Origin of the sequence: Thiomicrorhabdus sp. 6S3-12 (assembly GCF_017571475.1) — a bacterium.
GTDB lineage: Bacteria > Pseudomonadota > Gammaproteobacteria > Thiomicrospirales > Thiomicrospiraceae > Thiomicrorhabdus.
On sequence record NZ_JAGETW010000011.1, the window covers coordinates 1 to 57,671 of the forward strand.

The window sequence follows — 57,671 nt, forward strand, 5'->3', positions numbered from 1 at the left end:
CATACAATTCGGAGCGGTAGTTCAGCTGGTTAGAATACCTGCCTGTCACGCAGGGGGTCGCGGGTTCGAATCCCGTCCGCTCCGCCATTATTTCCTATATCATCTTACTTATTCAGAAAACTCTCTTTCTTCACTCACTCTTAGTCATTTTTATAAAATCTAGCTGGTCCGACAATCTGCTTGGCTTTGCTATGTTTTTGTTACTCCGGTATATAGGTTATTGTTCCTGTACCGAAAAATGATAATTAATAACAAGTGGCATTCTTTTAATTTTGATTGAAGTGCGCAGACGTGGTTGATTTATAAAGCGCTGTACTTAAATCTTGAAAGCTGTAGGCAATAAAAAAACCGCCAATAAGGCGGTTTTTTTGTTTTAGACGCAAAATGCAATCGAATCAGGTTGATGCCGTTACGTTGTAACCGCCGTCTACATAGGTGATTTCGCCGGTGATACCGGAAGCAAGATCCGAGCATAGGAAGGCAGCCGTGTTACCGACTTCTTCAATAGTCACATTGCGACGCAGTGGCGTTGCCGCAGCAGATTTGTCCAGCATGGTGCGGAAGTCCTTGATACCGGCGGCAGCCAGTGTACGGATTGGACCAGCTGAAACGGCGTTAACACGGATGCCTTCCTGACCAAGATCAGCGGCAAGATAACGAACGGTTGCTTCAAGCGAAGCTTTGGCAATTCCCATTACGTTGTAATTCGGAACCGCGCGCTCGGCACCAAGGTAGGAAACTGTCAGAACTGAGCCGTTTTTCGCTTTTAGCATTTCATGAGCGGCCTTAGTACATGCGGTCAGGCTGTAAGCGGAAATGTCGTGGGCGATTTTAAATCCTTCGCGGGTCGAAGCGTCGATCATACGGCCTTCAAGCTCTTCGCGCGGCGCAAATGCAACCGAATGGACTAGAACATCCAAGCCGTCCCATTGTTTACCCAATTCAGCAAATACGGCATCGATTTGCGTATCATCTGCAACGTCCAAAGGTAGGATTAGATCGGAGCCCAGTTCGGCAGCGATTTTTTCGACACGCCCTTTAAGTTTGTCATTCTGATAGGTTAGGGCGATTTCGGCACCTTGCTCGTGCATCTGCTTAGCAATACCGTAGGCGATCGATTTGTTATTGGCGACACCAATAATTAAGGCTTTTTTCCCTGAAAGGAATCCCATAGTTTTCTCCAAATGATTGAATTTGTCTTGGGTTTTAAAATTTGTTTCTGATTCATCGGCCTGAAATAAGGGCCTGAATATGAATTTATGAGCATTATAACGCCAAATTATTCGTTATAATGCCTTTGTTTCATACGAAAAAACGGGTAAAAAGTCAGTAAAAATAGAACCGGAAGAGTGCGCCAGAAGGTTCTGAAAAAGTGAAGCTTCTAAAACCCATAAAGTAGGATGCGAGTGGTTTGGTAATGGAATTACAGAGCAGAATGGCAAGTGCTGTTTTACGACAGAAAACGGATATTTCTGATACAGGCCGATCCAATACTGGAACTGACGTTTTTGGGGTTGTTGTACTGTTTGCGCTGCTGTCTTTTATGCTCAATGTATCGCCAGCCTCAGCCGACTGGAATAATCCTTATCCGGCAAGCATCAGTAGCGGAAAAACGCTCTACAGTACGTTCAGTTCACCGCCGAAACATCTTGATCCGGTTGTTTCCTATAATTCGAATGAGTGGTCTTTTCTGTCGCAGATTTACGAACCGCCTCTGCAATACCATTATTTCAAACGCCCTTATGCTCTACAGCCTCTAACGCTGGATCAAATGCCGGAGATATTCTATCTGGCGAATGATGGGCATAGCCTGGATCAGTCCGAACAGGCGAATGCGGCTTATACCGAGTACCATTTTCATCTGAAACAGGATGTCCGTTTCCAGCCGCATCCGGCTTTTGCCAAGCAGGGCGAACAGTTCCGTTACCATTCTCTCAGTGAAGAAGATTTGCTGGAAATTGAATCGATTAACGATTTTCAATTTACCGCCAGCAGAAATTTGCGTGCCGAGGATTATGTGTATGCAATTAAGCGCATGGCTTTAAGGCAGAACCATTCTCCGATTCTCGATACGATGAAGCAATATATTGTCGGTTTGGATGAATTCTCCGATGAGGTAACGAACGCCTATCAGCAATTGTTGCAAGACGCTGGCGCGACTGTTAAAAACCGCTATTTTGACCTGAATGCCTATCCAATAGATGGCGTTAAGGTATATTCGGATTTTCATTTCAGTATTCGTATTCGTGGTGTCTATCCACAATTTTTGTACTGGCTGACAATGAATTTCTTTGCTCCGATTCCGTGGGAGGCAGACAAGTTTTATAAACAGCAGGTATTGGTCGAGCGCAATATTACACTGGATACCTCTCCAGTCGGTACCGGTCCTTTCTATCTTGCCGAAAACAATCCGAATCAGGTCATGAAGCTGAAAAAGAATCCTAATTTTCATGCCGAATATTTTCCGCAGGACGGGCTTCCAGAGGATGCCGATCCAACATTGCTGAATGACGCCGGCAAGCAACTACCGCTCATCGATGAAGCGGTATATACCTTGGAAAAGGAAAGTGTGCCTTTGTGGAATAAGTTCCTGCAGGGGTATTACGATGCCAGTGGTGTAAGTTCCGAGAGTTTTGATCAGGCCGTCAGCGTATCCGGCGGTGGCGATATGTCACTGACACCGCAGATGCAGCAAAAAGGTATTCAGTTCATTAATGCGATCCAGCCGACGATTTTTTATTTCGGTTTCAATATGGCGGATCCAGTGGTCGGTGGTTATTCGGAAAAGCAGCAGAAGCTGCGCCAGGCAATCAGTATTGCGATTAATTATGAAGAGTATATTTCGATCTTTCTTAACGGTCGTGGCATAGCTGCTCAGGGCCCGATCCCTCCCGGTATTTTCGGTTTCGATCAAAAGCGTTTTAACGCTTATGTGTATGAAGAGAAAGAGGCTCGAGTTCAACGCAAAACAATAGAAATGGCAAAAAAATTATTGGCCGAAGCGGGATATCCGGATGGTAAACAGAGTGACGGAACGCCGTTAAAGCTGTTTTATGATACTGCGGCAACCGGTCCGGACAGTCAGTCGCAGTTGAACTGGTATCGGAAGCAGTTTGCCAAGCTGGGGATTGAGCTGGTTATCCGGGCCACCGACTACAACCGTTTTCAAAGTAAAGTACGCGGTGCCAAGGTTCAGCTTTTTTCATGGGGCTGGAATGCAGATTATCCGGACCCGGAAAACTTTTTGTTTCTACTCTACGGTGGTAATGCCGCTATTCATACCAACGGCGCCGGAATTAACAGCGCCAACTATGACAACCCTGAATTTAATCAGTTATTCCAACAGATGAAACGGCTTCCTAATGGTGAAGAACGTCTTAAAATTGTGCAGCAAATGGTTGAAATAGCACGTAAAGATTCTCCTTGGGTTTGGGGGTTTCACCCGAAGGCTCTGGCTCTGTATCATTCCTGGCTGCAAAATGTCTGGCCGAATCCTTTGGCAAACAATACTTTGAAATACCGCAATCTGGATGTCCAGCAGCGAAGCGATAAGCAGCTTGAATGGAACAAGCCTGTACTTTGGCCGATTGGTTTAGTGTTGCTATTGTTAGTGGTTTCCGTATATCCGTTAGTCAGAGGTTATGAAAAACGTCAACAGGCTAAGATCAGAGTGTCGAAAAAGGGAGTTGCGCACTAATGTTTGCTTATATTGTACGCCGTGTGCTGTACGCCGTTCCGATTCTAATCGGGGTGAACTTTATTACGTTTGCGCTTTTTTTCATGGTCAACACTCCGGACGATATGGCGCGCGCTCAATTGGGCGCCAAGCAGACCACGCCGGAAATGATCGCCGCTTGGAAGCAGGAAAGAGGGTACGATAAACCTTTATTCGTTAATCTTGAGGCAGAGGGTGTCGCACAGATTACCGATACCTTGTTTACCCAGGAATCTATTAAATTATTTAAATTTGAATTTGGACAATCGGATGCCGGCAGACAGATTTCGGCTGATATTTATGAACGTATGTGGCCGTCGCTGGCGATTGCTTTGCCGACATTTATACTCGGTCTGTTAACCGCCATTTCGGTTGCGCTGCTGGTCGTGCTGTTCCGAGGTACCGTACTGGACACCGCTACAATGATGCTGGCGGTCACTATTATGTCGATTTCCGGCCTGTTTTATATCATTGCCGGACAGGTGCTTTTCAGTAAGCTATGGCATTGGGTGCCGATTTCCGGTTACCAGCCGGGAATAGAAGGGATTAAATTCCTGATTCTGCCGATTTTGATCGGGGTATTTGCCGGTTTGGGAACCGGCATCCGCTGGTACCGCAGTATATTTTTAGAAGAGATGAATAAAGATTACATCCGTACCGCGCGCGCCAAAGGGCTGGATGAGATAAAGGTGTTGTTTAGACATGTTTTGCGCAATGGTATGCTGCCTATTCTTACCGGTGTTGTCGTGGTGATACCGACGCTGTTTATGGGAAGTCTTATTATGGAATCGTTTTTCGGGATTCCCGGGCTAGGAAGTTATACTATAGACGCGATCAATGCGCAGGATTTCGGAATCGTCAAAGCGATGGTCTTTATCGGTTCGGTTTTGTATATTCTCGGTCTGGTTCTGACCGATATCTCCTATACCATTTTTGACCCGAGGGTGAAGCTGTCATGACAATGGTGTGGTTATGGACCGATTTTCTTTTATGGTTATTGTTGCTGGTTTTCATCTTCGGCTGGCGTTCGATTCGTCGATCGCCGCAGTCGCAAAAACAATGGCGTAAAATTTTTCATTCCAGGATCGCTATGGCTGCGGTGGTGGTGCTGAGCACTTATTTTTCACTCGCGCTGCTCGACTCGGTTCATTTCAAAATAAATCCTCAGAAAAAGCTCCAGCAGGGGCCTGTTGCCAGTTATGTGAACCCTTATCTTCAAGACTGGGTCGATCCTCAATTGCACGGCAAAACGCTCAGTCTTCTGGATCTTTTCACTCAGCACCTGATTCTGTCTACGGAAAGAACCTATTCCGCGCCTTTTGCGCTACAGGAGTACAGCAGTTCGATTGTCTATACCGATAACGGTGTCGAACAGCAATTCAAACAGCTTCAGTACGCCGGTCAACATCTGGATAATCCGGATGAAATATTCAAAGATGTCACGATCAAAAGCATCTATGCACTTGTATTGAGTTTTTTCATTACCTTGGCAATCTGGCTGGTTCATGGCTATTTCCGCATTAAAGCTTACATATTCAGAGATATCAGCGTAAAGATCCAACCTTTGTCGTGGAACAGTTTTTATCTGGCATTACTGACTGTAATCTTTGTGCTTACCTGGTTGTTTTATCTGAGCCATTACTATCATGTATTGGGTACCGACAAGGTTGGGCAGGATGTTCTGTATCAGTCAATCAAGGCGATTCGCACCGGAGTGATGATCGGTCTGTTGACCACTCTGGTAATGCTGCCCCTGGCCTTGATTCTGGGAATATCCGCCGGATATTTCAAAGGCTGGATTGATGACATTATTCAGTACCTGTACACCACTCTGAATTCAATCCCCGGTGTTCTGCTGATCGCTGCGGCGGTATTGGTTATGCAGTCGATTCTTAATACCCATAGCGACTGGTTCGGTTCCACGGAGGAACGAGCCGATATGCGTCTGCTGTTTTTGATTTTGATTCTTGGTATTACCAGTTGGACCGGGCTATGCCGTCTTTTGCGTGCGGAAACACTGAAAATATCCCAAGTCGAATATGTCGCTGCAGCAAAAGCTTTCGGATTAGGCGGCTTTAGTATTATCAGACGGCATATTATGCCGAACCTTATGCATTTGGTGCTGATTGCACTGGTGCTCGATTTCAGCGGGTTGGTGCTGGCCGAAGCGGTTTTGTCCTATGTTGGCGTCGGGGTTGATCCGACCACGCCAAGTTGGGGGAATATGATCAATCAGGCGCGTCTGGAAATGGCGCGCGAGCCGATGGTCTGGTGGTCGCTGGCGTCGGCCTTCGGCTTTATGTTTATTCTGGTATTGGCCGCCAATCTGTTTTCCGACCGAGTGCAGTGGGTTCTGGACCCGCGTGCCCATTAAATTCACTTTGATAAAAGGCTTAGGAGCTTTATGTTGACAAAAATGCCAAAAAGTTATGAGTTTCCGGTTCTGAGCGTGCTAAACCTTTCCGTTGAGACGCAGGGCAAAAAACTTGTCGACAGGGTGACTTTTGACATTCATAAAGGCGAGATATTTGCCTTGGTCGGAGAGTCGGGAAGCGGTAAATCCCTGACCTCATTGGCGATTATGCGTCTTCTGCCTCAGGCGTTGCAGATCACCGAGGGTTCGATTGAATTGGAAGACCAGAATCTATTCGATTTGAGTGAGGCGCAGATGCAAACGATGCGCGGTAAAAAAGTCGCGATGATTTTTCAGGAGCCGATGACTTCACTCAATCCGGTGATGACGGTCGGAGCTCAGGTGGCAGAAGTCTTACGGATACATTTACGCTTACGCTCCAAGGAAGCTCGTAGCCGGGTGATCGAGTTGTTTGATGAAGTTGGTATTCCTGAACCCGAACAGCGTTATCACTGGTATCCTCATCAGCTTTCCGGTGGGCAAAAACAGCGGGTTATGATTGCCATGGCTTTGGCCTGCGAACCGGAATTGCTGATTGCCGACGAACCGACAACCGCTCTGGACGTTACGATTCAGGCACAGGTACTGCAGCTGCTCAAGAAAATTCGCGAAGAGCGCAAACTGTCCATTCTGTTTATTACTCACGATATGGGGGTAGTGCATGAAATGGCGGATACCATCGCGGTTATGAAACAAGGTCAGTTAGTGGAACTTGCACATAAAGAACGTTTTTTCGAGAGTCCGCGCCACAGTTATACCCAGAAGCTTTTGGCGGATGCCATTCCTAAACGACATGAGCCTGTACAGGGTGTGTGCGAACCTTTGCTTAAGCTTGAGCAGCTCAAAGTGCATTTCCCGATCAAGAAAGGGATATTCCAGCGCACCGTCGGTTATGTAAAAGCGGTTGATGGCGTTGATTTGGAAATCCCGAAAGGGCAAACTTTGGCGTTGGTCGGGGAGTCCGGTAGTGGCAAAAGCACCATCGGTCAGGCTATTTTGAACCTGACAAGGGCGACCGACGGCGACGTAATCTTCTTTCAGAAAGAATCGGTGTCTGGCCAGAATGACGCTATGGTTCCGGTCTTCCTGAATTCGCTTTCTGAATCTGCGATGCGTCCGCTGCGTAAAAAAGTGCAGGTCATTTTCCAGGATCCTTTCTCTGCGTTGAATCCACGTATGACGATCAGCGAAATTATCCGCGAAGGCATGAACAGTCTTAAGGTCGGTCCGAAAACGCGGGACGAGCAAGATCAACGGATCGAGCAGTTGTTGATGCAGGTAGGTTTACTTCCCGAACATATGGATCGGTATCCGCATGAATTCTCCGGCGGCCAGCGCCAGCGTATCGGTATAGCGCGGGCTTTAGCCGTTGAACCGGAGCTGATTATTTGCGACGAACCGACCAGTGCTTTGGACGTCAGTGTGCGCGCCCAGGTACTGCAGTTATTGCACGATTTACAGCAGGAATACGGAATTTCCTACCTGTTTATCACCCACGATCTGTCGATTGTTCCGACCATAGCTCATCGCGTAGCGGTGATGCAGAAAGGGCGGATTGTCGAGCAGGGAGAAATTGACCAGGTGATGCGCCAGCCGCAGCATGAATATACTCAAGCCCTGCTGGCTTCGGCGCCTGAACTGGTTCGTAAAGCATTGGATGCAGCCTAAAAACGCTGCTTAAGCAGGCATGTCAGTCTGCTGTTTTGAAGGTGTTACAGGTTGATTAAAGTTGCCTTGCCCGGCAGGAGTGTATGGACCTGCATTTGGCTTAAGAGCGCCTGAACCATACTTTCGGCGCTGGTGATCTGCGTCGGATTTTCTCCTGGGAAAAGGCGGCCGCGGGATTCCGTGGCAAAAGCCCCTAGCTCGGCAATAAAACAGTGCATTCCACTGGCACTGTTTTCCGCTGCGACACTGTGCATCAGTTGTTCCAGACCGCATTTAGCGACCCCATAAGCACCGTAAAAGGCAGGGGTTTCGTGCACTGCCGAATCCGAAACGGCGATCAGATTTCCGTCACTTTTCAGCAGCAGAGGTAATGTCTGTTGGATGATATGGAAATGGGCATTTAGGTTTGTATGCAGCACTTCATACCATTGGGTGTAGTCGAAATGCTCAATCGGAGTAAAAGCCGGTAGAATGGCTGCATTCAAGAATACGCTGTCCAGTTCGCCGAACTCTTTTGTCAGGATGTCACCAAATTCTTTATAGTGGTCGATATTGGCGCCGAGCAGATCTATCGGATAGAGAAACGCTTTCTGCGGAGCAATTTCTTCGAGTTCGTCATACAGCTGAACCAGCGGTTTCATATCCTTGTCCAGAAGAATGACGCTGTCACCTTGAGCGATCAATTGACGGCTCAGTTCTCGTCCGAGGCCGTTTGCGGCACCAGTAATCAGATGTGTTTTCATAAGTTACTCTTCAATTAAAACCGGTTTTCGATAAATTGACTGATTTCATACGGCGTGTTGAAAAACAGGTCTGCCGGCCAGTCTTTGTCTTCGGCATGTTCTGGCAGATAGCCGAAAAGGGCGGCACCGGTCATCATTTTGGCGTTGATACCCGCCTCGATATCACGCGGATGGTCGCCTAGATAGATGCAGTTTTCCGGCGCACTGCCGCACTCTTTGGCGGCCAGAAGCATCGGCTCGGGAAAGGGTTTTCTTACCGCCAGCGTATCACCGCAAATAACGGTTTTAGGCGTGCTCGGAAAGCGGATATTTTGCAATAGTTTTTCCGTCAACCAGGTTGGTTTGTTGGTCACGATTCCCCATGACGCGTCTTTTTTGGCCAGGTGTTCGAGGCCGGATTCAAGACCCGGAAATATACGGGTATGGCGGTCAATATTATTGAAATAGACGTCCAGAAAAAATTGGCGACGTTGTTCCAGTTCTTCACCTTCAAGTTCAGGGAAGGCCAGTTTGGTCATTGCCAATCCACCTTGCGAGACGGTTTTACGTAAATCCTGATAGCGTAGCGTCTTCTGCTTGAAATGCTCGCACGTTAAATGCATTGCATAAGCAAAATCATATGAGGTGTCCAGTAAGGTACCGTCCAGGTCAAACAGAACGCAGTTGATGTCGTGAGCAGATGAGTCCACAAATAATCCTTGGGTGTATACGTTTAAACGCTTTAATAATTTTTCTGGTAGGCCAGCAGGTAATTGATGTCCAGTTTGTCGTTGAGGCCGTAGCGATTGAGAAGCGGGTTGAACTCAATGCCTGCGCTGTCTTTAAGCTGCAGTTCGGCTTTGCGCGCCATGGCATCCATTTCTGCAGGGGTAATAAACTTCTCATAGGTATGGGTTCCTTTGGGAACCAGATTCAGAACGTTTTCCGCTGCCAGGATGGCCAGAAGGTAGGCTTTGTAGTTGCGGTTTAAGGTCGAAAAGAAAACCCAACCACCCGGTTTGACCGTATCCGCGGCTGCTTGAATAATCGATTGCGGATCAGGGACATGTTCCAACATCTCCATGCAGGTTACGACATCGTGCTTGTGCGGGTGCTGCTCTGCATAGTCTTCGGCACTGACCAGTTGGTAATTGACCTTAACTTCCTGATCCAGGCTGTGCAGGCGGGCTACCGTAAGAACTTCCTGCGCAAGGTCGATTCCGGTAACGTCGGCGCCTTCTCTGGCTAAGGCTTCGGAAAGAATTCCGCCGCCGCAGCCGATATCCAAAATAGATTGATTTTCAATTACTTGCCAGCGTTTGATAAATTCGATTCTAAAGGGATTGATTTTATGCAATGCGGCGAATTCGCCGTTTTCATCCCACCAGGTGCTCGACAAACGGTTGAAATTATCCAGTTCTTGCTGGTCTGCATTATCCTTACTGTGCTGCTCAGTAGTCGGTTCGGAAGTCATACTCTATCCTGGAAATATATAAAGTGCATAGCGCTCAACGGCGTTCGGTCAGATGACCTGAACGGCTTTAGGGGTCAAATTATAACGGTTCGTGTATAAATAGGTTAAAAAATGCTTTAAATGCAGTTAGACGAAAAATAAGCGCCACTGTGATGATTTCTTGATTTTTCGACAGGGTGACGAGAAAGAATTTATAAGCCGAAAACGTCGCTTTAAAGGGCGAATATAGCTATAATTAGATTTTTAATCTGTATGTCATAAATATAAAGTGAATAGCTAATGGCGGAATTTGCACGAGAGATTATCCCAATTGCTCTAGAAGATGAAATGGAGCAGTCCTATTTAAGTTATGCCATGAGTGTTATTGTCGGGCGTGCGCTTCCCGACGTTCGAGATGGTCTTAAGCCGGTTCACCGTCGCGTACTGTACGCGATGAACGAATTGAAGAACGATTACAACAAACCTTATAAAAAGTCGGCACGTATCGTCGGGGATGTAATCGGTAAGTATCACCCGCACGGTGATACCGCTGTTTACGATACGATCGTTCGTATGGCTCAGCCATTCTCGTTACGTTATATGTTGGTAGATGGACAGGGTAACTTCGGATCGGTTGACGGTGATTCACCGGCAGCGATGCGTTATACCGAGATCCGTATGTCGAAGATCGCGCACCAGCTTTTGGCGGATCTTGAAAAGGAAACGGTTAATTTCTCGGAAAACTATGACGGTTCCGAAAGCGAACCAGATGTTCTGCCAACGCGGATTCCGAACCTGCTGGTTAACGGTTCTTCCGGGATCGCGGTCGGTATGGCAACCAATATTCCACCGCATAACCTGACGGAAACCGTCAGCGCTTGTTTGGCGTATATCGACAATCCACAGATTGATATTTCCGGGTTAATGGAATATCTGCCAGGACCGGATTTTCCGACTCACGGAATTATTAACGGCAGTGCCGGCATTCGCCAGGCCTATGAAACCGGCCGTGGTCGCGTGCAGATTCGCGCGAAAACTGCGATTGAAACCGACAAGAGCGGCAAGTCGCAGATTGTGGTTAACGAAATTCCTTATCAGGTCAATAAAGCGAAACTGATCGAGCGAATCGCCGAGCTGGTTAAAGAGAAGAAAATCGAAGGGATTACCGGGCTGCGCGATGAGTCGGATAAAGACGGCATGCGTATCGTCATCGAACTGCGACGCGGTGAAGTTCCGGAAATTATCATTAATAACCTCTATAAACAGACATCGATGCAAACTGTGTTCGGCGTCAATATGGTCGCCTTGATCGACGGCCAGCCGAAGCTGTTGAACCTTAAGCAGATCATCGAAGCGTTTGTTAAGCATCGCCGAGAAGTGGTTACTCGTCGTACAATTTACGAACTTCGCAAAGCGCGTGAGAAAGCGCATATCCTGGAAGGTCTGGCGGTCGCTTTAACCAATATCGACGAAATGATCGAATTGATTAAAGCTTCTCCTAGCCCATCAGTGGCAAAAGAACGCATGATCGAACGCGACTGGCCGATCGGATCGGTTGTCGATTTGTTGGAGCGCGTCGAAATGGCGGATGTCCGCCCTGAAGACTTACCGGAAGGTTTTGGAGCCGAAGGGTCGATCTATAAACTTTCTCCGGTTCAGGCTCAGGCGATTCTGGAAATGCGCCTGCACCGCCTGACCGGCCTGGAACAGGATAAGATTCTTGATGAATACAGAGAATTGATTGCCAGGATCGCTGAATATCTAGAAATTCTTCGCAATCCTGACCGTCTGACCGAAGTGGTTAAAGAAGAATTGGTTGAAGTGGTAGAGAATTTTGGCGATGGACGTCGTACCGAAATTGACCATTCGTATCAGGATCTGGATGCTGAAGATCTGATTGCCGAAGAAGACCGTATCGTAACCATCTCTCAGGACGGTTATATCAAAGCGCAACCGCTAAGCGACTACCGTGCACAGCGTCGTGGCGGTCGAGGTAAATCTGCGACGGCGATGAAAGAAGAAGATCAGGTCGGACAACTGTTTGTCGCCAGTACGCATGATATGCTGTTGTGCTTCTCAAACCGCGGTAAACTCTACTGGCAGAAAACCTGGCAATTGCCGCTGGCCAGTCGCGGTAGCCGCGGTAAACCGATTGTCAATGTGTTGCCACTGGAAGAAGGCGAACTGATTACTTCGGTGTTGCCGGTTGATGAGTTTGACGATGAGCGCGTGGTCTTTATGGCGACGAAAAACGCGGTTGTTAAGCGTGTTGCTCTTAAAGACTTCTCGCGTCCGCGTGCCAACGGAATTATCGCACTAGATCTTCTGGATGACGATGAATTGGTCGGCACGGCTCTGACTGACGGTCAGCAGGAGATTATGCTGTTCAGCGATATCGGTAAAGCAATCCGCTTTAAAGAGGATGATGTTCGTGTAATGGGGCGTACCGCTCGCGGTGTGCGCGGAATGAAACTTGCCGAAGGTCACAATATCATCAGCATGCAGGTCGCCAAGCCGGATACGCTGATTCTGACGGCAACTGAAAACGGTTTCGGTAAATCTACCCCGGTTGATGATTACTCGACAATCAATCGCGGCGGTCAAGGGGTGATTTCCATCAAAACCACCGAGCGTAACGGTATGGTCGTCAAGGCGGTCGCGGTTACACCGGAACAGGAGATTGTACTGATCACCAATAAAGGTACTCTGGTTCGTACCCGTGTCAGTGAAATCTCGATTGTTGGTCGAAATACTCAGGGCGTTAAGCTGATTAACGTGGGTAGCGGCGAGGCTGTGGTTGATATCGCTGTTGTCGATGTTGAAGATGACGATGAGCTGATCGATGAAGAAAATGTCGATACGGCAGAAGCGGTAGTCGAAAGCTCCGAAGATAAAGAACAAGAATAGAGTGTAAGCCAGTCGCAGCCTGTAAAATCAAAAGGTTGCGACTCTTTTTTAAGAGAAAATAACAATTATGAGATCATTTAACTTTAGTGCGGGACCGGCGATGCTGCCGGAAGCGGTGATGCGTAAAGCACAGGCGGAGTTCCTTGATTGGAATGACACCACTATGTCGGTTATGGAAATGAGCCATCGCAGTGCGGACTACATGGCTCTGGCGCAGCAGATGGAAGCCGATCTGCGCGAGATCATGGCTATCCCGGATAACTATAAAGTCTTGTTTGTCCACGGTGGTGCTTCCCTGCAATTTTCGGCGATCCCGATGAATTTGACACAACCGGGCGATACGGTTGATTACATTGACACCGGTGTCTGGTCCTCTAAAGCGATCAAAGAAGCCCGTCGTTTTGTCAATGTCAATCTGGTTGCCGGTGGAGAATCCAATCCGACAAAGATTCCGGAACCGTCGGAATGGCAGTTCAGCGAAGATGCGAAATACATTCATATCTGTTCGAATGAAACCATTACCGGTCTGGAATTTCAGGAAGAACAGCTGGAAGCGGTTTTTGCACAGGGCAAACCGGTGATTGCCGATATGTCGTCAAATATCATGTGTCGCCAAATTGACGTTTCCAAATACGCCATGATTTATGCGGGTGCTCAGAAGAATATCGGCCCGGCCGGTCTGGCAATTCTGATTGTACGTGACGATTTGATCGGCCACGAGCGTGAAGACTGCCCGACTTTGATGAAGTGGTCCACCTATGCGGAAAACGAATCCATGTTCAATACGCCGAATACCTGGGCTTGGTATCTTGCCGGTCTGGTCTTCCAGTGGATTAAAGAGCTGGGCGGTATTCAGGCTATTGAGGCGATTAATCAACGCAAGGCGCAAAAGTTGTATGACTATATAGATGCCTCAAACTTCTATCATAACCGTATCGACCGTTCGGAACGTTCGTGGATGAATGTGACCTTTGAACTGCCATCCGAAGAGATGAATGCGAAGTTTCTTGCAGAGTCCAAATCGGCCGGCTTGTTAAGCCTTAAAGGTCACAGAGCCTTTGGTGGTATGCGTGCAAGTATTTATAATGCTATGCCGGAAGAAGGGGTCGATGCATTGATCGAATTCATGCAGAACTTTGCTTTAACGCATGCATAGAATCTGTTTTTCAGTGTGACCCTAACCGCAAAAGCAATGCTTCGGCATTGCTTTTGTTTAATAAACCGAACCAATTTATGTAAGTTATGACGAAAACAACTTCCCAATCCGTTTCTGAACAGGAACAATTGACTGAAATCCGCAATCAAATCGATGCAATCGATCAACAGATTCAACAATTGATCGGTGAGCGCGCTGCCTGTGCACATAAGGTTGCTGAAATAAAAACCCAAGGCGGGAAAGTGGATGCAGTTTTTTATCGCCCGGAGCGCGAAGCCCAGGTTCTACGTGCGGTTAAAGAGCGCAACGATAGTTTGTTACCGGATAAAGAGATGGCGAAGTTGTTCCGTGAGATCATGTCGACCTGTCTGGCTCTGGAACAGCCAATCAGTGTCGCTTACCTCGGGCCTGAAGGAAGTTATTCGCATTCCAGCGTCATTAAACAGTTCGGTACGGCAGCACATCCGGTCGCGGTATCCAGCATTGAGGAGGTTTTTTCGGTAGTCGAAAAAGGCGAAGTCAATTACGGTATTGTGCCGGTCGAAAATTCTACAGAAGGTGAAGTCAAGGCGACTCAGGACGAACTTCTGAAAAGTAGTCTCAAGGTTTCAGGGGAGTTGGAGTTGGCGGTTGATCACTGTCTGTTGTCTCACGCCACTTCAAGCGACAAGGTCAGTAAGGTGCTTGCGCATCAGCAGGCACTGGGGCAATGTCGCGAATGGCTGAAGAATAATCTGCCATGGGCGGAGCTTGAAGCGGTCAGTTCGAATGCTGCAGCGGCTAAAATCGCACAGGAAGATCCGACAGTAGCTGCGATCGCTTCGGAACAGGCTGCGGACCTCTATCAGCTGCCGATTCTGGAATATCATATTTCCGATTCCAAGGCGAATACCACTCGCTTCTGGGTACTGGGCCGGGAAGATGTTGAGCCTAGCGGCGAAGACAAAACCGCTCTTGTACTATCGATCAAGAACGAAGCGGGGGCTTTGCTAAAGATTCTGGACGCTTTTGCCAAGCGTCACATCAACATGACGCGCATTATTTCCCGACCATCGAAAAGTAAAAACTGGGATTATGTTTTCTTTATCGACTTGATCGGACATCAGCAGGATGAAAACCTCAAGGAAGCCTTGCAGGAAGTCGTAGAACAAGCCGCTTTCGTCAAGATTCTGGGCTCTTTTCCCATCTCTCCACTATAACTATAGACAAACAAAGAAACGATTAGGCTATGAGTGAAACTTCAGAAAAGTTTATCGATCTGGTACAGCCAGCAGTGACCAATGTCAGTCCTTACCAACCGGGCAAGCCGATTGATCAATTAAAGCGTGAATATAAAGTCAGCTATGTTTCCAAGATGGCATCCAATGAAAACCCTTTGGGTTCCAGTCTCAAGGTGGCAACTGCGCTGGTGAATTTCGCTAACCAGATGTCACGCTATCCGGATGCGGACGGGCATAATTTACGTGCCAAGCTAGCGGAATTTCTGAAGATCGATATGAGTGAAGTCACCTTGGGTAACGGTTCTAACGAATTGTTGGAGCTGGTTGCTCGCGTATTTGCCGGGCCGGGTGACGAAATTATCTATTCACAATACGGTTTCGCGGTCTATCCGATTTCTGCACAAATCGTCGGTGCTACTGCGGTGGAAGTGCCGGCGGTAAATTACGGGCATGACCTGCAGGCGATGCTGGCAGCGATTACCCCGAAAACGAAAATTATCTATGTAGCCAATCCAAACAATCCAACCGGGACTTTGTTCAGAAGAGACGAATGGGAAGCCTTTATTTCCCAGGTTCCGGAAAACGTTATAGTGGTTTTGGATGAAGCTTATCTGGAATATGCGGAAAACGCCTGTCGCGACGGCTCCTATCCGAACGGAGCAGAGTATTTCCACGATTATCCGAATCTGCTGGTTTCGCGTACCTTCTCCAAAGCTTATGGGCTGGCGTCTCTGCGCATTGGCTACATGCTGGGGTGTGAAGAGATTCTTCAGTATATCAGTCGGTTACGACAGCCGTTCAGTGTCAACGCCTATGCTCAAGTTGCCGCTATGACTGCACTGACGGATCCGCAGTTTGTCAGCAAGTCATTGCGTATAAACGATCAGGGGATGATGCAGATCCGCGCAGCCGTCGAAGCCAAAGGGTTAAAGGTTATACCGTCTTATGCCAACTTCCTGACCATCGAGTTCGGTGAGAATGCGCTGGAGATTTACGACAAACTTCTGCATGAAGGCGTAATTGTGCGTCCGTTGGCGAATTATGGGATGGCCGACTTCTTGCGCGTTTCAATCGGTAACAATCATGAGAATAGCCATTTTATGGGCGCTCTGAATAAAGTGCTGTAACGGGAAATGGCAATCAAAAAATGAGTACAGTACTTAATAAAATTACCGTAATCGGAGTCGGTTTGATCGGCGGTTCTTTTGCCAAAGGCATCAAGAAACTCGGATTGGCAAAAGAGGTTCACGGCTTCGGGAATAACGAAGACAACCTTAAAATGGCTGTCGATCTGCACGTCGTGGATTCGTACAGTACCGATATACAAACCGCTATGCAGGACTGTGATCTGGTTATGCTGGCCGTGCCTTTGGGTGCCATGCAGCCGGTTTTGGAAAGCCTGCAGCCGTACATTCCGCAGTCCGCAATTATTACCGATGCAGGATCGGCGAAACAGAGCGTGATCGATGCAGTCACGGAAGTGTTCGGCTTTCTGCCTGAAAACTTTGTACCGGGACATCCGATCGCCGGTAAAGAACAGAGCGGTGTAGCTGCGGCCGATGATCAGCTTTTCGTAGACCACAGAGTGATTCTAACTCCGACCGAAAGCACTTCATCCGCGGCGCTGGAGACGGTCAAAGCGTTATGGCAGGCGTTAGACGCTAGAGTAGAAGTGATGAGCGCAGGTTTCCACGACGAAGTCTTTGCGGCTACTTCGCACTTGCCGCATCTTTTGGCCTTTGCTTTGGTTGAGATGCTGCACGAACATCCGGAACTTGGCAACGTATTCAAATACACGGCCGGCGGTTTCCGGGACTTCAGCCGAATTGCTTCCAGCGATGCGACCATGTGGCGCGATATTTCCATTTACAATCATCAGGCGATTGCCAAATGGATGACCGAATATCGCGACTATTTAAGCGGCATGATTGAGCTGGTTGAAAAGCAAGATGCTGACGCCTTGTATGAACTCTTTACGACCGCCAAACAGGCCCGCGATCAACATATAGTGAACAAGCAGGATTAGCGCTTACAAAATTTGTAATGTTATGCTGCTAACTTATTGAATTTTAAGTTTTAAGAAAGACAGAGAATTAAACTATGGCCAATATTCAGTTTCATGTACAGCCCGGTGGGAAAATCCAAGGCCGAGTGCGCGTTCCGGGCGATAAATCGATTTCGCACCGCAGCATTATGCTTGGTTCGATTGCCGAAGGAACCACGACCGTAACCGGTTTTCTGGAAGGGGCCGATGCATTGGCGACATTAAACGCGTTTCGCGAAATGGGTGTGCAAATTGAAGGGCCGGAAAATGGTAAGGTAACCGTACATGGTGTCGGCCTGAAGGGATTGCAAAAACCGAATAAACCTTTGGATATGGGCAACTCCGGTACCTCTACACGACTGTTGGCGGGGATCATTGCCGGACAGGATTTTGATGTGACTCTGGTTGGTGATGCGTCGCTCTCCAAACGCCCTATGAAGCGTGTTGTCGATCCGCTAACCGAAATGGGCGCGGTAATTGAAACTCAGGAAGGCGGTACCTTGCCGATGGTCATAAGAGGTTCCGCTCATCCATTGAAAGCACTTGATTACACCTTGCCGATGGCAAGTGCTCAAGTTAAATCCTGTGTTTTACTGGCCGGGCTGTATGCCGACGGTACGACCTGCGCTTTGGAACCGGCTCCGACCCGCGATCATACCGAGCGCATGCTGAATGGTTTCGGCTATGAAGTGAAATCGGAAAAAATCGATGCACAGCAAACTAAAGCTTGTTTGCAGGGCGGCGGTAAGTTGACGGCGTGCCATATCGACGTACCGTCCGATATCTCTTCAGCCGCATTCTTTATGGTTGCGGCGGCAATTTCCGAAGGTTCTGACCTTGTGATCGAGCACGTTGGCATGAACCCGACACGTACCGGTGTTATCGATATTCTTAAGTTGATGGGAGCTGATCTGACTCTGGAAAACTTCCATGAGGTCGGTGGCGAACCTGTCGCGGATGTACACATTAAATATGCGCCATTGAAAGGCATTGAAATTCCAGAAGAGCTGGTAGCGCTGGCGATTGATGAGTTTCCGGTGTTGTTTGTCGCGGCTTCTGCCGCGGAAGGCCAGACGGTATTGACCGGTGCCGAGGAGTTGCGCGTCAAGGAATCCGATCGTATTCAGGTTATGGCAGACGCTTTGCAGGCCTTGGGAATTGACGCCCAGCCAACACCGGACGGAATGGTAATCAACGGTGGCGAACAGTGTGCGCAGAAAGGAGAAATTCAAAGTCATCATGACCACCGAATCTCTATGGCGATGACGGTTGCTGGTCTTAAAGCCAAGGCACCGGTGGTAATTGACGATTGCGCAAATGTGAACACTTCGTTCCCTATTTTCCTTGATCTGATTAACCAGGTCGGGATGCAGGTCGAAGCTAAGGAAGCCTGAACGCTATGAGTATGACAAAAAGCATTATTGCAATTGACGGCCCAAGCGGCGTTGGAAAGGGGACTTTGGCCCAATGGCTCGCCTGTAAGACCGGTTTCCATTTTCTGGATAGCGGGGCGATCTACCGTTCATTGGCTTACGGAGTTATCGCTGATGCTATCGATTTGCAAGATGTTGCTGCATTGAGTGAATTGGCCAAAACATTGCCGGTTGAATTTAAAGCGACCAGCATTTTATATAAAGGTGATGATATTACGTCCAAGGTGCGCACAGAAGAAGTCGCTTCGGTAGCTTCCAAGGTTGCGGCCATCCCGGAAGTGCGCCAGGCACTGCTGGAGCGTCAAAAGGCGTTTGCTCAAGAACCGGGATTGATCGCCGATGGACGCGATATGGGAACCGTCGTTTTTCCGGATGCACCAGTTAAACTGTTTTTAACGGCTTCGGCGGAGATTCGAGCGGAAAGACGTGTTAAACAGTTGAAAAACCAAGGGAATGATGCTAATATCGCTCAAATTATTCAGGACATCAAGGCTCGAGACGAGCGTGACGCCAATCGTAAGACGGCGCCGCTTAAGCCAGCTGACGATGCCATGCTGATTGATACATCTAATCTGTCGATTGATGAAGTGTGTCAAAAAGCGGAATCTATTTTGTGGGAAAAAGGTATTTTGAAATAGCGTTTTTTTCCAAAAAAAATCAGATGCTTTTATTTAAGTGTTTGATTTTAAATAAATTTAATTGCCCCGGGGTTCAATAGAATCTGGGGTTTTGTTTTTTTATAAAATCGGCTCTTGGGAAGGCTGGTTTATCGTTAACTGACCCGACTGTTCCACGAAAACTCCCATGCGCAGTGGCAGGCGGTTGAGAAACTATTTGGTAATAAAATCCATGAGTGAATTATCTTTCGCTGAACTATTTGAAGCGTCTTTACAAGAAGACAAATTTAAAACCGGCTCACTAATCATCGGTACCGTTGTTGGTGTTGATAAAGAAGCCGTTTTAGTTGATGCAGGCATGAAATCTGAGTCAGCTATTCCAAAATCACAATTCCTAAACGCTGAAGGTGAACTTGAAGTTGCTATTGGTGACGAAGTTGAAGTTTATCTTGAGACCCTAGAAGATGGTATGGGTGAAACTCGTCTTTCGCGTGAAAAAGCAAAACGCGCTAAGACTTGGGACCGCCTTGAAACAGCGATGGAAGAAAGTGAAATCGTTAAGGGTATGGTTACTGGTAAGGTCAAAGGTGGTCTTACAGTTGATGTTGAAGGTGTTCGTGGTTTCCTACCTGGTTCACTTGTGGATATCCGTCCGATCCGCGACTTCGGTTTCCTTGAAGGTAAAGAAGTTGAGCTTAAGCTAGTTAAGCTGGATCGTAAGCGTAACAACGTCGTAGTTTCTCGTCGTGCAGTTATCGAACAAGAGTCTTCAGCTGAGCGTGAAGCAATTCTTGCGAACATGGAAGAAGGTTCAGTTCTTAAAGGTATCGTTAAAAACCTTACTGACTACGGTGCGTTCATCGATCTTGGTGGTGTTGACGGTCTTCTGCACATCACTGATATGGCGTGGCGCCGTGTTTCTCACCCATCTGAAATCGTACAGGTTGGTGATGAGCTAGAAGTTAAAGTTCTTAAATTCGACAAAGAACGTAACCGCGTATCTCTTGGTCTTAAGCAGCTTGAAGAAGATCCATGGGCAGATATGGTTTCTCGCTACCCAATGGGTGCTGAGGTTATGGGTAAAGTGGCTAACATCACTGACTACGGTGCATTCATCGAAATCGAAGAAGGTATTGAAGGTCTGGTTCACACTTCTGAACTTGATTGGACTAACCGTAACATTCACCCATCTAAAGTGGTTCACCTTGGTGAAGATGTTAAAGTTAAGATTCTTGATGTTGATCCAGAGCGTCGTCGTATCTCTCTATCTATCAAGCAGTGCACTGTTAATCCATGGGAAGGCTTCTCAGCGACTCATGCAAAAGGTGACAAAATCTCCGGTAGCATTAAGTCGATCACTGACTTCGGTATCTTCATCGGTCTAGACGGTGGTATCGACGGTCTGGTTCACCTGACTGATATCTCTTGGAACCAGCCAGGTGAAGAAGCGATCCGTGAATTCAAAAAAGGTGATGAGCTAGAAACTATCATCCTTTCTATCGATCCTGAGCGTGAGCGTATCTCTCTTGGTCTTAAGCAGCTAGAACAAGATCCATTCGGACAGTTCGTTGCATCTAACGGTAAAGGTTCAATCGTAACCGGTACAGTTAAATCTGTTGACGAGCGTGGTGCAGTTATCGACCTAGCTCCTGAAGTTGAAGGTTACCTTCGCGCTTCTGAGCTTGCTGAAGATACTCGTGATGCGTCTTCAATTCTTCGCGAAGGTGAAGAAGTGACTGCGAAGATCACCAACATCGATCGTAAGAACCGTTCACTTTCACTATCTGTGAAAGCGAAAGAAGCTCACGAAGAGCAAGAAGCGATCAAAGGTTACACTGAACAGCAGGCTGTTACTGGTAATACTCTTGGTGACCTTCTTAAGGACAAGATGTAATCTGAAATAAATTAGGTTCTCTAATTTATTAAGCCTCTAGAACAGATTTCTCTAAGTTATTGGTTTTAGAGGCTTTTTGGTCTAAATGATGGGGTTTTTATAAACTCTCTTTTTGTTAGCAATAAGATAAGAGTGAAATCAAATGACCAAGTCAGAACTGATTGAGTTAATTGCTCGCAAACAGACTCAGTTCTCGCAAAAAGATGTAGAACTGGCTGTTAATCAAATTGTCGATTCGATGATCGATACTTTGTCGCAAGGTTCACGAATTGAGATTCGTGGTTTTGGAAGTTTCAGTCTTCATCATCGCAAAGCGAGAGTGGGACGAAATCCCAAAACAGGTGAAACAGTTGAATTGACGGATAAAAGAGTACCGCACTTCAAGCCGGGTAAGGCTTTGAGAGAGCGTGTCAATGATTCCAAAGACAATACTGACATTCTAGCCTGATCAATAGCTCTCAATCTGATTGAGAGTTTTAAGGCCGCAAGCGTTTTATCGCTTGCGGCCTTTTTTATTTCTGCTTTATCCTTATATTCCTGCTTTATTCCTTGTTATTGTTGTCCCGGCTAGTCGTGAATATTGAGTTTTCTGATAAGCTCATTAATAGATTGAAAGTCGGATGCAAGTACTTGCCAGCCAATCATAAATACACTCTTATCGGTCCGAATGCCTTTGTCCTTGCGGTTTATCAGTAAAAAATCTTTTTCTGATATTGAGCGCCTCTATCAATTTATTAATATCTATTAATTAGACATTAGATCGTGTTGACAACAAAAATGGTCGTGCAATAACGCACAAAGTTTGAGGAGAGAGTGATGTCGCAAGATAAATGTCCCTTTATGCACGGCGCCAATACTGAAGCAGGCGCTTCGGTGATGAACTGGTGGCCGAATGCTCTGAATCTGGATATTCTCCATCAACACGATCGGAAAACCAATCCGATGAAGGAAGGCTTTAATTATGCCGACGAATTTAAAAAACTGGATCTGCAGGCGCTCAAAAACGATCTTAAAGCCCTGATGACTGACAGCCAAGCGTGGTGGCCGGCTGATTGGGGGCATTATGGCGGTTTGATGATTCGTATGGCATGGCACTCAGCCGGTTCTTACCGGGTAGCGGATGGGCGCGGTGGAGCCGGAACCGGTAATCAGCGTTTTGCGCCCCTGAACAGTTGGCCGGATAATGTCAATCTGGATAAAGCACGTCGTCTGTTATGGCCGATTAAGAAAAAATACGGCAATAAAATATCCTGGGCGGATTTAATGATTTTGGCCGGTAATATGGCTTATGAGTCCATGGGATTGAAAACATTTGGGTTTGCAGGAGGGCGTGAAGATATCTGGCATCCTGAAAAAGATATCTATTGGGGCTCGGAAAAAGAGTGGCTGGCGCCTACAGGAAGTGAAGGCAGTCGTTATTCAGGTGATCGTGATCTGGAAAATCCGCTTGCAGCCGTCATGATGGGGTTGATATATGTAAACCCGGAAGGGGTTGATGGCAAGCCGGATCCGTTAAAAACCGCCAAAGATGTTCGCGAAACTTTTAAACGTATGGCGATGAATGATGAAGAAACCGTCGCTTTGACCGCAGGCGGTCATACGGTCGGAAAATGTCATGGTAACGGCGACGCGGCAAATCTCGGACCGGATCCGGAAGCGGCGGGCATTGAAGAGCAGGGACTGGGCTGGAATAATCATCATACCAGAGGCGTCGGTAGCAATACCGTGTCCAGTGGGCTCGAGGGGGCATGGACTGCAAATCCGACCCAGTGGGATAACGGTTATTTTCACCTCCTTTTCACCTACGATTGGGAGTTGAAGAAGTCACCGGCCGGCGCCTGGCAGTGGGAACCGATCGCAATAAGCGACGCAGATAAACCGGTAGATGTAGAAGATTCCTCGATTCGGCATAACCCGATTATGACCGATGCCGATATGGCAATGGTCAAAGATCCTGTTTATCGGGAAATCTCCAAGAAGTTTTATGAAAATCCGGAATATTTTGCTGAGGTCTTTTCCCGTGCCTGGTTTAAGTTGACGCATCGTGATTTGGGGCCCAAAAGTCGTTATCTCGGTCCGGATGTGCCTCAGGAGGATCTTATCTGGCAGGATCCGATTCCTCCCGGAAATGATCAGTTCAGCGCAACGGATATCCGTGAATTGAAGGCACAGATACTTGGCAGCGGATTAAGTGTTGCAGAACTTGTGGCCACAGCTTGGGACAGTGCACGTACTTTCCGCGGTTCGGATATGCGCGGCGGTGCTAATGGTGCGCGTATTCGTCTGGCACCGCAAAAAGACTGGCCGGGGAATGAACCGGAGCGGTTACAAAAAGTGCTTGGCGTACTGGAATCGATAAGGTCATCGCTTGAGAGCTCGATTAGCCTTGCCGATTTGATCGTGCTCGGCGGTGCGGCGGCTATTGAAAAGGCGGCTGGAGATTTTGGCGTTCCGGTTACGGTGCCTTTTTCAGCAGGTCGAGGTGATGCGAGTGCCGAAATGACTGATATCGAGTCTTTTTCATACCTCGAGCCTCTGCATGATGCCTTTCGTAACTGGTTGAAAGACGACTACGCGGTTTCTCCGGAAGAGATGATGCTCGATCGCGCGCAGCTAATGGGGTTGACGGCTGCGGAGATGACGGTATTGCTCGGTGGAATGCGAGTTCTTGGGGTTAACTATGCCGGTTCCAAAGAGGGGGTTTTTAGCGACCGGATCGGGGTGCTCAGTAATGACTTCTTTGTTAATTTAACGGATATGGACAACACTTGGCGGCCTGTTGGAAAAAATCTGTATGAGATTCGTGATCGCGCAAATGATGCCCTTAAGTGGACGGCCACCCGTGTCGATCTGGTGTTTGGTTCCAACTCTGTACTGAGAGCCTACGCAGAAGTCTATGCTCAGGATGATAATCATGAAAAGTTTGTTCAAGATTTTGTCCGGGCATGGGTCAAGGTGATGGATGCAGATCGGTTTGACCTGAAGTAATACGATCTTTATTCGAGGGAATCAGGCTTATAATGATGGTGCATGGTTAATAAGTGCATATTTAAAATAATGATGGTCTTGACATCAACTGAATAGACTTGCTTTTTAAAGTCTTTCTCGATGCTGTCTGCAGTGTGCTATTCACAATATCCAGCAAATTGCTGCGCTTAATTGTATTCTGCTGCTGCAGGCGTGGCCTTCAGTTTTACAGCCAATTCTGCAACAATTCATTTAGTGTTTATTCAAAATGTCCGCGATTTTCCACTATAATCTGTCGAAACTTTATCCAAAAGGGTTTCCGGTTATATGTTCAAGCTGATTTCATTGCTGTTTACCACCGCTTTTCTCCTCTTGGGATTGGTTCTAGGGGTGTTAAACCCTCATTTGGTTGAATTCGATCTGTTTTTTTACCATGTTGAATTCCCTTTGGGACTGGCCATGGCCGTTATGTTAGTGATCGGAATGCTTATCGGTGCGCTGCTGATTAAAATGCAGGTTACCCAACTTAAATGGCGTTTAAGCAAGCAGACAAGACTTAATCAAAAGCAGTCCGACGAAATGGTTCATATGAAGAAGCAACTGCTAGAAGCGAAGCAGCAGAAATCATTGGATTCAATACAACCGGCCAGCCAAAACAATCATTTGCCGTCACCTTAAAATAGTGGAACACAATCAATGACTTCTCACATGCAAAATTCCGTTCATGATCCTAAAGTATTAATTGCCCTTGATTTTGCCGATGCCGACGCGGCATTGGAGTTTGTTAAACCCTTGGATCCAAAGAACTGCCGCCTGAAAGTCGGTAAGGAATTATTTGCTGTTGCGGGTCCTGAATTCGTCCAGCAATTGGTATTTCAGGGGTTTGATGTCTTTTTGGATCTAAAATATCACGACATTCCGAATACAGTGGCTAAAGCGGTAGCCGCCGCTGCCCGTATGGGTGTGTGGATGGTGAATGTACACGCATCGGGTGGTTCAAAAATGATGAAAGCCGCCAAGGACGCTTTGGCTGAGTTTGAAAAGCCGCCACTGTTAATTGCCGTAACCGTCCTGACCAGTATGCAAAGAGAAGATCTTGCTGAAATCGGTTTGGATGTTGAACCTAAAGAGCAGGTATTACGTCTGGCAAAATTGACGCAGGCATCTGGATTGGACGGCGTAGTTTGTTCTGCGCAGGAAACGGCAATGCTGCGCAACGAACTTGGCAATGATTTTTGTCTGGTCACGCCGGGAATTCGTCCCGCAGGCAGTGCCGCTAATGACCAGAAACGTATTATGACGCCGGCCGATGCTCTGCAATCCGGTTCCAGTTATCTGGTCATCGGGCGTCCGATTACGCAGGCGGATGATCCGATTCTGGCATTACAGGCTATCAACGATTCGTTACACCTCGACTAAGGTTTTAGTTGCTAACGCTTTGTAAAATCAGCTTTTTGTGAGATGAAACGGCGGTAATTACCGGAGGGTATTACCGCCGTTTTTATATTTGCCGTATATGTTTATGGATTGCGCGATTCCGCTTCTTGCGAAAAAGATAAAAAGTGGTTATAATCCGCGTCTTTCAAGCGCTGCTTGATATCCTTGTCTCACCGTAGCTAACGGGAGACTGTTTATTCATCCATAAGGAGAAAATTGAATGCGCCATTATGAAGTCGTATTTCTAGTACACCCTGACCAATCAGAGCAGGTTCCTGCGATGGTTGATCGTTATAAGGCCATGATCGAACAATCTGGCGGACAAATCCACCGTCTTGAAGACTGGGGTCGTCGTCAGCTGGCTTACCTAATCAATAAAGTGCACAAAGCTCACTACATCATGATGAACATCGAGTGCGGCCAAGAAGCACTTGACGAGCTTGAAAATGCTTTCTATTACAACGACGCAGTTCTTCGCAGCATGGTTGTTAAGCAAGATGAAGCAATCACTGAGCCTTCAGTTATGATGGCCCGTAAAGATGACAAAGCTGATAAGCGTCAGAACAAGGAGTAATAAAGATGGCTCGTGGATTTGGTCGTAAAAAATTCTGTCGTTTCACTGCAGACGGCGTAAAACAGATTGATTATAAAGATCTTGATACTTTGAAAGCGTACATTACCGAAACCGGTAAAATCGTTCCAAGCCGTATTACTGGAACTAGCGCTAAGTATCAGCGTCAACTTTCGAATGCAATCAAGCGTGCACGTTACCTCGCTTTGTTGCCATACACTGATCAACACAAATAATTTGTTTGAAGAAGTGAAATAGCTAGGACACGGGATGTTAGCCTTAGCCAACTACAGTATGAAAGGGCCGATGCAGGCCATTATTGCAGTAGTTCTGCTTTCACTCCTTAGTGTCTGGATTGCCCCGGTCGGTATTTTAGCCGGTGCGATCATCGCTCTGATTACCCTGCGTATCAACGCTGGCGAAGGGGCGAAATCCCTCCTCTGGGCGATTGCCGTCCAAGTAGGAGCCAACTTGATGATCAGCGGGAGCTACTGGCCTGCGGTTATCGCGGTTATGGAATATCTGCTGCCGGTTTATGTCATGGCAGTGGTTTTGAGAGAAACAAACTCTCTGGCCCAGGCGCTACAGTCTGGCATGTTGATGATCGGAGCCGGTCTGATCGCCTTCCATCTAATGGTAGGGGATACAACGAACTGGTGGTTGACTCTGTTCGACCAGCAGCTCAAACCGATTCTGGATTCGTCTGGTGTGGATTTTGACGCCGACCTGATACCAGGATTAGCGAAGTCAGTGACTATGTTGCTGGCAGCATTCGCTCTGGTTTTGTGGTACAGCATTTTATTGTTGGGCCGCTGGTATCAAAGTGTGCTGTATTATCCGGGTCAGTTTCAGCTTGATTTTCATCAGCTGACACTGCCGCAAAACACCGTTTATGCCGCTACCGCCATTGCCGTTGCCGGTTTGTTTTTCGGACAGGATGTCCGGCTGCTATATGATCTCTCAGGGATTGCAATAGCCGTTTTGATGTTCCAAGGCATCAGCGTTGCCCATTGTTTGGTCAAACAGAAAGATGCCAGCAGCGCCTGGTTGGTCGGATTGTATATATTGCTGTTTTTACTTCCGCAAATGATGCTGATTTTAGCTACCGTCGGTCTTTTAGATAACTGGATGAAATTCCGGGGCCGAGAGGAAATGCAATAAAGATAGAGGTTTAAGCCATGAATGTTATTCTGCTTGAAAAAGTACAAAATCTAGGAACTCTAGGTGATCAAGTTTCTGTTAAAGCTGGTTACGCTCGTAACTTTTTGATCCCACAAGGTAAAGCGAAAGCGGCTACCAAAGACAACATCGCTGAGTTTGAAGCGAAACGCGCTGAACTTGAAGCGGCTGCAGCTGCGGCACTTTCTGTTGCGCAAGGTGTATACGAAAACCTTAACGGTCAAGTATTCACTATCGAATCTGTTGCCGGTGATGAAGGTAAACTATTCGGTTCTGTCGGTACTCACGACATCGCTGATGCGTTGCAGGCTTCTGGTTTCGAAGTTGAACGTCGCGACATCCGTATGCCTGAAGGCGCGCTTCGTTTCGTAGGTACTTACGAAATCGACGTTCAGTTGCACACTGATGTTGTTGCAACCGTAACGGTTGAAGTTAAAGCTGCCGAATAATTTATTCGTTACAAGCTGATACTTTGTGAAAAAGCGTTGACCTTAACAGGGTCAGCGCTTTTTTTATGTCCGGAATATTCTCTTAACGCGTTTAATTTTCCGCAAACGCTTCCGGCGACGTTATAATAGTTTGTCCTTTTCCTGTGCACAAAACCGATAGCGTCAATGCAGATTAATTCATCAAAAAACACGACTCAAGAAGCAGAAAATCCGTTTAAGGTTCCACCGCATTCGATTGATGCCGAACAGTCCGTTCTGGCAGGCCTGATGCTGTCGAATGAGACACTTGATGATGTTATGACGATCGTCAATACAACCGATTTCTATACCAAGCAACATCAGGCTATCTTCGATGTCATTATCGAATTAAACCGCAATAACAAGCCGTTTGACCTGGTAACGGTAGCCAATCAGTTGCAATCCAACGGAAATTTGGAGCTGGCCGGTAATAAAGAGTATCTGGTCGAGTTGGTCAAAAATACGCCTAGTGCGACCAATATTCTCTACTATGCGCAACTTGTCCGCGACAAGGCGATTTTACGCAACCTGATCGAAGCCAGTAACGAAGTGGCGCAAACCGCCTATTTCCCCAAAGGGAAAGATGTTCGCGAGATTTTGGATATTGCGGAATCCAAGATCATGAAGATCGCCGAACACGGTGAAGGTAAAGAACGTCAATACCAGACCATGCACAACCTGTTAACGGCCGCATTAAATAAAATCGACGAACTGTTCAATACCGAAGGCCACATTACCGGACAGGAAACCCATCTAACCCAATTTGACGAAATCACTGCCGGTCTGCAAAACGGCGATCTGATTATCGTTGCCGGGCGTCCGTCGATGGGTAAAACAACCTTCTCGATGAACATGGCCGAAAACATTGCGACCAAGAACAATACGCCGGTCGCAGTTTTTTCGATGGAGATGCCAGGCGAATCGCTGGCAATGCGTATGATCAGTTCGATAGGGCGTATCGATGCCGGACGCATGCGAACCGGTAAGCTGCAGCAGGAAGACTGGCCGAAACTGAATAAGGCGGTTAATATCCTTTCTAAAGCGAAGATTTACATTGATGATACGCCCGCTCTGATGATTACCGAACTGCGTGCCAGAGCGCGCCGTATCGATAAGGATATTCGCGACCTGCAACGCAAGGAAGCGGTCGAAGCCGGACATGAAGACCCGGATAAGCACATTACCGGTCTTGGACTGGTCGTGGTGGATTATCTGCAACTGATGCGCGGTTCCGCCAATGCCGAAAACCGCGTTAACGAAATTTCTGAAATTTCTCGAGGACTCAAGGCCTTAGCGAAAGAACTTAATATTCCTGTCATTGCTCTTTCACAGTTGAACCGCAGTCTTGAACAACGTCCCAACAAGCGTCCGGTTATGTCGGATTTGCGTGAATCCGGGGCGATCGAGCAGGATGCCGACTTGATTATCTTCATCTATCGTGACGAGGTCTATCATGACGACTCTGAGGATAAAGGTATCGCTGAAATCATACTCGGGAAGCATCGTAACGGTGCCTTGGGAACGGTGCGCTTGACCTTCATCGGTGAATATACGCGTTTCGAAAACCATGCTGCCTTCGACATCGAGCATTAATCGATGGTTCAGAGCGTTATGCAAAATTATTGCCGTACGAAAGGATTCTATCTGGCATGATTTATCGTCCTACCAAAGCTTATGTCTCGCTTCCCGCTTTAAGCCATAATCTGAAGCTGATTAAACAGTTGGCACCGCAATCCAAAGTGATGGCGGTCATTAAGGCTAATGGCTACGGGCATGGCATCTGTCGCGTTGCCCAGCAGTTATCGGAAGCCGACGGCTTTGCGGTGACCTCGATTGAAGAAGCGCTGGTCTTACGGCAAAAAGGCTACTTGCACCGTATCGTTTTGCTTGAGGGGCTGTTTTCCGCTTCGGAAATCCCGGTTGTTACCCAGAACCGTCTGGACCTGGTACTGCATTCGCAGCATCAGTTGGAATGGCTTCTGGATTATCCTTTTGACACCACCCTCAACGTCTGGATTAAGATCGATACCGGCATGCACCGTCTTGGTTTCCACCCGGATGCGGTAGAAAGCGTGGTCCAACAGCTATTGAATAAGAGTAGCGCCTTCCAGATTCATTTTATTTCGCACTTCGCTTCGGCTGACGAGCAGGATGGCTTTTCACGCGACTTTACGCTTGCGCAGATCGATTGCTTTGATGACACTACGGCAAGTTGGCCGGTACCGAAAAGTCTGGCCAATTCGGCGGGTATTCTGCATTATGCCGCCAGCCATTACGATTGGGTTCGCCCCGGAATTCTATTGTACGGCTGCGGTAATCCAACTGGATCGCATCATGACTTCAAACCGGTGATGCGTCTTGAATCGCAGATTCTGTCACTCAAATGGATACCGAAAGGCGAATTTGTCGGTTACGGAAATGCCTGGCAGGCTTCGAAAGATACCTATGTCGGGGTGGTTGCTATCGGTTATGCCGACGGCTATCCACGCCACGCCAAGGAAGGGACTCCGGTTTTGGTAAACGGGGTTCGAGTGCGCATGGTTGGAAGAGTGTCCATGGATATGATTACTGTCGATCTGACACCGATGGTCAACCAAGTAAAGGTCGGCGATCGTGTCGTCCTCTGGGGTGAAGCGGAACTTACTGCGGATGAAGTTGCCAAATGGTGCGGTACCATCAGTTATGAATTACTAACCGGCGTGACTTCCAGAGTGCCGCTGATTGAAGTTCGCTGACAGTGGGATCTATATGAGTAAACAGCTGAATATACTGAACAGCAGACAAGGTTACAGCGGCTTTTTCCGTATTGATATTCTTCGCTATCAACATAGCCTGTATGCCGGTGGGATGAGCGCTGAAATCGATCGAGAACTCTTCGGTCGAGGAGAGGCGGCCGTTCTGCTTCTGTATGATTTGCAGGCAGAAGCCCTCGTGCTAATCGAGCAATGCCGGGCGGGTGCTTTAGGGCACGCTCAACAGGCAAATTCGCCGGACAAGGCCTGGTTGATTGAGCCAATTGCCGGTATGATCGATTCTGGTGAAACGGCCGAGCAGGCTGCCGTGCGTGAAGCCAAAGAAGAGGCGGGGATTGATATCCCGTCGGCCGAATATATCTGCCAGTTTTACCCAAGCCCGGGTGGTTCGGATGAAGTGCTGCATCTGTTTGCCGCACAGATCAATATTAATGACGTTGCGGATTTCGCCGGCCTGGATGAAGATATCGAAGACATTAAGGTACTCAAGGTACCTTTTTATGAAGCCAAACAAAATCTTCTCAATGGGCACTATAATGTAGCCAGCACGATTATCGCATTGCAATGGCTGTTTTTTCAGCGCTGTAATGATGCGACTCTTCGTTAACACATCTCTTAATCAAGTCGAATTTTATTATGTTATGTCTTTTCCGCAATAGCCGAATTCACCCGAAATTAAATCCATGGGCCATCTTATTGAGTTGGATCGCGGTTCTGTTCTGGCTGGAATTTGCCTTCCTGGAAAAAGAACTGGTTGAAAAGATTTTTGCCGGTCATGCCCTGATTATCGATCTTTTGGTCGGCCTGCCTCTGGTTCTGGCAATGGCGATTATGATTTACGCTCTGGTCTATTGGGGAATTAAGGTTGCGTTGATCTATCTTAAACCTTCGTGGATTGTACATATCGAGCCAACCGAAGAGGAACTCAGCCGACAGAATCAGTTGGTTGAAGAAGCGGAAACGGAATTCGGCGAGGGTTATTGGAACCCCGACGATAAGGGTGCCGCGGATAACAACCATAAAAAAAACACTTCCAAAGAGTCTTCACAGTGAAGCCTTTTTAATGTTCGATTGAGATCGCTCCCTTGCCTGCATCTTTTTTTTCTATTTCGTCGCCGCGTTTCCGCCAAGAGTCGAAGATACTGCTCAAGCTTGCTTTTCCAATCCTTCTTGCACAACTTGCATTAACCGCTTTAGGTGTCGTTGATACCTTGATGTCAGGGTGGTCGGGAACAAATGATCTGGCGGCGATCGGCCTTGGATCAAGCATTATGTTACCGGTTTTTATTTTCGGCACAGGAGTGTTGCTGGCAATTACGCCTCTGGTCGCAAAGGCCTTCGGACGACATGACAATGAATCGGTTTCCGTATTTCTCGCTCAGGGCGTTGTGCTTGCCTTGCCGATCGGGCTTTTGAGCGCATTTATATTGAATAATATGCAGCCGGTGCTGGATCTCCTTGAATTAAACAGTGAAGTTTATCGCCTTACCGACGAATATCTGCGCTATATCGCCTGGGGCCTGCCGGCAATCGCTTTCTATCAAGCGTTAAGATTCTACTGGGAAGGACTTGGGCAAACCTTGCCAACCATGTGGATCAGCTTTGTAGCTTTAATCTGCAATATCCCTCTGAACGCTCTTTTTATCTATGGCGGCTTCGGAATCGACCCTATGGGCGCAGCTGGCTGCGGTGTGGCCAGCGCGATAGTGATGTGGCTGATGCTGGCTGCCGGCTTGGTTTACGTATACCGCAATCCGAATACCTGCCAACATATAAACTGGTCGCACCTATTGCCTAAGCACTGGAAGCAAGGCGGAATGCCGGCTTTGAAAATCGGAATCCCGAATGCGATGGCCTTACTGTTCGAAGTAAGCCTGTTTACATTGATTGCACTGTTTGTCGCACCTCTGGGAGCAACGGTACTGGCCGGACAACAGATCGCGATCAGCGTGACCTCAATGGCATTTATGCTGCCGTTAAGCCTGAGTATGGCTTTAACGGTGCGGATTGGTCAGGAATACGGCAGGGGGGATTTGAATCGCCTGCGGCAAGTTATGCAGGTCGGCTATTTTTATGCATTGATGATGGGCGCTTTCCTGGCGTTAAATACCTACTTCTTTCGACATGAACTGATCGGTTTGTACACCGAAGATCCCGCCGTGATTACGGTCACGATTACTTTGCTTATATTAGCGGCTATCTATCAGATATTTGATTCGGTTCAAGTCTCTACGGCGGGCATCCTGCGAGGTTTTCACGATACTAAAGTGACTATGTGGGTTACCTTTGTCAGCTATTGGCTAATCGGGATCGGGTTGGGGTATGTGCTGAGCTTCACCAATTGGATCACAAATCCCCAGGGGGTTGTCGGGTTCTGGCTCGGGATCTGTCTGGGATTGGCTGTCGCGGCTGTGTTACTTGTCTGGCGGCTTCGATATCAGCTGCCTTTTCTGTATACCGAAATGCAGTTGTCGCATGTGGTTACAAAAGGAGATTACGATTAATGGATCAAGAACTGTGTCCATGTGGTTCGGGTAAAGCGTATCGGGAGTGCTGCGGCGTTTTTCATAGCGGACTAGCCATGCCGGAAACGGCGGAAGCGCTAATGCGTTCGCGCTACAGCGCCTTTGTTACAAGGAATGAGGAGTATCTGCTGGCAACATGGGACGAATCAACACGCCCGGAAAAAGTCGATTTCGAACAAGATTTACAATGGACGCAATTGAATATCAATGGGCGTAAAAAAGGCCGTAAAAGAGATCAGGAAGGATGGGTGACCTTTGTTGCGCATTACCGTCTGCAAGCACAAAATTCACTTTTGAATCCACAGCCTCCGCAGGAGGGAACCTTGCATGAAACCAGCTATTTTACGCGTGACCAGAGTGGTCACTGGCGGTATGTCGACGGTGAGATCAAATAAAATTACCGTTCTTCTTTATTTCTGAATACTCGATACAACCACCACATCAGCAGGCCGACCACAAGAACGGAGACGCCTAACAGCGCCAGGGTAATCAAAAGTGCGTCGCCGACACTCTGCATATCAGGCATGTGCGCAAATCTCCTTGGTTAAGATATATCTTTTTCACGCAAAGCATTCTACAATAATTTCACAATTATGCTCAGGGAATGATGAAGTTTAACTATGGCTAATACCATTTCAGAATTGGAAGCTGAACGCGCCAAGATCCTAGAAGAGATTGAAAACAAGGCGAAATCCATGTCCTCCTCGGAAAGTTCGGAACACTCACTGCAAGATTGGCTTAAGGCCGCCAGCGAGGTCGTTCCGGAAAGTGCTCTGCAGGCGGAACGCAATGTCACTGAGACGCCGCGCGAACGAGACGAAGCAGCGAGTAATCCGTATGCTTTTTCCGAACCTCAGCCGAGCGCGCAAATCGCCTCTAAGCGTTTGAATACCGATCCTTATATGCGTGCCAGCGATGAATTAAACAGCAGTGTTAAGGATCCCGCTCCGGAAGATGATTTGGAGAGTGTTCGTCTTTCTCTGCGCAGTGCCGGCGCATCGTCGCAAACTTCTACGCCACCTAATGCATCAGGCTTTAGCGATTCAGCACGCCCGCAAACGCCAAGTAATTCTGGAGAAAAGCCTTCCAACCGTTCCATGGTTGCCGGTGTCGCTATCAGTTTAACCCTTTTGCTCACTACGCTTGGCGTGGTTGTAGTTGGTTACAACAGCGTACATAAAGAGCTTTTGGCGGTAAGTGACAGTAACGATAAAAACCTGGCTAAGATCGAAGACCTTCAATCACAGTTAAAACAGCTACCGCTCAGTGCGGAAGCCAGCCTGAGTACTGCCAGCGACAACCAGGAAAAAATCCGCTCGCTGCAAAACCAACTGGTGACACTTGAGTCTCAGATTACTCAACTCAAAACTCAGTTGAAGCAATACCAGACCGACAAGGACGTACAATCGGAAGAGCTGTCTGCTTCTGAAAACGGCATCACCGAAAAACTAACTGAAGTGGTGCAAAAGCTGCAGAAGCTGGAAAGCAGTCAGCTTGGTGCGGATGGCAAAAAGCCTTTTATCAAGCCTTTCCAGACACCGGTCAAAGTGGCTGTCGGTGACGATGCTATAGCACAACCGATTGCGCCGACCGAACCGAGTATTTCCGAGCCGATTGCTGATCAGCAGCTGATTTCGCTGGTCGAAAAGCAGGCAGCCGATGCAGCAAAAGTAAAAACACCGGTCGAACCCAAGAAAAACTATACCGCTGATGTTAAATGGCTGATGCAACAGCCCGCTGAACATTACATTCTGCAACTGGCCAGTATGTATGACGAAAAATCTCTGCAGCGGATGATCAAAGACAGAGAAATTAAAGATGCCAAAATCATTCCTCAAGAGCGAAACGGCAAGCTTGGTTATGTGTTGGTAACCGGCTCTTTTGCTGATCGCAACGAAGTGGATGCACTGTCTCGTACAATTAAGAAAGAGACGGGGATCTCGCCATGGCGTAGAAAAGTCGGTGACCTGGTCAAGCGAATCGATTAAAGGGCTGAATTGACAAAATACTTTTACTAGACCGGTTTCTTTTGAAAGAAGCCGGTTTTTTTATGTATTTTTATTTATCGCTGAAGGATCGGAATGTATCGGTGCCATTTAGCAAAAGCGTGATTTGTCCCATCCCTGTAGAGAAAGCTGATTAAGCCAGTTTGTGTATTGGCAGCAGAATTTTGAAGCTGACGCCACTAAGGTTTTGGCCCTTATAGATAAACTGGCTGTTATCGGCGCTGACCGAGCCTTGATGGAAATCCACGATCAGTTTAACAATGTGCAATCCCAGGCCCAGATGTGCTTGCCCCTGGTTCAGGGTACGCATTGAGGTCATGCCGTCGAAAATCTGTTTTTCATGCCCTTTAGGAAGCGGCGGGCCACTGTTTTCGACGCGGATTTCAATCTGACTGCCGATTTTAGCGGCGCGGATCTGTATCGGCATCTTACCGTCTGAAAAATCATTGGCATTGCTCAGCAGTTTATCCATCATCTGTTCGATCATAAATCCGTCGCCAAGTAGCTGGACATTATCATCCAGCTTCAGATCGGAATTGATTTGATAATCCGGATGCAGGACCACTATATTATCGATATAGTGGCGCAGCATCAGACCGAGCGGAAATGTCTCCGGCTGCTGGCTGTGCAGGCTGTCTTCAATACTGGTAGCTTCGGAAAGCGAAGCGATAATCTGTTTCAACTGCGTCAGAGCGTGTTTGGCATAATCGAGTTGATGGTGTTCGGTTTCTTTTTCAAGCAGTGTCAAAGCCATGGAAAGCCGGTTTAACGGATTATGCAATTCATGACGCAGGGTTTTCGGTAATTGCTTGAGATATCGCTCGTAGGAACCCAGCTGTTTGAGCATCTCATAGATGTGATGCCGCAGATCGGAGAGTTCATCCTGATAAACGCGGCTCTGACGGTCGGGGAAATCGAGTTGCGTCAATCGTCCTTTGAGATCAAAAGTTTTCTTAACATCATCATCCAAGCGTATGATTCTATTAGATAAAGAAGCAGTATGAATGATGGCTCCGACAATGACGATAAAGAATATCGCCGCGCCTATACCAATGAGTCGATAGAAATAATTCAGACTTTCACTAAATAGCGTCTCCATCCTTTGTTCCAAAACCAGAGAACCGATAATGCGGTTTTGAACCATAAGCGGTGTAGCAGACATCAGGGAAACCGGGTTGCCGTCATTGTCCATTCGATACTGTTGTAACGTCTGGCCGTTCAACGAATGGCGGATCAGAGTAATTTCCGGTTGCGGACTCTGCGGGTAAGGATAGGGTAAAGAATAGGGAATAAAGGTCGCCAGAGTTTTGATCAGCAGTTTACCGGTCGTAGTAAAAAAACCGGTATCCGGATTTTCTTCCTTATCGGGTAATTTTCCGACCACATAGGTCGTCTGGCCATACTCGTTGACGACCCATAAAACGGAATTATTTAAATTAAGATGGGAAAGTCGAGTTGGTTTTCCCGACTGAATCTGCAACGCCCAGAGATCGGTCCGGTTTTCCAGGATGAGCGCTAGATTCTCTACGGTTTGCTGCTGCACAATTGCCTGATTGTTGAGCATGATACGGTGCAGATCAATCGCGAAACGATAGGCCAGAAAAGGCAGTATCGTCAGCAGCAGTAACAGGATGAAAAGACGGTCTCGAATCGAAAGACGGTAGTTTTTCTGGATAAAACGAAACATTAAAAAGCGTTTGTCCTGTTACGTGCTTAAAATCGGCGGACTCTTAATGAGTCGACCGTCGGTTAGTCGCTGGTTTCCTGTTGCCAGGAGTAGCCACGACCGTACTCATTCTGAATCAGATTGAATTCCGGAGTAATTTTCTTAAAGGCGTTACGGATACGACAGATATGCGTATTAATCGTATTCCGCTCGACTACCCCTTGAGTAGACTGTTGCAGCGCGTCATAAGTGACCACGTTACCTTCACCGGCCGTCGCAAACTGGCGCAGCATTTCGAATTCCGTAGCAGTTAAATCCAATGGTTTACCATGCCAGTATGCCTTGAACTGGCTTGAAGACAACTCCAGTTCCTTGATTTTAGATTTGTCGGCATCCTGTTCATCGGTTTTGCTGGAGCTGGTAATGCGCAGCAGGTTTTTAACCTTGACGATCAGAACATTCAGGCTGATTGGCTTTGGCAAGTAATCAATTGCGCCCAAGGCGTGGCCGGTGTAGATGTCGAATTCCGACTGACGTTCCGAGAGGAAAATGATTGGAATAGGCTGGTTGTAACTCAGTAAGTGTTTGGCCAGGTCAAAACCGCCGTCCATTTCCGAGCCGAGAATAATGTCGGAAATAACCAGATCCGGCAGTTGTTTGGCAAAGGCGGCTTCGGCGCTCGGTCGATCGGAAAACGCCTCGACTACAAATCCTTGTTGTTCAAGCGCGGAGACCAGTGTTTCCAGTTGTATCGGATCGTCTTCAATAATCGCAATACGATATTCGGTGTTTTGCATAAGCGATTCCTTTCTTTCTATGACTTCACTCAATAAAAAACGGCTTATATATTTCTATATAAGCCGCATTATCTCTGATTTATTCGACGTGATGGAAGTCCAGAAGCTGCATATTCATAATTAATCCAGCATCTTGAATCGGCAGTACGATCGCATCTTCGCCGGAATCGTTATGGTGTGAGTGCCACCAGCCCGGAGGCGTAACGAAAACGGAACCCGGAGTCCACATCGCTTTGATCGGATCTTTGATCGAGCCGTCTTCATTCAGCTCTTGACCAAGCAGGGTATAGGTATCCGGTCCTGCAGAAACCACAAAATCCAGTGCGATTGAGTTGTGGCGATGTGGTTTTTGGGTCACATTTCCAGGAAGGACGTTATACAGCGCCCACAGAGTATGGGTGATAGTCATGGTGAGCGGGAAATTCGGGTTTGACAGCAAAATACCGGTACGGTTACGACCTGCGGCAACTTTGCGGACATCTTCAAGCTCTTTATTCAGTCGTTCTTTAGTATACAGAACCGGCTCGAAGCGTTCCTTATTCGGCTTGGCACCAAGATAGTCGATAATCGGTGAATCATGCACCCAGTAAATAGCCGTATCTTCATCGGCACTGTGCAGAGCGTCCGGAACGGCAGGAAGAGTGAACAGGTCACCTTCTTTCCACTCCATCGTGCCGTGTTTCATCTGCGTACGTCCCTTACCGCGGATAACGTAAAACAGCTGCGAACTTGCGCTGGCTTCGGTTTTCAAAGTGTCGCCGGCACAAATACGCAAATAGTTAGCCAGCAAATTCGGTGTTGTAGCCGGGTACGGAGTCTGTAGTTTTTCAGACTGGTCAAACGAAATAATACGGGTTTCACCTTCCTGATGCAGTGCACTCGGATAGTGCACGATATCGATTTTTGGCATAGGTGGGTTAACTGCCGACATATATTCCTTAACTTCAGCCTGACGTTCCCATTTTTGCTGGGCGGCTTCCTGAATTTGTTCAACCTTGTGTTGTTGCATGTCTGATCACCTTTTAAACGTTTTCGTTTGTGAACGGGTTAAATGAAAATTATTCTAATTATAAATTGATATCGGGGTTATTACTATCGAACGGGCGAGAATGTAAGCGGATTTTCGTTTATGGTTACAATAACGCACGCTTATGAAACGCTGATAAACCTTGACCTTTTTAATTTTCAGAGGCCAAGGCTGTCAGGTTTTGAGATTAAAACTTGTATTTATTGAGACGTTTGCGTTCGCTTGATGATGGGATATTCATGGCTTCGCGATATTTTGCAATTGTGCGGCGCGCTACCGAAATCTCTTTTTCTTCTTCAAGAATCTTCATCAGCTTGCTGTCACTGAGCGGTTTTTTCGGATCTTCCTCGTCAATCAGCTGTTTGATATGCGCTTTAATAGCCGTTGCTGACTGATCTGCACTGCCGTACTGGCTGACGCCGGTCGAGAAGAAATATTTAAGCTCAAAGGTGCCGCGAGGCGTTTGAATATATTTTTGGTTGGTGGCACGCGAAATGGTGGATTCGTGTAAATCAAGATGCTCGGCAACCTCTCTGAGAACCAAAGGTTTCATCGCCTGTTCACCTTCTTCGAAAAAGCTTTGCTGACGGTCGACAATAAAGGTTCCGACACGTAATAGCGTTTCGCCGCGGTTCTGGATACTTTTAATCAGGCCTTTGGCTTCGTTGACCTGGTCCTTGATGCGCTTGTTCTGATCCGAGTCGTCCAACTCGCTGGCCAGTTTCAGGTAAGTCGAATTCACACTTAAGCGCGGGAATGCATCCTGATTCAATTCGACTACCCAGCCGTTTTTCAAGCGTTTCAGACGCAGATCGGGAATAACTACTTCGGATTGCGTTGGCGAAAAGTCACGACCAGGGCGCGGGTTCAAGCTTTGAATAAGGCGTAAAAGTGTGTTGAGCTCCTCGTCATTCAGACCGTACACCTTTTTAATGCGCTTATGGTCATGGAACGTGAGCCAATCGAAGTTTTCTTCGATCAGCTTTTGCGCCGTGACAACATAAGGGGTCTGCGGAAAGCCGGCCAACTGCAACAGCAGTGATTCCTGCAGGTTACGCGCGGCCACGCCATTAGGTTCAAACTGCTGCACCTGCTTAAGTGTCGCTTCCAGCTCTTCTAAGGAATACAGCGGATGCTCGTCGTCGGTTTCGTTGTCATTAATGGTTGCCAACAACGAATCCAGGTCGCTGCCGAGAAAGCCTTCATCGTTAATGTCGTCGATTATGTAGCTGGCGAGTACCGTCTGACGCTCGTCAAACGGGGCAACGTCCAACTGCCATTGCAGATGGTCGTGTAGCGTGGTTTCGGCACTGGTATAGTTTTCTGCTGCTGTGCTTTCGGCACTGTCGCTACCGGCAGAAGAGGAGGTGTGGTCGGAAAAGACTTCGTCCCATTGCATATCCAGTTCGATATTGTCATCGATCTGGTTGTCATGTTCGATATCCAGAGGCTGCTCTTCTTTGGTCAGCTCCTCCTCGTTGCTGCTATCCTTTTCTTCTTCCTTGCGCGTATCATTTTCATCGGAGCCGATTTCTTCTTCATCCACCTCCAGCATAAAGTTGGTTTCCAGCATCGTATCGATCGTCTGCTGGACTTCCATTGCTGAGTATTGCAGGATTTTAATGGATTGCTGTAACTGTGGCGTCAGCTTTAACTGCTGACCGATGTTGAGCTGCAAGCCGGGCATTAGCGCCATAAGGAGACCTTCTTGTTTTTGTATCTATGAGCAAATCAATTGAATTAGTAATAACCGCTAATCTGGATATAATAAACGCCAATTGGGTTTCACTGCCGTCATGCTGAGTCAACGCGGAAACCATTCCAGTTTCCTAATGTAAACTTTAGAAGATTTTTACAATCTCTTTAAAATCTAACTTAATTAGAAACTGGTTTAATTTGTGCTTTTCTCCAAAAGCTTAAAACAAATTCTACCTTAAACAACAGAAAATTGCCTAAGGGAAACACAATTTCAATTGAAGATTTTCGTTCCAGTGTCAAAATTGGACGAAGCACCATTTTGTTAGCCGCTAAATGGTGAACAAAACGCTTATATCGGACGAGGAGTAAAAATGTCGATTAAAGAGGACGCACTAAGTATTGTTAACGGCCTGCCTGACGGGGCGACTTGGGAAGATTTGGTCAAAGAACTTTATCACCAAAAGAAGATCACTTTGGGCATGAGCGATACAGAAATTGTTCAGGATGAACTGACTGAAGCAGATTTGAACGCCATTATCGCAAGACTTAAGTCTGCGAGCTCTTTACCGGATGATATGCGCAACACCAAGACATATAAGCCGGGCAATGCAACGACGCTAGGTATGGTGGCCGGTGTAACTGCGATTGTATTCAGTCTGGTTTTCCCGCCGATTGCTTGGATTGGCGCGGGCGTCGCCTTTATCGCCGGTGTTTTCGGTTCAATGCGTAAAGAAGAGAAATCCTGGGTGCCGATCCTGCTGGCCTTGGTTTCGATGATTCCGCTTATCAGTATTCTGATGCAACACGTCCAATAAAAGCAGTCTATCTTCAGACCGGGCACTTCACTGACCCGGTCTAGCGTCATTTCCGCATTCACCGTTAATGCGTTTCCGTTAATTCTTCTGAACCATTTGTTTTCATCGAATGTGTTCGACACTTTGCCTTCATTTAACTTATCTGAACCAGTGCCTTAAATTGATGGCAAATTAAATTACGCCAAATCAACTAAAGTTCATCTTGAACTTTTGCAAATGCCGTCTTTTCGGTACTAATACAAAAACCGGCAAGACTGAATGCTTAAACTTTCACCGCCAACTTTACCGACTATCGCGTTAAGTGAGCGTGTGATTTTTGTATAGCAGCGAGCACCATTTGGAGACGGTATGAAGTTTTTTAAAGACAGGCATAATGAGGTTTTTGTAATTTCCGTCGGTCAAGAATACCTGATCAAAGCTGACTGGGTTGAAATTACCGAATCCGAGAGGGAGCTGATTTTGAATGCTTCTTCGGAGTTGACTGAAGAGCGGATTGAGCAGATCAAAGCCCGTCTGGATATGATCGATTTCGAATCGATTCGCCCCCTGAGAGCACTGATGACGCAAACGGCAGATCTGTTTGACCATAAAAAGTTGGCTGCGCTGAATGAGGAACGCCGCAAACTGGTCCAAGAAATGGAACGCAAACACCGCAACTGAGCGAATCTATCCGCCGGCAGCGCCTGTTGATTGCTCACAGGATACTTGCCGCGGAAATCCGCAATTGAACGTTGGTCCGCCCCATAAACGTATTCAGCGCTGGCTGGTAAGCGCATTCGATCCAATCCCCGCTGTCAAAAGGCAGTGGTTCTCCTGCATGGTTCAAGGCATTGAAATAAATAGCGCTGAAGCGTTGCCGGTCTTCACTGAGCACTTTCATCGACAAATGCGTACGGCTTTGCCCGACCGCCTTTATTTCGTCAACGATAAACTGTCCGGAAAACACCGGCTTCGGCCATTCGCGCCCAAATGGTTCGAGCTGGGAAATTTCAGTGATCAGTTGCGGTTGCAGTTGCCAGCTGCTTAAAGGCCCATCGGATTCAATGATCGGATAGGGGGCTTGCGGTAACTGGCGCTGTACAGCCTGCTCGAAAAGATCGCAAAACTGTTCATAACGTTCAATCGGTATCATGCAACCGGCCGCACCTTTATGTCCGCCCATTGATTTAAATAAAGCAGTTTCCTGTTCTGACATCCATTGGAAAGCGGCACGCAGGTCCATTTCTGGTACGACACCGCGACCGCTTCCCGCCAGAAAACCGTCCTGAAGATCCGTCATGGCAACGGTCGGCACACCGTATTTTTCGCCGATACGCGAAGCGATGATTCCCTGGATTCCGGCATTCCCCTGCATTTTAATGGCCAGACTGTAGCGTTGAGGATGGTAGATCTTAGCTGCCAGTTCACGAGCTTGCTGCAACATCTCCTCTTGCTGGGCTCGACGGTTCTGATTATCTTCGTCAAGCTGCTGCAAATAAAAAGAGGCGCGTTCAACCGTGGGTGCTGTCAAAAAATGATAGGCGGTAGTGACATCGCTGACACGACTGGCGGCATTGATACGGGTTGCAACCTGAAAACCGAGAAACTCAGCATCATAAGCCTGTTTCTGATTGTCGTTCAACAGGCGCATAGCCTGCCAGGCCGGAGTATTAAACTGGTTGATCTGCATTAGACCGGTGCGCACGATGGCCCGATTGTTCGGGCTTTTAAGACTGACGCTGTCGGCAACCGTACCGAGGGCAACATTCGACGCCAACGCTTTGAGGGACGGGGCGTCCTGATTCAGATATCCGGTTTTGATTAATTCCTGACGAACCTGGGCCATAACCAGAAAAATAACAAAGCAGCCGGCGATGGTTTTGTCGTATTGACAGCCTTCCTGTTGCGGATTGACCGTACAAACCGCACTGGCAGGCGCGCCTTCCACCGGCATATGGTGGTGATCGGTTACGCAGACCGGAATATTATGTTCCGCCAGGCGACGGATTCTAGGCTCGTCACTAGATCCCTGGTCGGCGGAAATCACCAGTTCAATCGGCTTATTAATGGCTAAAATCCGCTCGACAACTTCATCAGTGATACCATATCCGGCTGAACGTTCGCCGATAATATGTTCGACTCTATCTTCGGCAACGCCGAAAAATTCGATCAGGGCTGTTTTAGCGACCCAGGCTGAAGTGACACCGTCGGTATCGTAATCCGTGGCCAATACGATTTGTCCGTCACCCAGTATTGCTTCGGCGATCAGTCGCGCAGCGCTCTCGGCATTCTTGAGCTGGCTTGGCGGTTGCAGGTTTTTTAGTTGCGGTTGAACAATGGCTTGTAACTGTCCGGCATCGTCCAAACGGTTGGCGACAAGTTTCGCCTGCAGGTCGGTCAGTCCCAGGCCTTTGGCACTGGAAAAAACTTCGGGATTGGTGTGGCGTTCGATAATTTTCGGCTTTTTAATCATAGCAAGGGATTGTACCAGAGATGACGGACAAAAAAGTGTCTGAGAACGATTTGAAAACACTGTATCTGCACGGCTTTCTTAGCTCTGGAAACAGCCATAAAGCTCAGTGGCTAAAAAAACGAAATGCTCTGAATTCGGTTCATCCTTTAGGGGAAATGTTTTGTCCGACTTATGAGCAGAAATCCCTGCAAGATGGTCTAAAGACCCTAGACGCACTGCTCGGGCAGTGGCGAAAACAAAATTACCGAATACGTTTGATAGGCTCTTCGCTTGGCGGTTATCTAGCACAGTATTATGCGCATAAATATGCCGTACCCTACATTATGATTAATCCGGCACTCAATCCGCTCAGTCTGTTTGACGATTATTTGGGCCGTCATACCAATCCCTATACGGGAGAAGTTATAGAGGTCAATGAAACTTTCTGCAAGGTGCTGGCAGATTTACAGATTGCGCATTTAAACCCGGAGATTCCAAGTCTGTTATTGGCGGATATGGAAGATGAGGTCGTGGATATTCCATTTGCGTATGAACGCTACAAGGAACAGCCGAAAGCGCGTAGTATTCTGTTTCCGGGAGGGGATCACGCCTTCCAACATCTGCCGGAGGCATGGGAAGAGATCAAACGATTTATGACCGAGACCGAAACAAAGTCTTTTTGTTGAACCAGCCCTTGGCATTAAACCCAAGTATCGAAAAGCTGGCCGATCAAGCCGTCTTCGGTCTTGATGACTTTTACCAGCGCTTCGATATCATTCTGCGCCATGCGATTGTCGATCAGGGCGTTGGCTGTATTATCGAAACTCTGCTGCGGCGCAACGATGGTTTGCGTATTCTCGTTAAGCCGCTCGAAGTTTTTCTGAATGCCGTTATAGGCAATATTGGCAAAGTTGCTGATCTGCATAATTCACCTCTGTAGGCTTAGGTCGCGTTGCGAATATAGGACGGGAGAGTATTCGGATTTTGCTCGTCTTTAACTGCATAAGGGTCGTGTTTTTTTATGCGATATTCGATAAAAACATCTCCCAAAGGATGCTCTCCGACGCGATCGATGCGAATTGCTACTTCATCATCCTGCCAGCTGTAACTCAAATAGGGATGAAATCCTCCCCAACCCTTACGCTGGATGAGCGCCGGGCCGAGCTCTTTACTTAACTCGCTGGCGACTCGCTGAGTATTTAAAAGCTGTCCGTTATTGTCTCTACGCGCCGAATAGGGGCGGTACAGACGTCTGAAACGGGTAACTTCCCCCAGGTCATTATAGTAAAAAGTCACGGAATAACTGTCTTCAAGACGTGTTTGCGTAAAGAATTTATCGATATTATGTTGCTGCAGACTGGATCTGGAAAACTTAAATCCGCCGATTTGCCACAGTTGCTGACGAACCTGTTTCTGTGTCAGCTTGGCGACTTCCAAACCAAGAAAGCGAACCTGTTTCGGGGGTAAGGGTTCGGCTGAATAAGAAGGCGTGGAAAAAAATAGCACTACAGAAACCAGTAAACTCCAGTGGGTTAGAGCTTTTATTTTCCGGTTTGCAGATTTAAAAACGGGGTGCAGCATTGTCTCTCTCGGCCATAACGTTCCTTTAAGAGGTTAACGGCAGGTTGAGGAATTGCTTAATCTGTTGCTGCGGAAATTCTTGACGCAGCTTTTGTGCATTTAACCAGATACAGGGCTCGTCATCCTGCGGTTTCTGCAGATAGCGGGATTGTTGCAACATGACCGCCGCGTCGGCATCGGAAGGGTTTTTATCGTCTTCGGTGCGCAGCCTGATCTGCTCGGCGAGAAAAACCGAATCCTGCTGCAAATCGGTATCGATATAGATTAGATAAACCGGTAATTGCAGCGTCTTGGCCAATTCATAAAAACGCTGCCGATGTTCTTTTTTTAGAAAGGTGGCATCGACAATCGTGTGCCAACCGGCCTGCAGCGAAGTTTGCGCATTTTCTTCAAGCGTTCGATATGTATTCCGGTTCATTGTCTGCGAGTAGAGACGTTGTTTTTGTTCGTCAGTCACCCGGTCAAGCGGTTCGATGCCGAACAGCGTTTTTCGGGTGCGATCGGAGTTGATGACAACTGCATCGATTAAGCGCAGCATCTGTTCTGCCAAATGGCTTTTTCCACTACCGGAGACACCTTGCAATAAAATCAGTTTAGGCTTGCACGGAATTTGCGAAAGGTCGTGCGCCAAGGTAACGTAATCATCCGCCAGAGCGCACAGCCGAGCTCGTTCCGAAGAACCGGAACGGAACTGTTCGGCACGGAGGTTAGTGATTTTAGAACGAACCATGGCACGATACACCATATAAAAGCGCAGTAATTGCAATCCCTGATAATCCTGTGTGCGCTGCAGGTAAATTGACAGAATCTGCCAGGCAAGGTGAGCCTGGCGACGCGATGCCAGATCCATTAACAGAAAAGCCAGATCACTGATACCGTCAATCCAGCGGAAACTGTCGCTAAACTCAATACCGTCGAACAGCACTGGCTGCTGGTTGATCAGGGCAATATTATCGAGATGCAGATCGCCGTGGCAGGCGCGAATTCGTCCTTGTGCTCTTCTCTGTATCAGCAAGGGAGTTTGTTCCTTGTGATGTTCCAACGTCCACTGGTAGAGATCCTGCAAATAAGGGTGCGATTCGAGATCGAAACAGGCTTCCAGCGCAATGAAATTATCGGTCATCGGCTTGAGGATGACTTCAGGTGTGCCGAGTTCACTATTCAGGTCTACCGACTCGGCGTTCAAGTGCAATTTGGCGATCTGCAAAGCCAGGCTGTCGAGTTGCTGGTGTGAAATCCGGATACAGTCTCCCTGACTGCCGAGTACGGCATTCGGGTCGAATTGCCGCATTTTAACCAGATATTCGACCGGCGACGTTTCGTTTGCCTGCATACTAACTTGCTTGCGTTCGGCATCCCAGTATATAGGAACCACGCCCAGATAAAGTTCCGGAGCGGTTCGCCGATTTAACTCAACTTCCAAAAGGCAGTATTTATGTCGGGCCTCAAGAGTGGAGAAGTCCAGAAAACCAAAATCGACCGGTTTCTTTAACTTATAGGCGTAATCGCCGGTCAAAAAAACGACGGAAATATGCGTCTCTATTGTCGTAATGACTTCAACCGAATGTGGATACAGTGTTGGATCACTTAAGTCGCTTACCAGTGCTTCAAGAGAATGTGTAAATTCGGGGCGCAAGGTCGATTTTCGGTTTGGCATGGATTAAGACTCTGTTCCGGTAATCCTGAATAATGGAGAAGGAGCACATGAAATATCAGCTTATTAGTTTAACCATTGAGCTCGAAAAGGATCAGGTTTTCTGAACATTCAATCCCCAAACAATATTTATCGCTGAATAGAAATGCGGAAATAAAAAACGCGCCTTAAGGCGCGTTATTAAACAGAGAGTTGCTGTCAGGCAACGCCCTGTTTTTCTCGGATCTCTTGCTTACGCTTCATTTCTACCGTCAGAGTCGCGGTAGGGCGGGCTTCCATTCGGGCCAGGCCGATTTCTTCACCGCTCATCTTGCAGTATCCGTATTCACCGTTTTCGATATCTTTTAGTGATTTATCGATCTTGGCGATCAGTTTACGCTCACGATCACGGGTACGAAGTTCCAGAGCGAATTCTTCTTCCATTGAAGCGCGATCGTTAGGATCTGCTGGCGTTGACGAGTCTGCTTTAAGGTGACTCACTGTGCTGTTGGCTTCTTCTAATAGTTGGTCTTTCCAAGCCAATAGTTTGTTCTTGAAGTGCTCAAGCATTTCAGGGCTCATATATTCCTCACCTTTTTTTGGCTCGTAAGGTGGGTAGTTTTCAATGAAATCCACTCGAGTTTCCATGGTCCTTCTCCTTCCTAGTACTCTTTCTGTGTACTTTTATTATTGAGTTAAGTTGTTTTGTTATTGAGTACCATCTCTGATGATTAAACGACATTTTATATCAACTTTGTTGAAGCGCCACAAGCAAAAAATTCAATCTTTTTTGTATGAGATTTCAATTACAAACCCAAGATATGGCGATTTTTCCTTGAAATTCTTAGTCTTATCCGTAAGAATTCAGCACTTGAATTAATTACAAGAAACAGAAGTGAGAGAAATATGGCTGAGTTAAAGGCTTTGTTATTCGATGTCGATGGTACTCTGGCGGATACCGAGCGTGATGGGCACCGTCCCGCTTTTAACATGGCTTTTGAAGCCGCGGGCTTGGACTGGAACTGGGATGAAGCGCTCTACGGCGAGCTGCTGGCCGTTACCGGTGGTAAAGAGCGTATCAAATACTACTTGGAAAAATTCAATACAGAATTCGAAAAACCGGAAAACTTTGATGAATTCGTTAAAGGGCTGCACGCGTCCAAAACCGAATTTTATAACCAGCTGATGGCTGAAGGGCGCATCCCGCTTCGTCCGGGCGTTGAACGTCTGATTAACGAAGCTCGTGATAAAAATATGCGTATGGCGGTTGTGACCACTACTACGCCTTCAAATGTTACCGCGCTTTTGACCAATACTCTGGGTGCAGACTCAGAAAGCTGGTTCGAAGTCATTGCGGCCGGCGACATCGTTCCAGCGAAGAAACCGGCTCCGGATATCTATGACTGGGCAATGGAACAGATGGATCTAAAACCGGAAGAATGTATTGCGTTTGAAGATTCTGAAAACGGAATTAAATCCTCAATCGCCGCTAAGGTTAAAACCATTATTACCATTAACGGCTACACGCAAAACGATGATTTCAGTGCAGCGGATCTGGTTCTGGATCATATGGGTGAGCCGGGACAGAGCTTTAAGGTTCTACAGGGTGATAGCCACGGCCATGATTACCTTGATCTGGAACTGGTCAAGAAAATTCATCAAGCCTGATTTAAGCCGACAGCAGTTTTGTTTACTGCATAAAAAAGCCGGGATTATCCCGGCTTTTTTGTTTTCGGTTTGGTCAGCCGTTATTTGACACTCAAAGGCTGACTTGCAAACTCGATGCCGGCCCAGCCGTACTGCATGAAATTACGAATATTCTGGTGATCATCGCCTTGCGGATTCTGCAGCACATCTTTGGTGTAGAAATCCCCGAAAAGATTTAAGGTGGTCTGCTCATCCAAGTCATTCAGTTGAGCAAAGGCAAAAAGCTTACAGGAACCATTGTTGGTATCTGCAGCGTTGGTGGTTTGTCCGTTTTTGAATTCGGTTGGCACGAAAATGTAGTTATCATCAATAACCTGCATGGTTCTGCTGAATTCGACCGGTGCGTTTTTCGCCGCGCTAATCAATCCATTAATAGTCATACTTACCTCTGTTTTTACATGATTGATTGTTAAAGCCTGGCAAGGCGGGTTATCCCATAGGAGGCTTCCAAAGAAAAAGGGGATTGTAACGGATTTTGCGAATTTTGCAGATGGCAAGCCCTTAAAAGTTGCCAATAGTTATTATGGGTTCCACCGCCGACAGCGTATAGAGCATTTCTTTGAACTCCCAGCTCGGCCATCAAGTCATAGGCTTTTTTCTCGACTTGGGTCAAACCCTGAACAATAGAGATAAAAAAGCGCAGATGTTCCAGCAGACAAGCCGTTTGTTCGCTATTGAGCGCTTGACCAATACGGCTGGAAATCTGTTGTAGATCGTCGACAGGCTTCTCATTACGGAGCGTCTCAAGCGCAAGCACAATTTCCTCTTTCAGAAGGCTTTCCGGTTTGGCTTCCAATCGTGGCTGATAATTATTATCAGCCACTGGAAAGCGCTCTCCGGACGCGGCCAAAGGATAGTAGTCGCCTAGACTGACCACCATTTCACACATCTTCGAGAGCGCCCTATAAAGCGCCTTATCCGCGTTCCGGCTTATGTCTTTTTTATTTCCTGTTGCGCATTTCCATAGCGTCACTGCAAGCCAGTCAAGAAGCTTTATTGCCTCCAGCGAATAATACTTGAGGAGGACTTTTCCACCGCTGTTGGACGCGCCTCCGACCAGCCAGTACTGGTGAACCTTATGGCTGTAAAGACCGTGTTGCGGCGAAAAGACAGGGCGCTGCGCCAGCTGCTTAATCGCCAGAGTTGAGCCTAAAGAGGTTACGGCATCACCGTTCGAGGTTGCACCGGAAGCAAAGAAACCGGCAATGCTGTCGGTACTGCCAAAAAGAATCCGGCAATCTGACTTAAATCCGAATCGTTGCGCCAGATCTGGGTGAATAACGCCTATCGGTTCACCGGGAATACCGACTTCCGGTAGACACAGTTGCGGCGCTTCTTGCTTCAGGAGTTGTCTGAGCCATTGCGGATAATCGCCTTTTGCAGGGTCATAGCCCAGTTTCAACAGATTGTTTTCGTCACTGACGCATTGGCCCTCAGAGAGAAAATTGAGAAAATAGTTATTCAGCCAATCTATCTGATGAACGATCTGTAAGCGCTGGTTATGCAAATTTCGCTGTCTCAATCGTTGATACAGGTACAACACTTTTGCCAGGCTGCTGCTCACTCCGCTGGCAGCGGTTTCAAAATCACCATTACGTTCTTTATATGTCTGCTGAAAACGGGCAATAAGTTTGGCCTCATCCTCAGCCTGAGCATCGTTGTACATCAGTGCATGGGTCAATAATTGACCTTTCTCGGAACACAGCATGACTGTCGAAGATGTCGCATCGGCGATAACGACGTCGATACGATTTAAAGGGACGCGCTCCTTTAACTGCTTTAACAGAGCCTCAAGGCTAGAGAGCCAGACTCGCGGATTCTGTATTGACGCAGGGCCAGGATGAATGCTCGGCTGCTTGTCATGCTGAGATAAAACCGTGTCCGAATGACTTTGACTATCGGCGATAGCGATTTTGCATTCGGCAAGGATCCGATCCTGGCGTGTATCTGGAAAGCCTTGCCGATCAAGCATTTCAATTTTGTGTGAAAATCGTCGTTCGACGATTGAGGCACGCAGTCCCGAGGTTCCCAGGTCAATTCCCAAAATAATCTGGCTGTACGAATAGCTTGTTTCGTTCACTTCATTCATGGTTTTCGTTTCTTTCGTTACGGACGCAACAGTCATAAACAGTCTTAATCGAACAACTAAGTGAAAAATGCCGTCATTGATTCGTTAAAACCCCCATTTTTTACTAGAAAAGGCCGCTTATTACCAGTTACAATTTACAAGCTAAAATAATAACGATAAAAGATGTCGGGCTTGATTCTTTCTTGGTTCTATTTGGTTCCGGTACCTGATCGTATCCTGGACCGAAACCGATCTTGTCATTCAGCGTTGCTTGCATAAAATGATTAGAATCGGCTATTGCCTTGAGTTTCCCGTAAAAATAACCAATAAGAAATGTTGGCGGAGTTTTGAATGAGTGAATTAAATGAACTAAGTATGGTTTTAATTGCCATGATGGCAATTATTATCGTACTGATTCTAGTTCTAGGTTATCGAAAAAAGCAGAAATATCAGGAGTCTGCCGAAAAAACCAAACAAGAAACTCAAGAAATAAAGGCTCAGACACGTGCAGAGCCTTCCAAGAATGCCGCCAAATTCGAAAATGGTAAAATCATTCCCGGAAGCAACCCATTCGGTAAACACCACTCTGCAAGCGCGCCAGAAACAGAAAACGAAGAACAAAAACCAGCCGAGACTGCCGAGCCTTTTATCTCCGCACAGGAAGTGGATCCCAATCAGCGCGAATTGCCTTTTGAAAATGAACCGGTTATCAGCCAGACCGAGCAGTCTGTACCACAGCAGGAGATTACCGCTGCAAGAGAAACTGAAATCACCGCGAATGAGAACCTTGTTCAACCTGCAGTACATGCAGCGGTTCAGAGCATGGCGGAAGAAGCCGAACAAAGCCCGCACCATGTTTTAACGGTAAATGATCCGGGAATGACCGGCGAATTAAGCGAGCAAGATTTCCCTCCCGCCCATGAAAAAGCCTCTTTCGGTGTTCCTGAAGATAAATCCGAAGTTCAGCGTCGAGCTTTCAACGCCATTATGGATTCGGATAAGGCAGAGCCTAAAACATTTGTATTGATTGTCGTCGCAGAAGATGAGGTACAGGTTACCGATATTCACCAATTTATGATGGCCAACACTCTAAAACGCAATTATAAAGGTCATTACGAACTGCGCGATAACCGCGGCAACAAGGTTTTTGAAGTCGTCAACCTGCTTAACCCTGGCTCTTTCCCGGAAAATCCGCGCGTCAACGATACAACGCTTGGTGTGGTGGTTATACTGGATCTGCCGACGTGTATTCCAGCAGCGGCTGCAATGCACGATTTTATTCAGGTTACACGTAAGTTAGCGACCCGAATTAACGGCAAGGTATTCAACGACCAGCAGCACGAAGTGAATGAACCCTATTTCCGCTCGCTACGGGACAGTGCTCTGGGCTATGACTCGCAGAAGGTGACTGAAAGCCTATAACCGCTCGCCGCCATAAACGGTATATCTCTCAAGTCCTCCTGGCTGCAATTACCATGACGAGGAGGACCGTTATCTTGAATAGCCTACCTCCAATCAAAAATAAAAACGGCACATGAGTAATCCATTAAAGACTGAACATCAAAAACTCTGTAAAGAGTTGAATTATCACAATTACCAGTACTATGTTCTCGATGATCCGCAAGTCAGCGATGCCGAGTACGATGCTTTGTATCAAAAGTTGCTGTTGCTCGAAAAGCAGCATCCTGAACTGATTACCGCAGAGTCACCAAGCCAGAGGGTGGGCGATTCCCCGATTGAAAGCTTCCAGTCAGTCAAACATGCCGTACCGATGTTTTCTTTGGATAACGCCTTCAGTCAGGATGACCTGCAGGATTTCGAGCGCCGGGTTCAGGATCGCCTGAAAATTTCATCTCCGCAGATAGACTATATCGCCGAACCGAAAATGGATGGGCTGGCGATCAATATCCGTTATGAAAACGGCTGTCTTAAGCAGGCCACGACGCGTGGGGACGGGGTTACCGGCGAGGACGTGACGCACAATATTCGTACCCTGAATTCGGTTCCTCTGCAGTTACTAGGCGACAATTGGCCGCAAATTCTGGAAGTGCGCGGAGAAGTTTTTATCAGCAAGAAAGATTTTGCGCAGATAAATGAACATCAGATGGCCAAAGGGGATAAGGCCTTCGCCAACCCCAGAAATGCCGCCGCCGGTACGCTGCGTCAACTGGATCCGCGTATTGCCGCACAACGTAAACTGAGTTTCTTTTTGTATGGTTGGGGGGAAATCAGCCGCGATTGGCCTCAGCCGGAAACCTACAATGAAACACTGCAGCAATTCAGAATCTGGGGCTTACCGACCAATCCGGAAACTAAACTGGTGGTCGGTGCCGTAGGCATGGGCGACTATTACCAGCGACTGCTTGAAAAGCGGGATTCACTCGACTATGAAATTGACGGCATCGTTTACAAAGTAAACCAGATAAACTGGTACGAACGTCTCGGCTTCACAGCCAAGGCGCCGCGTTGGGCGATAGCCCGCAAGTTTCCTGCGCAGGAAAAGTGGACCGATCTGCTGGGAATCGACATTCAAGTCGGCCGCACTGGCGCCTTGACCCCGGTGGCCCGCTTGCAACCGGTCGAAGTTGGCGGGGTTGTTGTCTCCAATGCAACTCTGCACAATCTTGATGAAATCCGCCGTAAAGACGTCCGCGTCGGCGATAAGGTGATCGTACGCCGTGCCGGAGATGTTATTCCGGAAATTGTCGGCCCGGTACTCTCGTTCCGTAAGCAGGAGCTTCCGCTGTTCAATATGCCGAGTGCGTGTCCGGAATGCGGTTCAGAAGTGGTTAAGGATGGCGATAAAGCCGCGCACCGCTGCTCGGGAGGGCTTTTCTGTCCGGCACAGCGCAAGCGGGCGCTGCAGCATTATGTGTCGCGCAAAGCGATGGACATCGTCGGACTGGGCGACAAATTAATCGACCAGCTCTGCGATCTCGAATTGGTGAAGCATCCGGACGATCTCTATAAACTGGATCTCGAAACTCTGGCCGCTCTGGAAAGAATGGCACAAAAGTCCGCACAAAAGGTAATCGATGCGATCGAGGCGTCGAAAAATACCACCTTGCCGCGCTTTATCTTTGCTCTCGGGATTCCGGAGGTAGGTGAGGTTACAGCACGAAACCTAGCCAACCATTTCAAATCGCTACCGGCAATCGAATCTGCAGAAGAGGACGCTTTGCTGGCGGTAGATGATATTGGCGAGATTGTCGCTAAACAGATTAATCACTTTTTTGCCCAGCCGCATAATCTGGAAGTGATCGCTGGTTTGCTGGCCGCCGGCATACACTGGCCGGAAATCGCGGCTTCCGAACAGTCGGCAGATTCTCCGTTTGCCGGTAAAACTGTGGTTTTGACCGGCTCTTTACAACAGGGCTCACGAACCGAGGCCGCGGCAAAACTCGAAGCGCTCGGCGCCAAAGTCACCTCAAGCGTTTCGGCTAAAACCGATTTTCTGGTTGCCGGTGAAAAGGCCGGATCCAAATTAACCAAAGCGGAACAGCTGGGCGTGACTATTTTAAACGAACAACAATTTACCGAACTGATGGAGTCAAACCATGGTTAGACCACGCAATGTTAATCGCAGCAAAACCGAGTCGAAAAAAGCGGACTGGGAGCAGGAAGAGTTTGACAGCCGTACACAAATTAAAGAAGCCGCCTTGGCGGTAACTGAACTGGGCGAACAACTTATGCAAATGTCGCCTGCGACACTGTCGAAACTGAATCTTCCTAGCGATCTGCGCGAAGCTCTAGAGACAATGAACCGGATTACAAAAGGCAATGCCATCAAACGCCAGAAGTCGTATATTGGTAAACTTTTGCGTCAGAACGAGCCGCTGATTGTCGAAATCAAAGCACTCCTGGAAGAAGAGGAAGTCAAGCGCAAGCAGCAGAACGCTCATTTCCATAAACTGGAACAGTGGCGTGACCGCCTGGTCGAAGAGGGTGACGATGCTCTTGGCGAATTAATGCAACAGTATCCGCAGGTTGATCGTCAGCATCTACGTCAAGCCATTCGCAATGCACAAAAAGAACAGGAACAGAATAAACCACCCAAAGCGGCGCGCGAAATCTTCAAATATCTGCGCTCTCTTGAGTGGTAATCCGCGCACTCTTTTCCCGTTTATACCGGTTTACTCCTGTTGGCAAAGCATCAAGACTGCTTTTGAAACAGGAGCAGTCCAATCAAAACCAGCGCGGCACCCGCGGCAACATCCCAACCCAGTGGTTCGGCATTTAAAAAATGCCCCAGTAAAATCGCAAAAACCGGTGTAATTACCGGGATTAAAGCGACTTTAAGAGCATCCATATTTTTCAACAGATAGAAAAACAGCAGGAAACCGACGACCGAGCCGATCAGGGCCGCATAGACAATGGCGGCTACTTCCTTGTGGCTCAAATCCGGATAGCTCTGAGGGTACAGTAGTAAATCGGGCTGGATCACAAAATATCCCAATGCACTAAGAATCAAAGCGGCGGCAACAATATCGAGCGAAGGCAAGTGTGTGGCACAACGTTTGGTCAATACCGTACCGAGCGAGTGCACAAATACCGAAGCGAAAGCACTGGCGATCGCAAGCAGCTGGAAACCGGCCAGTTCCTGGCGTAAATTGGGCGCAAAGATGATTATCAGGCCGCTGAGGCTGATTAGAATTGCCACAATTTTATACAGATTCAAGCGGCTTTTCGGCAGTAGAAAGTGTGCAATCACCCCCGTAACCAACGGCGTCATTGCAAAAATAATCGCAATCCAACCCGACGGCAAATACTGTCCGGCCCAGTACATTAAGGTCATTCCACCGAAGATCGGTAAAGCGGCAAACAGTGAAATCTGAATATTCCGCCAATTAAGTGCGAATCGACGATGAAAGCCGAACCAGAGTGCAACCGGAACTATGACCAAAGCGGCCAGCGTAGTTCGAGAAGCCACGGCAAAAAACCAATCCGTAGCACCGCCCCAAACCACGGCCAAAGGCGTTGTGGTCCAAATCAGAACCACCGTCAAGTAGGCTAAAGCGAGAAGCATTATGAAGCTTTCCTATACTGAAATTAGCCGACTGAATACGGCAAAAGGGAGGTCTAGCGAGCGTCTCGGCAGATTTACTGCCGTTTAACTCGAATTGGTTCGTCTATTAATGCTAGAAAGGTTATTGGGCTTCAAAAACACCGAGTTGGCGATTTTTATGTACCCGATCAGCAGAGTGTAGCAAGCCGTTCATACAGATATAGACACCTGGTGGTGCGGTTTGAGCGGCCATCAGTGCTGCGCCAAGATTAAAAGCGGCATCCGAATTACCGAGTGCGAAAGGGCGCATGGCTCCAGTCAGAATAATTGTTTTTCCACGAAGTTTATCGAACTCGCCTGATTCGCCGTGTTTGATAAGCATCTTACCGGTTTCGGCCATAGTATCGGTACCGTGGGTTACCACGATCTGATGAGCGCTCGTTTCGGTACAGGCTTTTGCAATCAATTGCCGGTCAGAGTCATTCATCTGCAGGCTATCCAGCGCCATCAGTGTACTGATTTCGACCGGCGCCGTTACCAGCGCCTGTGCCAATATCTGCGGCAGATGTGTCTGCGGGAAGTTCAGTTCGCCGGTCAGAGGGTCATACTCTTTATCCAGCGTGCCTCCGGTGGCAATGATTTGAATCTTACTCATTTACGAGGTCTCTTAAGCCTGTTTCAGGATGCCGCGGACAATACCAAGAATTTCGATATCCTGGTTCTTCAGGAAAATCGGCTGCATTTCTGCGTTAGCCGGCTGCAAACGGACACCGTCTTTATCGATATAAAGCTTTTTCATGGTGACTTCTTCACCGTTGATCCGAACCACGACCGATTCACCGTTTTCTGCGGTTGCCTTGCGCTCGACAATGACGATATCACCGTCATGGATGTTTTCCTCGATCATTGAATTTCCCTTAACACGTAAGGCGAAGGTTTCTTTGCGTACCATGGATTTAGGTACGGCAACGGTATCGTAATCCAGCTCCATCTGAATCGGCTCGCCGGCTGAAGTCCAGCCCAGAAGGGGAATTTCCACGATTTCATCGTCGAGTAATTCGACCGGATCGTTAGGATGAAGGTGAAGCTTGCTGTTCGGTATCAGATAACTTACGCTCATATCGGTTTCCTGTTTGGCTAAGATGATTTTATGGCAACGGAATCAAGTTTCAGTCTTGCGCTTCTTCCGGAGAGGGAAGCACCTGCTTGAAAGGTTTAACTTCCACTTTACGATAGACGCCGGTTTTCAGATAAGGGTCTTCGGCCGCCCATTCCTTGGCATCATCAAGTGATTTGAATTTAGCGATAATGATGCTACCGGTCATGCCTGCTGCACCGGGTTCATTGCAGTCTATCGCCGGATTTGGGCCGGCAATAACCAGATGACCGCTCTCTTCCAGTACCTTTAAACGCGCAACGTGCTCATGGCGCACCTGAGCGCGCAGTTCTAAACTGTTCTCGACGTCATAGCCAACGATGGAATATAGCATTTGTGCCCCTTAATGACAGTGGTTAAATCTCTTTGCGACCAGACTCTGCTTTGCTTTTTACGATTTCGTCCTGATCAACGCCATCGTTCAGTGCCTGAGCTTCAGCCGGAGAATCGGATTCTTCCATATAACGGCTAATATAAAGTCCCTGGATAATAATAAACACGAAAGTCATTCCCATCAATCCAAAAAGTTTGAAATTGACCCAGGTATCAGTGTCATATTGATAGGCAACATATAGATTGGTAATACCGGATAGGATGAAGAAGGCAATCCACATCCAGCTCAAACGCATCCAGATCTGGTCTGGAAGGTGAATAGCACCGGACATCATACGCTCGATAATCGGTTTTTGCCCGATATAGTGGCTACCCAAAAACGCCAGAGCAAAGCCCCAGTTTACAATGGTCGGTTTCCACTTGATAAAAGCTTCATCCTGTAAGAACAACGTTAATCCACCAAGAACCAGTATCAGGGCAAACGTAATGACATGCATTTTTTCGACGCGCTTATGTTTCATGTAGGCGTAGCCGATCTGTACCAGCGATGCGACAATGATCACAGCGGTAGCGGTATAGATGTCATACATCTTATAGGCGATAAAAA

General features: G+C 47.6%; 55 protein-coding genes and 1 tRNA gene (1 of these 56 running past the window's edge). 35 read left to right on the forward strand and 21 right to left on the reverse strand.

Going from position 1 to position 57,671, the window contains the following annotated elements; genetic code table 11:
* Positions 1 to 10 precede the first annotated feature (10 nt).
* A tRNA-Asp gene (locus tag J3999_RS11380) sits at positions 11 to 87 on the forward strand.
* 308 nt (positions 88 to 395) lie between these two features.
* Here the strand turns inward: J3999_RS11380 and J3999_RS11385 are convergent.
* On the reverse strand, positions 396 to 1,172 hold the full coding sequence (locus J3999_RS11385; protein ID WP_208128014.1) for an enoyl-ACP reductase: 777 nt from the start codon (positions 1,170 to 1,172) through the stop codon (positions 396 to 398).
* Positions 1,173 to 1,435: 263 nt separating this feature from the next.
* Here J3999_RS11385 and J3999_RS11390 point away from each other — a divergent pair, with 263 nt between their 5' ends.
* From J3999_RS11390 to J3999_RS11405, 4 genes are read left to right on the forward strand one after another with little or no spacing between them, the layout of a single operon-like run.
* Entirely contained in the window at positions 1,436 to 3,697 is a 2,262-nt protein-coding gene (locus tag J3999_RS11390; RefSeq protein WP_243755472.1) for an ABC transporter substrate-binding protein, read from the forward strand.
* Positions 3,697 to 4,674, forward strand: a complete 978-nt coding sequence (locus J3999_RS11395) for an ABC transporter permease (protein ID WP_208128015.1) — start codon at positions 3,697 to 3,699, stop codon at positions 4,672 to 4,674. The genes J3999_RS11390 and J3999_RS11395 overlap by 1 nt, the downstream gene beginning before the upstream one ends.
* The gene (locus J3999_RS11400) at positions 4,671 to 6,089 is read left to right on the forward strand and encodes an ABC transporter permease (protein ID WP_208128016.1); all 1,419 of its coding nucleotides are present in this window, start codon (positions 4,671 to 4,673) and stop codon (positions 6,087 to 6,089) included. The genes J3999_RS11395 and J3999_RS11400 overlap by 4 nt, the downstream gene beginning before the upstream one ends.
* A 30-nt stretch (positions 6,090 to 6,119) precedes the next feature.
* Positions 6,120 to 7,796 carry an ABC transporter ATP-binding protein gene (locus J3999_RS11405; protein ID WP_243755473.1) on the forward strand — a complete coding sequence of 559 codons (1,677 nt, stop codon included), beginning with the start codon at positions 6,120 to 6,122 and terminating at the stop codon, positions 7,794 to 7,796.
* Positions 7,797 to 7,840: 44 nt separating this feature from the next.
* Here the strand turns inward: J3999_RS11405 and J3999_RS11410 are convergent, their stop codons facing one another.
* From J3999_RS11410 to ubiG, 3 genes are read right to left on the reverse strand one after another with little or no spacing between them, the layout of a single operon-like run.
* Positions 7,841 to 8,539, reverse strand: a complete 699-nt coding sequence (locus J3999_RS11410; protein WP_208128017.1) for an SDR family NAD(P)-dependent oxidoreductase — start codon at positions 8,537 to 8,539, stop codon at positions 7,841 to 7,843.
* A gap of 14 nt (positions 8,540 to 8,553) precedes the next feature.
* Positions 8,554 to 9,228, reverse strand: coding sequence for an HAD-IA family hydrolase (locus J3999_RS11415; RefSeq protein ID WP_208128018.1), 675 nt, complete (start codon positions 9,226 to 9,228; stop codon positions 8,554 to 8,556).
* A gap of 32 nt (positions 9,229 to 9,260) precedes the next feature.
* The gene (ubiG, locus tag J3999_RS11420; RefSeq protein ID WP_208128019.1) at positions 9,261 to 9,992 is read right to left on the reverse strand and encodes a bifunctional 2-polyprenyl-6-hydroxyphenol methylase/3-demethylubiquinol 3-O-methyltransferase UbiG; all 732 of its coding nucleotides are present in this window, start codon (positions 9,990 to 9,992) and stop codon (positions 9,261 to 9,263) included.
* A 279-nt stretch (positions 9,993 to 10,271) separates the two neighbouring features.
* Between ubiG and gyrA the strand changes: the two genes are divergently transcribed.
* The 22 genes from gyrA (at position 10,272) to J3999_RS11530 (ending at position 33,536) form a co-directional block, all read left to right on the forward strand.
* Positions 10,272 to 12,878, forward strand: a complete 2,607-nt coding sequence (gyrA, locus tag J3999_RS11425) for a DNA gyrase subunit A (RefSeq protein ID WP_208128020.1) — start codon at positions 10,272 to 10,274, stop codon at positions 12,876 to 12,878.
* 64 nt (positions 12,879 to 12,942) lie between these two features.
* On the forward strand, positions 12,943 to 14,034 hold the full coding sequence (serC, locus tag J3999_RS11430; protein WP_208128067.1) for a 3-phosphoserine/phosphohydroxythreonine transaminase: 1,092 nt from the start codon (positions 12,943 to 12,945) through the stop codon (positions 14,032 to 14,034).
* Between the two features lie 86 nt (positions 14,035 to 14,120).
* Complete coding sequence (gene pheA, locus J3999_RS11435; RefSeq protein WP_208128021.1) at positions 14,121 to 15,233, forward strand: prephenate dehydratase; 1,113 nt, start codon at positions 14,121 to 14,123, stop codon at positions 15,231 to 15,233.
* Positions 15,234 to 15,262: 29 nt separating this feature from the next.
* Positions 15,263 to 16,381 carry a histidinol-phosphate transaminase gene (hisC, locus tag J3999_RS11440; RefSeq protein ID WP_208128022.1) on the forward strand — a complete coding sequence of 373 codons (1,119 nt, stop codon included), beginning with the start codon at positions 15,263 to 15,265 and terminating at the stop codon, positions 16,379 to 16,381.
* A gap of 20 nt (positions 16,382 to 16,401) precedes the next feature.
* On the forward strand, positions 16,402 to 17,280 hold the full coding sequence (locus J3999_RS11445) for a prephenate dehydrogenase/arogenate dehydrogenase family protein (protein ID WP_208128023.1): 879 nt from the start codon (positions 16,402 to 16,404) through the stop codon (positions 17,278 to 17,280).
* Between the two features lie 74 nt (positions 17,281 to 17,354).
* Positions 17,355 to 18,692 (forward strand): 3-phosphoshikimate 1-carboxyvinyltransferase, encoded by a 1,338-nt coding sequence (aroA, locus tag J3999_RS11450; protein WP_208128024.1) that lies wholly within the window; start codon positions 17,355 to 17,357, stop codon positions 18,690 to 18,692.
* An 11-nt stretch (positions 18,693 to 18,703) separates the two neighbouring features.
* Positions 18,704 to 19,369, forward strand: coding sequence for a (d)CMP kinase (gene cmk / locus J3999_RS11455; RefSeq protein WP_208128068.1), 666 nt, complete (start codon positions 18,704 to 18,706; stop codon positions 19,367 to 19,369).
* 211 nt (positions 19,370 to 19,580) lie between these two features.
* Positions 19,581 to 21,242: a 30S ribosomal protein S1 gene (gene rpsA / locus J3999_RS11460; RefSeq protein ID WP_208128025.1), complete on the forward strand. Its 1,662-nt coding sequence runs from the start codon at positions 19,581 to 19,583 to the stop codon at positions 21,240 to 21,242.
* A 142-nt stretch (positions 21,243 to 21,384) separates the two neighbouring features.
* Positions 21,385 to 21,690, forward strand: coding sequence for an integration host factor subunit beta (locus tag J3999_RS11465; protein WP_173284993.1), 306 nt, complete (start codon positions 21,385 to 21,387; stop codon positions 21,688 to 21,690).
* A gap of 368 nt (positions 21,691 to 22,058) precedes the next feature.
* Positions 22,059 to 24,230, forward strand: a complete 2,172-nt coding sequence (katG, locus tag J3999_RS11470) for a catalase/peroxidase HPI (RefSeq protein ID WP_208128026.1) — start codon at positions 22,059 to 22,061, stop codon at positions 24,228 to 24,230.
* A gap of 306 nt (positions 24,231 to 24,536) precedes the next feature.
* Positions 24,537 to 24,887, forward strand: a complete 351-nt coding sequence (locus J3999_RS11475; protein ID WP_208128027.1) for a LapA family protein — start codon at positions 24,537 to 24,539, stop codon at positions 24,885 to 24,887.
* A gap of 18 nt (positions 24,888 to 24,905) precedes the next feature.
* The gene (pyrF, locus tag J3999_RS11480; protein WP_243755475.1) at positions 24,906 to 25,628 is read left to right on the forward strand and encodes an orotidine-5'-phosphate decarboxylase; all 723 of its coding nucleotides are present in this window, start codon (positions 24,906 to 24,908) and stop codon (positions 25,626 to 25,628) included.
* A 238-nt stretch (positions 25,629 to 25,866) separates the two neighbouring features.
* Positions 25,867 to 26,220, forward strand: a complete 354-nt coding sequence (rpsF, locus tag J3999_RS11485) for a 30S ribosomal protein S6 (RefSeq protein ID WP_173285001.1) — start codon at positions 25,867 to 25,869, stop codon at positions 26,218 to 26,220.
* Between the two features lie 5 nt (positions 26,221 to 26,225).
* Positions 26,226 to 26,453 (forward strand): 30S ribosomal protein S18, encoded by a 228-nt coding sequence (rpsR, locus tag J3999_RS11490; protein ID WP_173285003.1) that lies wholly within the window; start codon positions 26,226 to 26,228, stop codon positions 26,451 to 26,453.
* Between the two features lie 34 nt (positions 26,454 to 26,487).
* Positions 26,488 to 27,378, forward strand: a complete 891-nt coding sequence (locus tag J3999_RS11495; protein ID WP_208128028.1) for a DUF2232 domain-containing protein — start codon at positions 26,488 to 26,490, stop codon at positions 27,376 to 27,378.
* A gap of 17 nt (positions 27,379 to 27,395) precedes the next feature.
* Entirely contained in the window at positions 27,396 to 27,845 is a 450-nt protein-coding gene (rplI, locus tag J3999_RS11500) for a 50S ribosomal protein L9 (RefSeq protein ID WP_208128029.1), read from the forward strand.
* 165 nt (positions 27,846 to 28,010) lie between these two features.
* On the forward strand, positions 28,011 to 29,456 hold the full coding sequence (dnaB, locus tag J3999_RS11505) for a replicative DNA helicase (RefSeq protein WP_208128030.1): 1,446 nt from the start codon (positions 28,011 to 28,013) through the stop codon (positions 29,454 to 29,456).
* Between the two features lie 56 nt (positions 29,457 to 29,512).
* Positions 29,513 to 30,598 carry an alanine racemase gene (gene alr / locus J3999_RS11510; RefSeq protein WP_208128031.1) on the forward strand — a complete coding sequence of 362 codons (1,086 nt, stop codon included), beginning with the start codon at positions 29,513 to 29,515 and terminating at the stop codon, positions 30,596 to 30,598.
* A 13-nt stretch (positions 30,599 to 30,611) separates the two neighbouring features.
* Entirely contained in the window at positions 30,612 to 31,223 is a 612-nt protein-coding gene (locus tag J3999_RS11515; protein WP_208128032.1) for an NUDIX domain-containing protein, read from the forward strand.
* Positions 31,224 to 31,312: 89 nt separating this feature from the next.
* Positions 31,313 to 31,669, forward strand: coding sequence for a hypothetical protein (locus J3999_RS11520; protein ID WP_208128033.1), 357 nt, complete (start codon positions 31,313 to 31,315; stop codon positions 31,667 to 31,669).
* A gap of 32 nt (positions 31,670 to 31,701) precedes the next feature.
* Positions 31,702 to 33,120, forward strand: a complete 1,419-nt coding sequence (locus J3999_RS11525; RefSeq protein WP_243755476.1) for an MATE family efflux transporter — start codon at positions 31,702 to 31,704, stop codon at positions 33,118 to 33,120.
* The gene (locus tag J3999_RS11530) at positions 33,120 to 33,536 is read left to right on the forward strand and encodes a YchJ family protein (RefSeq protein WP_208128034.1); all 417 of its coding nucleotides are present in this window, start codon (positions 33,120 to 33,122) and stop codon (positions 33,534 to 33,536) included. The genes J3999_RS11525 and J3999_RS11530 overlap by 1 nt, the downstream gene beginning before the upstream one ends.
* Positions 33,537 to 33,538: 2 nt before the next feature.
* On the opposite strand, the gene J3999_RS11985 is transcribed toward J3999_RS11530, so the two are convergent.
* Complete coding sequence (locus tag J3999_RS11985) at positions 33,539 to 33,667, reverse strand: hypothetical protein (protein ID WP_256438123.1); 129 nt, start codon at positions 33,665 to 33,667, stop codon at positions 33,539 to 33,541.
* A gap of 94 nt (positions 33,668 to 33,761) precedes the next feature.
* On the opposite strand from J3999_RS11985, the gene J3999_RS11535 reads away from it, so the two are divergent.
* Positions 33,762 to 35,129, forward strand: coding sequence for an SPOR domain-containing protein (locus J3999_RS11535; RefSeq protein ID WP_208128035.1), 1,368 nt, complete (start codon positions 33,762 to 33,764; stop codon positions 35,127 to 35,129).
* Positions 35,130 to 35,280: 151 nt separating this feature from the next.
* Here the strand turns inward: J3999_RS11535 and J3999_RS11540 are convergent, their stop codons facing one another.
* The 4 genes from J3999_RS11540 to J3999_RS11555 form a co-directional block, all read right to left on the reverse strand.
* Entirely contained in the window at positions 35,281 to 36,834 is a 1,554-nt protein-coding gene (locus tag J3999_RS11540; protein ID WP_208128036.1) for an ATP-binding protein, read from the reverse strand.
* Between the two features lie 62 nt (positions 36,835 to 36,896).
* Entirely contained in the window at positions 36,897 to 37,610 is a 714-nt protein-coding gene (locus J3999_RS11545) for a response regulator transcription factor (RefSeq protein WP_208128037.1), read from the reverse strand.
* A 79-nt stretch (positions 37,611 to 37,689) separates the two neighbouring features.
* Positions 37,690 to 38,619 carry a hypothetical protein gene (locus tag J3999_RS11550; protein WP_208128038.1) on the reverse strand — a complete coding sequence of 310 codons (930 nt, stop codon included), beginning with the start codon at positions 38,617 to 38,619 and terminating at the stop codon, positions 37,690 to 37,692.
* Between the two features lie 205 nt (positions 38,620 to 38,824).
* Positions 38,825 to 40,333, reverse strand: coding sequence for an RNA polymerase factor sigma-54 (locus J3999_RS11555; RefSeq protein ID WP_208128039.1), 1,509 nt, complete (start codon positions 40,331 to 40,333; stop codon positions 38,825 to 38,827).
* Positions 40,334 to 40,706: 373 nt separating this feature from the next.
* Here J3999_RS11555 and J3999_RS11560 point away from each other — a divergent pair, with 373 nt between their 5' ends.
* Positions 40,707 to 41,150, forward strand: coding sequence for a hypothetical protein (locus tag J3999_RS11560; protein ID WP_208128040.1), 444 nt, complete (start codon positions 40,707 to 40,709; stop codon positions 41,148 to 41,150).
* 348 nt (positions 41,151 to 41,498) lie between these two features.
* The gene (locus J3999_RS11565; RefSeq protein ID WP_208128041.1) at positions 41,499 to 41,810 is read left to right on the forward strand and encodes a hypothetical protein; all 312 of its coding nucleotides are present in this window, start codon (positions 41,499 to 41,501) and stop codon (positions 41,808 to 41,810) included.
* A 34-nt stretch (positions 41,811 to 41,844) separates the two neighbouring features.
* Here J3999_RS11565 and J3999_RS11570 read toward each other — a convergent pair whose 3' ends face one another.
* Positions 41,845 to 43,602 carry a DHH family phosphoesterase gene (locus J3999_RS11570; RefSeq protein ID WP_208128042.1) on the reverse strand — a complete coding sequence of 586 codons (1,758 nt, stop codon included), beginning with the start codon at positions 43,600 to 43,602 and terminating at the stop codon, positions 41,845 to 41,847.
* 35 nt (positions 43,603 to 43,637) lie between these two features.
* Here J3999_RS11570 and J3999_RS11575 point away from each other — a divergent pair, with 35 nt between their 5' ends.
* The gene (locus J3999_RS11575) at positions 43,638 to 44,267 is read left to right on the forward strand and encodes a YqiA/YcfP family alpha/beta fold hydrolase (RefSeq protein ID WP_208128043.1); all 630 of its coding nucleotides are present in this window, start codon (positions 43,638 to 43,640) and stop codon (positions 44,265 to 44,267) included.
* A gap of 14 nt (positions 44,268 to 44,281) precedes the next feature.
* On the opposite strand, the gene J3999_RS11580 is transcribed toward J3999_RS11575, so the two are convergent.
* The 4 genes from J3999_RS11580 to dksA form a co-directional block, all read right to left on the reverse strand.
* Positions 44,282 to 44,506: a hypothetical protein gene (locus J3999_RS11580; RefSeq protein WP_208128044.1), complete on the reverse strand. Its 225-nt coding sequence runs from the start codon at positions 44,504 to 44,506 to the stop codon at positions 44,282 to 44,284.
* A 17-nt stretch (positions 44,507 to 44,523) separates the two neighbouring features.
* Positions 44,524 to 45,087: a hypothetical protein gene (locus J3999_RS11585; protein WP_208128045.1), complete on the reverse strand. Its 564-nt coding sequence runs from the start codon at positions 45,085 to 45,087 to the stop codon at positions 44,524 to 44,526.
* Positions 45,088 to 45,187: 100 nt separating this feature from the next.
* The gene (locus J3999_RS11590) at positions 45,188 to 46,819 is read right to left on the reverse strand and encodes a bifunctional aminoglycoside phosphotransferase/ATP-binding protein (RefSeq protein ID WP_208128046.1); all 1,632 of its coding nucleotides are present in this window, start codon (positions 46,817 to 46,819) and stop codon (positions 45,188 to 45,190) included.
* 195 nt (positions 46,820 to 47,014) lie between these two features.
* Positions 47,015 to 47,443 carry an RNA polymerase-binding protein DksA gene (gene dksA / locus J3999_RS11595; protein WP_173285050.1) on the reverse strand — a complete coding sequence of 143 codons (429 nt, stop codon included), beginning with the start codon at positions 47,441 to 47,443 and terminating at the stop codon, positions 47,015 to 47,017.
* Between the two features lie 258 nt (positions 47,444 to 47,701).
* On the opposite strand from dksA, the gene J3999_RS11600 reads away from it, so the two are divergent.
* Positions 47,702 to 48,463 (forward strand): HAD family hydrolase, encoded by a 762-nt coding sequence (locus J3999_RS11600; protein ID WP_208128047.1) that lies wholly within the window; start codon positions 47,702 to 47,704, stop codon positions 48,461 to 48,463.
* Positions 48,464 to 48,543: 80 nt separating this feature from the next.
* On the opposite strand, the gene J3999_RS11605 is transcribed toward J3999_RS11600, so the two are convergent.
* Positions 48,544 to 48,882: a HopJ type III effector protein gene (locus J3999_RS11605; protein WP_208128048.1), complete on the reverse strand. Its 339-nt coding sequence runs from the start codon at positions 48,880 to 48,882 to the stop codon at positions 48,544 to 48,546.
* Positions 48,883 to 48,911: 29 nt separating this feature from the next.
* Entirely contained in the window at positions 48,912 to 50,627 is a 1,716-nt protein-coding gene (locus tag J3999_RS11610) for an FGGY-family carbohydrate kinase (protein ID WP_208128049.1), read from the reverse strand.
* 294 nt (positions 50,628 to 50,921) lie between these two features.
* On the opposite strand from J3999_RS11610, the gene J3999_RS11615 reads away from it, so the two are divergent.
* The 3 genes from J3999_RS11615 (at position 50,922) to yjgA (ending at position 54,673) form a co-directional block, all read left to right on the forward strand.
* On the forward strand, positions 50,922 to 51,992 hold the full coding sequence (locus J3999_RS11615) for a cell division protein ZipA C-terminal FtsZ-binding domain-containing protein (RefSeq protein WP_208128050.1): 1,071 nt from the start codon (positions 50,922 to 50,924) through the stop codon (positions 51,990 to 51,992).
* Between the two features lie 112 nt (positions 51,993 to 52,104).
* Positions 52,105 to 54,135, forward strand: a complete 2,031-nt coding sequence (gene ligA, locus J3999_RS11620; RefSeq protein WP_208128051.1) for an NAD-dependent DNA ligase LigA — start codon at positions 52,105 to 52,107, stop codon at positions 54,133 to 54,135.
* The gene (gene yjgA, locus J3999_RS11625) at positions 54,128 to 54,673 is read left to right on the forward strand and encodes a ribosome biogenesis factor YjgA (protein ID WP_208128052.1); all 546 of its coding nucleotides are present in this window, start codon (positions 54,128 to 54,130) and stop codon (positions 54,671 to 54,673) included. Before ligA ends, yjgA begins: the two co-directional genes overlap by 8 nt.
* Before the next feature lie 50 nt (positions 54,674 to 54,723).
* On the opposite strand, the gene J3999_RS11630 is transcribed toward yjgA, so the two are convergent.
* From J3999_RS11630 to J3999_RS11650, 5 genes are all read right to left on the reverse strand, one after another.
* Complete coding sequence (locus J3999_RS11630) at positions 54,724 to 55,596, reverse strand: DMT family transporter (protein ID WP_208128053.1); 873 nt, start codon at positions 55,594 to 55,596, stop codon at positions 54,724 to 54,726.
* A gap of 121 nt (positions 55,597 to 55,717) precedes the next feature.
* Entirely contained in the window at positions 55,718 to 56,230 is a 513-nt protein-coding gene (locus J3999_RS11635) for an asparaginase domain-containing protein (RefSeq protein WP_208128054.1), read from the reverse strand.
* Positions 56,231 to 56,242: 12 nt separating this feature from the next.
* Positions 56,243 to 56,695 (reverse strand): transcriptional repressor LexA, encoded by a 453-nt coding sequence (gene lexA / locus J3999_RS11640; protein WP_208128055.1) that lies wholly within the window; start codon positions 56,693 to 56,695, stop codon positions 56,243 to 56,245.
* Positions 56,696 to 56,744: 49 nt separating this feature from the next.
* On the reverse strand, positions 56,745 to 57,065 hold the full coding sequence (locus J3999_RS11645; RefSeq protein ID WP_208128056.1) for a YciI family protein: 321 nt from the start codon (positions 57,063 to 57,065) through the stop codon (positions 56,745 to 56,747).
* A gap of 22 nt (positions 57,066 to 57,087) precedes the next feature.
* Positions 57,088 to 57,671: the 3' portion of a septation protein A gene (locus J3999_RS11650; RefSeq protein ID WP_208128057.1), read on the reverse strand. It continues 37 nt past the right edge of the window; 584 of the gene's 621 nt are visible here — the last part of the coding sequence; its start codon lies off the right edge, out of view; it ends in the stop codon at positions 57,088 to 57,090.

Excerpts from the sequence above, each read along its gene's own strand:
- J3999_RS11385 (WP_208128014.1), bottom strand. The coding sequence starts at position 1,172 with ATGGGATTCCTTTCAGGGAAAAAAGCCTTAATTATTGGTGTCGCCAAT.
- J3999_RS11390 (WP_243755472.1), top strand. The coding sequence starts at position 1,436 with ATGGCAAGTGCTGTTTTACGACAGAAAACGGATATTTCTGATACAGGC.
- J3999_RS11395 (WP_208128015.1), top strand. The coding sequence starts at position 3,697 with ATGTTTGCTTATATTGTACGCCGTGTGCTGTACGCCGTTCCGATTCTA.
- J3999_RS11400 (WP_208128016.1), top strand. The coding sequence starts at position 4,671 with ATGACAATGGTGTGGTTATGGACCGATTTTCTTTTATGGTTATTGTTG.
- J3999_RS11405 (WP_243755473.1), top strand. The coding sequence starts at position 6,120 with ATGTTGACAAAAATGCCAAAAAGTTATGAGTTTCCGGTTCTGAGCGTG.
- J3999_RS11410 (WP_208128017.1), bottom strand. The coding sequence starts at position 8,539 with ATGAAAACACATCTGATTACTGGTGCCGCAAACGGCCTCGGACGAGAA.
- ubiG (WP_208128019.1), bottom strand. The coding sequence starts at position 9,992 with ATGACTTCCGAACCGACTACTGAGCAGCACAGTAAGGATAATGCAGAC.
- gyrA (WP_208128020.1), top strand. The coding sequence starts at position 10,272 with ATGGCGGAATTTGCACGAGAGATTATCCCAATTGCTCTAGAAGATGAA.
- pheA (WP_208128021.1), top strand. The coding sequence starts at position 14,121 with ATGACGAAAACAACTTCCCAATCCGTTTCTGAACAGGAACAATTGACT.
- hisC (WP_208128022.1), top strand. The coding sequence starts at position 15,263 with ATGAGTGAAACTTCAGAAAAGTTTATCGATCTGGTACAGCCAGCAGTG.
- J3999_RS11445 (WP_208128023.1), top strand. The coding sequence starts at position 16,402 with ATGAGTACAGTACTTAATAAAATTACCGTAATCGGAGTCGGTTTGATC.
- aroA (WP_208128024.1), top strand. The coding sequence starts at position 17,355 with ATGGCCAATATTCAGTTTCATGTACAGCCCGGTGGGAAAATCCAAGGC.
- cmk (WP_208128068.1), top strand. The coding sequence starts at position 18,704 with ATGACAAAAAGCATTATTGCAATTGACGGCCCAAGCGGCGTTGGAAAG.
- rpsA (WP_208128025.1), top strand. The coding sequence starts at position 19,581 with ATGAGTGAATTATCTTTCGCTGAACTATTTGAAGCGTCTTTACAAGAA.
- J3999_RS11465 (WP_173284993.1), top strand. The coding sequence starts at position 21,385 with ATGACCAAGTCAGAACTGATTGAGTTAATTGCTCGCAAACAGACTCAG.
- katG (WP_208128026.1), top strand. The coding sequence starts at position 22,059 with ATGTCGCAAGATAAATGTCCCTTTATGCACGGCGCCAATACTGAAGCA.
- J3999_RS11475 (WP_208128027.1), top strand. The coding sequence starts at position 24,537 with ATGTTCAAGCTGATTTCATTGCTGTTTACCACCGCTTTTCTCCTCTTG.
- pyrF (WP_243755475.1), top strand. The coding sequence starts at position 24,906 with ATGACTTCTCACATGCAAAATTCCGTTCATGATCCTAAAGTATTAATT.
- rpsF (WP_173285001.1), top strand. The coding sequence starts at position 25,867 with ATGCGCCATTATGAAGTCGTATTTCTAGTACACCCTGACCAATCAGAG.
- rpsR (WP_173285003.1), top strand. The coding sequence starts at position 26,226 with ATGGCTCGTGGATTTGGTCGTAAAAAATTCTGTCGTTTCACTGCAGAC.
- J3999_RS11495 (WP_208128028.1), top strand. The coding sequence starts at position 26,488 with ATGTTAGCCTTAGCCAACTACAGTATGAAAGGGCCGATGCAGGCCATT.
- rplI (WP_208128029.1), top strand. The coding sequence starts at position 27,396 with ATGAATGTTATTCTGCTTGAAAAAGTACAAAATCTAGGAACTCTAGGT.
- dnaB (WP_208128030.1), top strand. The coding sequence starts at position 28,011 with ATGCAGATTAATTCATCAAAAAACACGACTCAAGAAGCAGAAAATCCG.
- alr (WP_208128031.1), top strand. The coding sequence starts at position 29,513 with ATGATTTATCGTCCTACCAAAGCTTATGTCTCGCTTCCCGCTTTAAGC.
- J3999_RS11515 (WP_208128032.1), top strand. The coding sequence starts at position 30,612 with ATGAGTAAACAGCTGAATATACTGAACAGCAGACAAGGTTACAGCGGC.
- J3999_RS11530 (WP_208128034.1), top strand. The coding sequence starts at position 33,120 with ATGGATCAAGAACTGTGTCCATGTGGTTCGGGTAAAGCGTATCGGGAG.
- J3999_RS11985 (WP_256438123.1), bottom strand. The coding sequence starts at position 33,667 with ATGCCTGATATGCAGAGTGTCGGCGACGCACTTTTGATTACCCTGGCG.
- J3999_RS11535 (WP_208128035.1), top strand. The coding sequence starts at position 33,762 with ATGGCTAATACCATTTCAGAATTGGAAGCTGAACGCGCCAAGATCCTA.
- J3999_RS11540 (WP_208128036.1), bottom strand. The coding sequence starts at position 36,834 with ATGTTTCGTTTTATCCAGAAAAACTACCGTCTTTCGATTCGAGACCGT.
- J3999_RS11545 (WP_208128037.1), bottom strand. The coding sequence starts at position 37,610 with ATGCAAAACACCGAATATCGTATTGCGATTATTGAAGACGATCCGATA.
- J3999_RS11550 (WP_208128038.1), bottom strand. The coding sequence starts at position 38,619 with ATGCAACAACACAAGGTTGAACAAATTCAGGAAGCCGCCCAGCAAAAA.
- J3999_RS11555 (WP_208128039.1), bottom strand. The coding sequence starts at position 40,333 with ATGGCGCTAATGCCCGGCTTGCAGCTCAACATCGGTCAGCAGTTAAAG.
- J3999_RS11560 (WP_208128040.1), top strand. The coding sequence starts at position 40,707 with ATGTCGATTAAAGAGGACGCACTAAGTATTGTTAACGGCCTGCCTGAC.
- J3999_RS11565 (WP_208128041.1), top strand. The coding sequence starts at position 41,499 with ATGAAGTTTTTTAAAGACAGGCATAATGAGGTTTTTGTAATTTCCGTC.
- J3999_RS11570 (WP_208128042.1), bottom strand. The coding sequence starts at position 43,602 with ATGATTAAAAAGCCGAAAATTATCGAACGCCACACCAATCCCGAAGTT.
- J3999_RS11580 (WP_208128044.1), bottom strand. The coding sequence starts at position 44,506 with ATGCAGATCAGCAACTTTGCCAATATTGCCTATAACGGCATTCAGAAA.
- J3999_RS11590 (WP_208128046.1), bottom strand. The coding sequence starts at position 46,819 with ATGCCAAACCGAAAATCGACCTTGCGCCCCGAATTTACACATTCTCTT.
- dksA (WP_173285050.1), bottom strand. The coding sequence starts at position 47,443 with ATGGAAACTCGAGTGGATTTCATTGAAAACTACCCACCTTACGAGCCA.
- J3999_RS11600 (WP_208128047.1), top strand. The coding sequence starts at position 47,702 with ATGGCTGAGTTAAAGGCTTTGTTATTCGATGTCGATGGTACTCTGGCG.
- J3999_RS11605 (WP_208128048.1), bottom strand. The coding sequence starts at position 48,882 with ATGACTATTAATGGATTGATTAGCGCGGCGAAAAACGCACCGGTCGAA.
- J3999_RS11610 (WP_208128049.1), bottom strand. The coding sequence starts at position 50,627 with ATGACTGTTGCGTCCGTAACGAAAGAAACGAAAACCATGAATGAAGTG.
- J3999_RS11615 (WP_208128050.1), top strand. The coding sequence starts at position 50,922 with ATGAGTGAATTAAATGAACTAAGTATGGTTTTAATTGCCATGATGGCA.
- ligA (WP_208128051.1), top strand. The coding sequence starts at position 52,105 with ATGAGTAATCCATTAAAGACTGAACATCAAAAACTCTGTAAAGAGTTG.
- yjgA (WP_208128052.1), top strand. The coding sequence starts at position 54,128 with ATGGTTAGACCACGCAATGTTAATCGCAGCAAAACCGAGTCGAAAAAA.
- J3999_RS11630 (WP_208128053.1), bottom strand. The coding sequence starts at position 55,596 with ATGCTTCTCGCTTTAGCCTACTTGACGGTGGTTCTGATTTGGACCACA.
- J3999_RS11635 (WP_208128054.1), bottom strand. The coding sequence starts at position 56,230 with ATGAGTAAGATTCAAATCATTGCCACCGGAGGCACGCTGGATAAAGAG.
- lexA (WP_208128055.1), bottom strand. The coding sequence starts at position 56,695 with ATGAGCGTAAGTTATCTGATACCGAACAGCAAGCTTCACCTTCATCCT.
- J3999_RS11645 (WP_208128056.1), bottom strand. The coding sequence starts at position 57,065 with ATGCTATATTCCATCGTTGGCTATGACGTCGAGAACAGTTTAGAACTG.